52 protein-coding genes (2 of these 52 running past the window's edge) are annotated in these 56563 nt (G+C 71.5%); 35 read left to right on the top strand and 17 right to left on the bottom strand.

Features of this window, described 5'->3' with window-relative positions:
* Window positions 1-194 carry the beginning of a trypsin-like serine protease gene (locus Q1V88_RS18630; protein WP_300683284.1) on the bottom strand. Its footprint begins 1177 nt before the window's first position, so 194 of the gene's 1371 nt are visible here — the first part of the coding sequence; its start codon is at window positions 192-194; the stop codon falls past the left edge of the window.
* 141 nt (window positions 195-335) lie between these two features.
* Here Q1V88_RS18630 and Q1V88_RS18625 point away from each other — a divergent pair, with 141 nt between their 5' ends.
* Genes Q1V88_RS18625 through Q1V88_RS18615 form a run of 3 tightly spaced genes read left to right on the top strand, consistent with a single transcriptional unit; the run spans window position 336 to window position 1698 of the window.
* Window positions 336-755, top strand: coding sequence for a tetratricopeptide repeat protein (locus Q1V88_RS18625; protein ID WP_300683281.1), 420 nt, complete (start codon window positions 336-338; stop codon window positions 753-755).
* Window positions 724-1449, top strand: a complete 726-nt coding sequence (locus Q1V88_RS18620) for a DNA alkylation repair protein (protein ID WP_300683279.1) — start codon at window positions 724-726, stop codon at window positions 1447-1449. Before Q1V88_RS18625 ends, Q1V88_RS18620 begins: the two co-directional genes overlap by 32 nt.
* 27 nt (window positions 1450-1476) lie before the next feature.
* A complete protein-coding gene (locus tag Q1V88_RS18615; protein ID WP_300683277.1) occupies window positions 1477-1698 on the top strand; it encodes a hypothetical protein in 222 nt (73 codons plus the stop codon).
* 32 nt (window positions 1699-1730) lie between these two features.
* On the opposite strand, the gene Q1V88_RS18610 is transcribed toward Q1V88_RS18615, so the two are convergent.
* From Q1V88_RS18610 to Q1V88_RS18595, 4 genes are read right to left on the bottom strand one after another with little or no spacing between them, the layout of a single operon-like run.
* Entirely contained in the window at window positions 1731-2345 is a 615-nt protein-coding gene (locus Q1V88_RS18610) for a response regulator transcription factor (protein WP_300683275.1), read from the bottom strand.
* Entirely contained in the window at window positions 2342-3490 is a 1149-nt protein-coding gene (locus Q1V88_RS18605; protein WP_300683273.1) for a histidine kinase, read from the bottom strand. The genes Q1V88_RS18610 and Q1V88_RS18605 overlap by 4 nt, the downstream gene beginning before the upstream one ends.
* An 11-nt stretch (window positions 3491-3501) precedes the next feature.
* Window positions 3502-4293, bottom strand: a complete 792-nt coding sequence (locus Q1V88_RS18600; RefSeq protein ID WP_300683271.1) for an ABC transporter permease — start codon at window positions 4291-4293, stop codon at window positions 3502-3504.
* Entirely contained in the window at window positions 4290-5231 is a 942-nt protein-coding gene (locus Q1V88_RS18595; protein WP_300683268.1) for an ABC transporter ATP-binding protein, read from the bottom strand. Before Q1V88_RS18595 ends, Q1V88_RS18600 begins: the two co-directional genes overlap by 4 nt.
* A gap of 194 nt (window positions 5232-5425) precedes the next feature.
* Between Q1V88_RS18595 and Q1V88_RS18590 the strand changes: the two genes are divergently transcribed.
* The 4 genes from Q1V88_RS18590 to Q1V88_RS18575 are packed head-to-tail and all read left to right on the top strand — an operon-like array spanning window position 5426 to window position 12087.
* Entirely contained in the window at window positions 5426-7600 is a 2175-nt protein-coding gene (locus Q1V88_RS18590; RefSeq protein WP_300683265.1) for a WecB/TagA/CpsF family glycosyltransferase, read from the top strand.
* Entirely contained in the window at window positions 7597-9120 is a 1524-nt protein-coding gene (locus tag Q1V88_RS18585) for a sugar transferase (protein WP_300683263.1), read from the top strand. The genes Q1V88_RS18590 and Q1V88_RS18585 overlap by 4 nt, the downstream gene beginning before the upstream one ends.
* A gap of 13 nt (window positions 9121-9133) precedes the next feature.
* Window positions 9134-10534, top strand: a complete 1401-nt coding sequence (locus tag Q1V88_RS18580) for a polysaccharide biosynthesis tyrosine autokinase (protein ID WP_300683261.1) — start codon at window positions 9134-9136, stop codon at window positions 10532-10534.
* Window positions 10531-12087, top strand: coding sequence for a glycosyltransferase (locus tag Q1V88_RS18575; RefSeq protein ID WP_300683259.1), 1557 nt, complete (start codon window positions 10531-10533; stop codon window positions 12085-12087). The genes Q1V88_RS18580 and Q1V88_RS18575 overlap by 4 nt, the downstream gene beginning before the upstream one ends.
* Before the next feature lie 10 nt (window positions 12088-12097).
* On the opposite strand, the gene Q1V88_RS18570 is transcribed toward Q1V88_RS18575, so the two are convergent.
* Both Q1V88_RS18570 and Q1V88_RS18565 read right to left on the bottom strand, forming a co-directional pair.
* On the bottom strand, window positions 12098-13177 hold the full coding sequence (locus Q1V88_RS18570; protein ID WP_300683258.1) for a hypothetical protein: 1080 nt from the start codon (window positions 13175-13177) through the stop codon (window positions 12098-12100).
* Window positions 13177-14622, bottom strand: a complete 1446-nt coding sequence (locus Q1V88_RS18565) for a lipopolysaccharide biosynthesis protein (protein ID WP_300683256.1) — start codon at window positions 14620-14622, stop codon at window positions 13177-13179. Before Q1V88_RS18565 ends, Q1V88_RS18570 begins: the two co-directional genes overlap by 1 nt.
* A gap of 30 nt (window positions 14623-14652) precedes the next feature.
* Here Q1V88_RS18565 and Q1V88_RS18560 point away from each other — a divergent pair, with 30 nt between their 5' ends.
* Genes Q1V88_RS18560 through Q1V88_RS18550 form a run of 3 tightly spaced genes read left to right on the top strand, consistent with a single transcriptional unit; the run spans window position 14653 to window position 17987 of the window.
* Window positions 14653-15942: an O-antigen ligase family protein gene (locus Q1V88_RS18560; protein WP_300683254.1), complete on the top strand. Its 1290-nt coding sequence runs from the start codon at window positions 14653-14655 to the stop codon at window positions 15940-15942.
* A complete protein-coding gene (locus Q1V88_RS18555; RefSeq protein WP_300683252.1) occupies window positions 15939-16952 on the top strand; it encodes a glycoside hydrolase family 6 protein in 1014 nt (337 codons plus the stop codon). Before Q1V88_RS18560 ends, Q1V88_RS18555 begins: the two co-directional genes overlap by 4 nt.
* Before the next feature lie 9 nt (window positions 16953-16961).
* Window positions 16962-17987 carry a hypothetical protein gene (locus Q1V88_RS18550; RefSeq protein ID WP_300683246.1) on the top strand — a complete coding sequence of 342 codons (1026 nt, stop codon included), beginning with the start codon at window positions 16962-16964 and terminating at the stop codon, window positions 17985-17987.
* Window positions 17988-18143: 156 nt separating this feature from the next.
* On the opposite strand, the gene panB is transcribed toward Q1V88_RS18550, so the two are convergent.
* From panB to Q1V88_RS18535, 3 genes are all read right to left on the bottom strand, one after another.
* Window positions 18144-19019 carry a 3-methyl-2-oxobutanoate hydroxymethyltransferase gene (gene panB / locus Q1V88_RS18545; RefSeq protein WP_300683245.1) on the bottom strand — a complete coding sequence of 292 codons (876 nt, stop codon included), beginning with the start codon at window positions 19017-19019 and terminating at the stop codon, window positions 18144-18146.
* 103 nt (window positions 19020-19122) lie between these two features.
* The gene (locus tag Q1V88_RS18540; RefSeq protein WP_300683309.1) at window positions 19123-21687 is read right to left on the bottom strand and encodes an FtsX-like permease family protein; all 2565 of its coding nucleotides are present in this window, start codon (window positions 21685-21687) and stop codon (window positions 19123-19125) included.
* The gene (locus tag Q1V88_RS18535; protein ID WP_300683243.1) at window positions 21687-22460 is read right to left on the bottom strand and encodes an ABC transporter ATP-binding protein; all 774 of its coding nucleotides are present in this window, start codon (window positions 22458-22460) and stop codon (window positions 21687-21689) included. The genes Q1V88_RS18540 and Q1V88_RS18535 overlap by 1 nt, the downstream gene beginning before the upstream one ends.
* 38 nt (window positions 22461-22498) lie before the next feature.
* On the opposite strand from Q1V88_RS18535, the gene Q1V88_RS18530 reads away from it, so the two are divergent.
* The 10 genes from Q1V88_RS18530 (at window position 22499) to Q1V88_RS18485 (ending at window position 33650) form a co-directional block, all read left to right on the top strand.
* On the top strand, window positions 22499-24532 hold the full coding sequence (locus Q1V88_RS18530; RefSeq protein WP_300683241.1) for an NAD(+) synthase: 2034 nt from the start codon (window positions 22499-22501) through the stop codon (window positions 24530-24532).
* Window positions 24533-24739: 207 nt separating this feature from the next.
* On the top strand, window positions 24740-25045 hold the full coding sequence (locus tag Q1V88_RS18525) for a hypothetical protein (protein ID WP_300683239.1): 306 nt from the start codon (window positions 24740-24742) through the stop codon (window positions 25043-25045).
* Window positions 25046-25335: 290 nt separating this feature from the next.
* Complete coding sequence (locus tag Q1V88_RS18520; protein ID WP_300683237.1) at window positions 25336-25965, top strand: SatD family protein; 630 nt, start codon at window positions 25336-25338, stop codon at window positions 25963-25965.
* Complete coding sequence (locus tag Q1V88_RS18515) at window positions 25962-26705, top strand: hypothetical protein (RefSeq protein WP_300683235.1); 744 nt, start codon at window positions 25962-25964, stop codon at window positions 26703-26705. Before Q1V88_RS18520 ends, Q1V88_RS18515 begins: the two co-directional genes overlap by 4 nt.
* 9 nt (window positions 26706-26714) lie before the next feature.
* Window positions 26715-27278, top strand: a complete 564-nt coding sequence (locus Q1V88_RS18510; protein ID WP_300683233.1) for a sugar O-acetyltransferase — start codon at window positions 26715-26717, stop codon at window positions 27276-27278.
* Between the two features lie 76 nt (window positions 27279-27354).
* A complete protein-coding gene (gene glnA / locus Q1V88_RS18505; RefSeq protein ID WP_300683231.1) occupies window positions 27355-28692 on the top strand; it encodes a type I glutamate--ammonia ligase in 1338 nt (445 codons plus the stop codon).
* Between the two features lie 24 nt (window positions 28693-28716).
* Window positions 28717-31653: a bifunctional [glutamine synthetase] adenylyltransferase/[glutamine synthetase]-adenylyl-L-tyrosine phosphorylase gene (locus Q1V88_RS18500; protein WP_300683228.1), complete on the top strand. Its 2937-nt coding sequence runs from the start codon at window positions 28717-28719 to the stop codon at window positions 31651-31653.
* Window positions 31654-31656: 3 nt separating this feature from the next.
* The gene (locus Q1V88_RS18495) at window positions 31657-32373 is read left to right on the top strand and encodes a spermidine synthase (RefSeq protein WP_300683226.1); all 717 of its coding nucleotides are present in this window, start codon (window positions 31657-31659) and stop codon (window positions 32371-32373) included.
* Between the two features lie 24 nt (window positions 32374-32397).
* Window positions 32398-33189 carry an LLM class F420-dependent oxidoreductase gene (locus tag Q1V88_RS18490; protein WP_300683224.1) on the top strand — a complete coding sequence of 264 codons (792 nt, stop codon included), beginning with the start codon at window positions 32398-32400 and terminating at the stop codon, window positions 33187-33189.
* On the top strand, window positions 33189-33650 hold the full coding sequence (locus tag Q1V88_RS18485) for a peroxiredoxin (protein ID WP_300683222.1): 462 nt from the start codon (window positions 33189-33191) through the stop codon (window positions 33648-33650). The genes Q1V88_RS18490 and Q1V88_RS18485 overlap by 1 nt, the downstream gene beginning before the upstream one ends.
* Before the next feature lie 49 nt (window positions 33651-33699).
* Here the strand turns inward: Q1V88_RS18485 and Q1V88_RS18480 are convergent, their stop codons facing one another.
* A complete protein-coding gene (locus tag Q1V88_RS18480; RefSeq protein WP_300683219.1) occupies window positions 33700-34227 on the bottom strand; it encodes a hypothetical protein in 528 nt (175 codons plus the stop codon).
* A 95-nt stretch (window positions 34228-34322) separates the two neighbouring features.
* Here Q1V88_RS18480 and Q1V88_RS18475 point away from each other — a divergent pair, with 95 nt between their 5' ends.
* The 4 genes from Q1V88_RS18475 (at window position 34323) to Q1V88_RS18460 (ending at window position 37030) form a co-directional block, all read left to right on the top strand.
* Window positions 34323-35276, top strand: coding sequence for an alpha/beta hydrolase (locus Q1V88_RS18475; RefSeq protein ID WP_300683216.1), 954 nt, complete (start codon window positions 34323-34325; stop codon window positions 35274-35276).
* Window positions 35277-35589: 313 nt separating this feature from the next.
* A complete protein-coding gene (locus Q1V88_RS18470; protein ID WP_300683213.1) occupies window positions 35590-35802 on the top strand; it encodes a hypothetical protein in 213 nt (70 codons plus the stop codon).
* 29 nt (window positions 35803-35831) lie between these two features.
* Window positions 35832-36188, top strand: a complete 357-nt coding sequence (locus Q1V88_RS18465; RefSeq protein ID WP_300683211.1) for a PadR family transcriptional regulator — start codon at window positions 35832-35834, stop codon at window positions 36186-36188.
* A gap of 44 nt (window positions 36189-36232) precedes the next feature.
* Window positions 36233-37030 carry a hypothetical protein gene (locus Q1V88_RS18460; RefSeq protein WP_300683210.1) on the top strand — a complete coding sequence of 266 codons (798 nt, stop codon included), beginning with the start codon at window positions 36233-36235 and terminating at the stop codon, window positions 37028-37030.
* 65 nt (window positions 37031-37095) lie between these two features.
* Here the strand turns inward: Q1V88_RS18460 and Q1V88_RS18455 are convergent, their stop codons facing one another.
* On the bottom strand, window positions 37096-38328 hold the full coding sequence (locus Q1V88_RS18455) for an MFS transporter (protein ID WP_300683209.1): 1233 nt from the start codon (window positions 38326-38328) through the stop codon (window positions 37096-37098).
* Window positions 38329-38423: 95 nt separating this feature from the next.
* On the opposite strand from Q1V88_RS18455, the gene Q1V88_RS18450 reads away from it, so the two are divergent.
* Window positions 38424-38966 (top strand): MarR family transcriptional regulator, encoded by a 543-nt coding sequence (locus tag Q1V88_RS18450; RefSeq protein ID WP_300683207.1) that lies wholly within the window; start codon window positions 38424-38426, stop codon window positions 38964-38966.
* A gap of 80 nt (window positions 38967-39046) precedes the next feature.
* On the opposite strand, the gene Q1V88_RS18445 is transcribed toward Q1V88_RS18450, so the two are convergent.
* Together Q1V88_RS18445 and Q1V88_RS18440 are read right to left on the bottom strand one after the other, a co-directional pair.
* Window positions 39047-40405, bottom strand: coding sequence for a HAMP domain-containing sensor histidine kinase (locus Q1V88_RS18445; RefSeq protein WP_300683205.1), 1359 nt, complete (start codon window positions 40403-40405; stop codon window positions 39047-39049).
* Window positions 40406-41080 (bottom strand): response regulator transcription factor, encoded by a 675-nt coding sequence (locus Q1V88_RS18440; protein WP_300683202.1) that lies wholly within the window; start codon window positions 41078-41080, stop codon window positions 40406-40408.
* Between the two features lie 229 nt (window positions 41081-41309).
* Between Q1V88_RS18440 and Q1V88_RS18435 the strand changes: the two genes are divergently transcribed.
* From Q1V88_RS18435 to Q1V88_RS18415, 5 genes are read left to right on the top strand one after another with little or no spacing between them, the layout of a single operon-like run.
* The gene (locus Q1V88_RS18435) at window positions 41310-43550 is read left to right on the top strand and encodes a polyprenol monophosphomannose synthase (protein WP_300683198.1); all 2241 of its coding nucleotides are present in this window, start codon (window positions 41310-41312) and stop codon (window positions 43548-43550) included.
* Between the two features lie 45 nt (window positions 43551-43595).
* Entirely contained in the window at window positions 43596-44855 is a 1260-nt protein-coding gene (locus tag Q1V88_RS18430) for a lysylphosphatidylglycerol synthase domain-containing protein (protein WP_300683196.1), read from the top strand.
* Entirely contained in the window at window positions 44852-46057 is a 1206-nt protein-coding gene (locus Q1V88_RS18425; RefSeq protein WP_300683193.1) for a glycosyltransferase family 4 protein, read from the top strand. Before Q1V88_RS18430 ends, Q1V88_RS18425 begins: the two co-directional genes overlap by 4 nt.
* Entirely contained in the window at window positions 46057-46992 is a 936-nt protein-coding gene (locus Q1V88_RS18420; protein WP_300683190.1) for a PIG-L family deacetylase, read from the top strand. The genes Q1V88_RS18425 and Q1V88_RS18420 overlap by 1 nt, the downstream gene beginning before the upstream one ends.
* Window positions 46993-47052: 60 nt before the next feature.
* Window positions 47053-48300, top strand: a complete 1248-nt coding sequence (locus tag Q1V88_RS18415) for a hypothetical protein (protein ID WP_300683188.1) — start codon at window positions 47053-47055, stop codon at window positions 48298-48300.
* Window positions 48301-48430: 130 nt separating this feature from the next.
* Here the strand turns inward: Q1V88_RS18415 and Q1V88_RS18410 are convergent, their stop codons facing one another.
* The 3 genes from Q1V88_RS18410 to Q1V88_RS18400 form a co-directional block, all read right to left on the bottom strand.
* Complete coding sequence (locus Q1V88_RS18410; RefSeq protein WP_300683185.1) at window positions 48431-49489, bottom strand: ABC transporter substrate-binding protein; 1059 nt, start codon at window positions 49487-49489, stop codon at window positions 48431-48433.
* A 142-nt stretch (window positions 49490-49631) separates the two neighbouring features.
* On the bottom strand, window positions 49632-50546 hold the full coding sequence (locus Q1V88_RS18405; protein ID WP_300683183.1) for an ABC transporter permease: 915 nt from the start codon (window positions 50544-50546) through the stop codon (window positions 49632-49634).
* Window positions 50536-51363: an ABC transporter ATP-binding protein gene (locus tag Q1V88_RS18400; RefSeq protein ID WP_300683180.1), complete on the bottom strand. Its 828-nt coding sequence runs from the start codon at window positions 51361-51363 to the stop codon at window positions 50536-50538. Before Q1V88_RS18400 ends, Q1V88_RS18405 begins: the two co-directional genes overlap by 11 nt.
* Before the next feature lie 172 nt (window positions 51364-51535).
* Between Q1V88_RS18400 and Q1V88_RS18395 the strand changes: the two genes are divergently transcribed.
* From Q1V88_RS18395 to Q1V88_RS18375, 5 genes are all read left to right on the top strand, one after another.
* Window positions 51536-53182 (top strand): ATP-binding protein, encoded by a 1647-nt coding sequence (locus Q1V88_RS18395; RefSeq protein ID WP_300683178.1) that lies wholly within the window; start codon window positions 51536-51538, stop codon window positions 53180-53182.
* Window positions 53179-53838, top strand: coding sequence for a response regulator (locus Q1V88_RS18390; protein ID WP_300683175.1), 660 nt, complete (start codon window positions 53179-53181; stop codon window positions 53836-53838). Before Q1V88_RS18395 ends, Q1V88_RS18390 begins: the two co-directional genes overlap by 4 nt.
* Window positions 53839-53962: 124 nt before the next feature.
* On the top strand, window positions 53963-55486 hold the full coding sequence (locus Q1V88_RS18385; protein WP_300683172.1) for a DUF3375 domain-containing protein: 1524 nt from the start codon (window positions 53963-53965) through the stop codon (window positions 55484-55486).
* Window positions 55483-56376, top strand: coding sequence for a DUF4194 domain-containing protein (locus tag Q1V88_RS18380; RefSeq protein ID WP_300683170.1), 894 nt, complete (start codon window positions 55483-55485; stop codon window positions 56374-56376). The genes Q1V88_RS18385 and Q1V88_RS18380 overlap by 4 nt, the downstream gene beginning before the upstream one ends.
* A gap of 2 nt (window positions 56377-56378) precedes the next feature.
* Window positions 56379-56563, top strand: partial view of an SbcC/MukB-like Walker B domain-containing protein gene (locus tag Q1V88_RS18375; RefSeq protein WP_300683168.1) — the start only. Its footprint extends 3355 nt past the window's final position; 185 of the gene's 3540 nt are visible here — the first part of the coding sequence; it begins with the start codon at window positions 56379-56381; the stop codon falls past the right edge of the window.

The following is a 56563-nucleotide window of genomic DNA, read 5'->3' as shown; positions in this document are numbered from 1 at the left end:
GTCGGGGAGACCTCGTTTCCTCCGATGATGCGCGGGCCGTTCTCGGCGGCCGGCGCCGGCCCGGCCGCGCCGACCAGTGCGGCACCGGTGGTGAGGGCGACGAGGGTCGCGAGGGCGGTGAGGGAGGCGACGCGGGCGGCCAGGCGCGTCGACCCGCGCGTCACCCGACCCTGTTCCGAGACAGAAGGGAGCACAGGGCGACGCTAACTCCGCCACACCGCCCGCGAACAGCGTTGTCCGCCCCTCAAGAAGCCCCCGGAGGCCCCGCAGACACTCCCGACCGCCCCTCCCGAGCACTCGCGGAACATTTCCGAGTTGAGAATGGTTCCCATCTCATGACCGAGTTCGACTTCCAGGCCCCGCCGATCGTCTTCCCTGGCCAGGGGCCCGAGCGTGCCTACCGGACCGCTCACGACTTCCTGTCGCGCCGCTTCCCCAACGAGGCGCTCGACATCCTCACGCCCGCGCTGGAGGAGGACCCGACCAACTCGGGTCTGCGCCAGCTCCAGGCCTGGGCGCTGATGCTGCGCGCCCAGCTCGGCCCTGCCGAGACGGTGCTGCGTGCCCTGGTCGAGGAGAGCCCCGACGACATCTGGGCCCGGCACGCGCTCGGCCGGGTGCTGGAGCGGCAGTCGCGCCTGCCCGAGGCTCTGGGACACCTCAAGCTCGCTGCGGCGATGTCGGACGACTACGACCACACCGCAGCGGTCTACCGTGTCACCCGTGTCCTCGAACGAGACGGCGAGAACCGCTGACGTCACGCCGGTGGTCGCCCGGATCTGGCACACGCTGGCCGGACTGGGCGACCCCGAGCGGGCGGTGGCTCAACAGGCGTACATGAAGTCCGAGACCCCGTTCCGGGGTCTGACCTCGCCCGAGCTCGCCGCCACCCTCAAGCCGATCCTCGCCGACTGGGAGCCGCCGACCCGCGCCGGGTGGGAGCAGGCGATCCGAGAGCTGTGGGACGACGTCGCCTACCGTGAGGAGTGGTACGCCGCTCTCGCGCTGCTGCGCCATCGCCACGGTCGCGGGTGGCTGGACCCCGAGCTTCTCGGGCTGCTGCGCCACCTGATCACCACCGGAGCCTGGTGGGACGTCGTCGACGTGATCGCGACCCACCCGTTGCGCGACGCGCTGGCGGCGTACCCCGACGAGATCGGCCCGGTGATGCGGGCCTGGGCCCGCGACGACGACCTGTGGCTGCGCCGCAGCGCGGTGCTGTGCCAGGTAGGACGCAAGGCGCAGACCGATCGTGCGCTGCTCCTCGACGCGATCGAGGCCAACCTCGCCGATCGTTCCTTCTGGCTGCGCAAGGCGATCGGCTGGGCGCTGCGCGACCAGGCCCGGCACGACCCGGCCTGGGTGCTGGCCCAGGTCGAGCGCTGGGGCACCGACCTGTCGGGGCTGTCGCGACGCGAAGCCCTCAAGCACCATCAGCACCTCGCCTGAGCGCCCGCACGGGGCTAGGTTGAGGACATGAGTGACAACGACAACGGTCTGGGCGAGCCGGAGTTCTGGTTCTGCCTCAAGCACCACACCGTCGAGGGTCCCGAGGGCTGCAAGGCCAAGGACCGGCTCGGCCCGTACCCCACCGAGGCCGAGGCGGCCAACGCCCTGAACAAGGTCGCCGAGCGCAACGAGGAGTGGGAGTCGGACCCGAAGTGGAACGACACCGGCGACGACTCCGGTAACGGCTGACCCGCCCCGGACTTCCGTAGAGATCCTGAGTCTCAGAGCCAGCCGTTCTGCTCGGCGATCCTGACCGCCTCGGCGCGGTTGCTCGCGCCGGTCTTCCCGATCACCGCCGACAGGTGGTTGCGCACCGTTCCCTCCGACAGGAAGAGGCGGCCCGCGACCACCGCCACGCTGGCGCCGTCGCGTGCTGCCTTCAAGACGTCGGTCTCGCGCGGGGAGAGCGGTGACTCGCCGCTGATCAGGGAGTCGGTGGCCAGCAGCGGGTCGACGACCCGGAGCCCGGCCTGCACCCGGCGTACGGCGTCGGCGAGCTGTGCTGCCGGGGTGTCCTTCACCACGAACCCGCTGGCGCCGGCCTGGAGCGCACGGCGCAGGAAGCCGGGGCGCCCGAAGGTCGTCACGATCAGGACCCGGGTGTCGGGGTAGGCCGCTCGTACCGCCGCGGTCGCGCTGATCCCGTCCAGGCGCGGCATCTCCACGTCGAGCAGTGCCACGTCGGGGCGGTGCGCGGCCACCGCGGCCATCACCTCGTCGCCGTCACCCACCTCGGCGACGACCTCGAGGTCGGGCTCGAGGTTGAGCAGGGCCGCCAGTGCGCCGCGGACCAGGGCCTGGTCGTCGGCGAGCAGCAGCCGGATCGGCGTACTCACGCGACCGCCACCGTCAGGCAGAAGCCGGGGGAGAGCGACTCCACCGAGAGCGAGGCGCCGAACGCGGTGGCCCGCTCGCGCAGGCCGACCAGGCCGGAGCCGGAGCCGGACGCAGTGCCGGGGGAGGCACCGTCGAGGGTGGGCCCCGAGCCGTTGTCGCGCACCTGGGCACTGGTCGCGCTCAGCACGATCTCGCAGCGTGCCGCGCCGGAGTGCCGGATCACGTTGGTCACCCCTTCGCGCACGGTCCAGGCGAAGAGCTCGTGCAGGTCGTCGGGGACCACGTCGACCGAGGTCGGCAGGGTGGCGCCGATCTCGGCTGCCTCCAGGGCGGCCCGGGCCCGGGCCAGCTCGCCGGGCAGGGTCAGGTCACGGTAGCCCTCCACCGCGCGCCGGACGTCGGTCAGCGCGGTGCGCGAGAGCCGCTCCAGGTCGGCGACCTCGGCGCGGGCACGCTCGGGGTCGACGTCGAAGAGGCGCTGGGCGAGCTCGGCCTTGACCGTGATCACGGTGAGGGAGTGGCCCAGGATGTCGTGCAGGTCGCGGGCGAACCGGTTGCGCTCGTTGGTCACCGCCAGCAGGGTGTTCTCCTCCTGGGCGGCCCAGAGTTGGAGGTTGCGGGTCATCACCGTGCGCATGCCGAGGATCGCCAGCGAGCCGAGCCCGGTGCCGAAGGCCAGGCCGTTGGCCGCGCCCCAGCCCTGCAAGTGGCCCAGGGTGAGCACCGCCAGGGCGAGGGCCACCACGCTGGGGATCGCCGCGCGCAGCGGCAGCGTCATCATGGTGGCGACCGACAGGAAGATCGCCGCGGTCAGGCCGTCCTCGCCGACGCAGACGACCATCACCGCGGCCAGCGCCAGCATCGCCCCGAGGTAGGTCACCGCCCACCCGATCGGGGGCTGGTCGAGCATCCGCTGCCGGGAGCGGCGGGCGCCGATGAAGACGACGGTGTAGAGCGCCATGAACGCCAGCGTCGCCACCAGCCCGACGACCCCGGAGACGCTGGTGCGGTGGTCCCAGCCGTGCAGCAGCGCCGGGATCAGGAACCCCAGCCACAGGCAGGCGATCCACGGGCCCAGCGCGCTGGGACGGCGCGCCCACGGGGCGTCGGGGCCGCACGACGCGGCACTGGTGCTGGGGTTCATCGGGAGCATCCTCACACCCGGGCGGTGTCCTTGCTCATCCGCCAGGCGGCTCCGGCGATGAACAGGGCCAGCCAGACCACCGCGTTGACGACGGCGTACCAGGGCAGCTCGTGCGTCAGCGGAGCCCGGGCGATCTCGGCGACGCCGTACATCGGAGTCCAGTAGGCGATGTCGCGCACCACCGGCGCGTAGTTCTCCAGTGGGATGAAGACGCCGCCGAGGAAGGAGAGCAGGGCCAGGCCGGGGCCGAGGATCTGCATGGCGTTCTCACCGGGCACGATGTAGCCGACGAAGACGCCGAGGGCGGCGAACGTCAAGGTGCAGACCAGGGCCAGCACGGCACTGATGATCCAGATGTGGGTGGGCATCTCGGCCTTGCCCATCGCGATCCCGGCGATGTTGACCGCCACGATCGCCAAAGCACCCATCGCGAGCGAGACCAGGGCCTTCATCACGATGTAGGCGACCGGGTTGAGCGGGGTCAGGCGCAGCTGCCGGGACCAACCGGTGGCCCGTTCCAGCGCCACCATCGAGCCGGTCGCCGCCGAGGTGAGGGCGGCCCCGTAGAGCGCCATCGAGATCAGGATGTACGCCGCCACGTTGCCCGATCCGGCCCGGTCCTGCCATCCCGACTGGCCGCCGAAGACCAGCGCCAGCGCGGCCGGCAGGAGCAGGGTGAAGATGATCGTGCGGCGGTTGCGCAGCATCCGCAGCAGCTCGATCCGCAGCACGGTGAGGCTGAAGCCGCCCAGCGGCGGGACCCGGCGTGCGCCGACGTCGATGGTGGTGGGAAGCGTGGTCATACCGAGACTCCGTTCTGGTTCTTCTCCGTCAGGGCGAGGAAGGCGTCCTCGAGGTTGGTGCTGGTGATCTCCAGGTCGCAGGCGCTGGTGCGGGTGAGCAGGTAGCGCGCGGCCTCGTCGCTGGCCTTGCCGTGCACCAGCACCTGGTCGCCGCGGAACTCGACCTTGTCCACGCCGGGCAGGGTCTGCAGGCCGCGCAGCGCCTCGCCGTCGAGCTGGGGCAGGGTGGCGCGGACGGTCCGGCCCGCGGCCAGGGCACGGATCTGGGAGCCGGTACCGTCGGCGACGATCTGCCCGGCGTTGATCACCACGATCCGGTCGGCGTACTGGTCGGCCTCCTCCAGGTAGTGGGTGGCGAACAGCACCGTCCGTCCGGCGGCCGCGTCGGCGCGGATCGCGCTCCAGAACGTACGTCGACCCTCGACGTCCATCCCGGTGGTCGGCTCGTCGAGCAGCAGCAGCGCCGGATCGGGGAGCAGGGCCATCGCGAAGCGCAGCCGCTGCTGCTCGCCGCCGGAGCACTTGTTCACCTTGCGGTCGGCGATCTCGCTGATCCCGGCCGAGGCCAGGGCGCGGTCGACGTCCATCGTGTCGGCGAAGAGCGCTGCGGTGTAGGCGACGGTCTCGCGGACGGTGAGGTCCTTGAGCAGGCCCCCGGTCTGCATCACCGCGCTGACCAGGCCGCGGGCGATCGCCTCGCGGGGCTTGAAGCCCAGCACGGTGGCGGTGCCCTCGGTCGGTGCCGAAAGCCCCAGGATCATGTCGATGGTGGTGGTCTTGCCGGCGCCGTTGGGGCCGAGGAAGGCGACCACCTCGCCGGGATGGAGCTCCAGGTCGATGCCGCGCACGGCATGGACGGAGCCGAAGGACTTGGAGACGCCGTGGAGCGCAACGGCGGCCACGCCGCGAGCGGGCACTGCTGGGTTCACCGTGGTCATGACCTCAGCATGACCCCGATCACGCCGGGTCACCCGGATGAGCTTGCATGAAGTCGACATGACATCTGTCAGGGCCGCTAGTCTTTACTCCGGCCGGCGGGAGGGAAGCTTGTCGGCGAGATGACATAGGGGAGCGCATGTCCGAGACGGACGTTTCGCGTCCGGTGGGGTGGAAGACTCGGCATGCACGTCGCGTGGCGTTGGTCGATGCTGTCGTGCTGCTCGCGGCAGCGGCAGGAGCCTGGTTCCTCCGGTTCGGTCCCGGCGAGCCCGACACCCTGACCGGGGCCGGTCACCAGGGGCACCTGGTGGCGGGGGCGGTGCTGGCACTGCTGTGGTGGGGACTGCTCGGTCTCTACGGCTCCCGCGACCCCGATGCCGGTCTCTCCTGGGGCGCTGAGGCGGGTCGCCTCGCGCGCGGCACCTTCGCCACCTTCGGTGCGGTCGGGATCGCCTCGGTGCTCTTCGTCATCGACGTCTCGCGGGTCTTCCTCTTCCTCACCTTCGTGCTCGGCTTCGCCGCCCTGCTGGTCGTCCGCGGCCTGTGGCGGCTGCGGCTGCGTGCCCAACGGGCCGCCGGTCTGCACCAGTCCCGGGTGCTGATCCTCGGCTCGGGTCGCTCGGCCCGCCGGATCGCGCGGGCGTTCGCCCAGGAGCCCGGCTGCGCCTACCGCGTCACCGGCGTGCACGTGATCGACCAGCCGCAGGACTCCCCGTCCCTGCTGTGGCGCACCGCCGAGGCCGACGCCACCCCGATCCCGGTACTGGGCAGCACCCACAGCCTCGACGAGGCGCTGGCGGTCAGTGGCGCCGACACCGTCATCGTCAGCGACTCCGAGCAGGTCGGCCCCGACGGCCTGACCGAGCTGGTCTGGCAGCTCGCCGAGCGCAGGATCACCCTGATGGTCTCCCCGAACGTGACCGGGGTGGCCCAGCCCCGCCTGGACCTGCGCGAGGTCTCCGGGCTGCCGTTCGTGCACGTCGAGGAGCCGCGCTACGCCGACGCGAACACCTGGGGCCGAGCCCTGTTCGACCGGGTGCTGGCCGCGGCGATGCTGGTCGTGCTCTCCCCGGCGATGCTCGCCGCCACGCTCACCTGCCGTCGTGCGCGGCGCGGCCCCGCCCTGACCCGCAGCACCCGGGTCGGCCTGGGCGGCACCACCTTCACCATGCTCCGCTTCGACAGCCCCGAGACCTCGTGGGTGCACCGCGTCGGCCTCGATGAGTCGCCTCAGCTGCTGCACGTCCTGACCGGATCGATGAGCCTGGTCGGCCCCCGCCCGCTCACCCCGGCGAAGGTCGCCGAGCACCACGACGACGCCGTCGGACGACGACTGCTGGTCAAGCCCGGGATCACCGGCCTGTGGCAGAGCTCGGGCGCCTCCGCCGAGCGCTGGGAGGACGCCCGCCGACTCGATCGCGAGTACGTCGAGAACTGGTCGATCGGCCGCGACCTGGCGGTGCTGTGGCGGACCGTTCGGGCACTGCGCACCCGGGCCCGGATCACCGCCGAGGTGGCACGCCTGCAGGCCCGCATCGACGAGGTCGCGCCGACCTCGAAGGCGCGGCTGTGGGTCGACGACCGGGGCGCGATCTTCCTCAACACCTACCCGCTCTTCGGGGGCGACACCGCCGACCTGCTGGCCCAGATCGACGCCCTGCTGGCCCGTCGCGAGCCGGCCCTGGTGGTCACCGTCAACGTCGACCAGATCCTCGACCTGGAGCGCGAGCACAAGACGATGGAGGTCTACGACGGCGCCGACCTGCTGGTGATGGACGGCATGCCCGTGGTCCAGCTCGCCCGGATGCTCGGCGCCGACGAGGTGCACCGCCACACCGGCGCCGACCTGCTCCCGCTGATGGCCGAGGAGTCCGCCGACCGGGGCTGGCGGGTCTCGATCCTCGGCGGTGCCAGCGGAGTCGCCGAGGCCGCAGCCGAGCAGCTGCGCGAGACCTACCCGGGCGCGGTGGTGAACTCGGTGGAGTTCCCGATGATGCGCGACGTCGCCGACCCGGCCTCCCTCGACGTGGTGGCGGCCCTGGCCGACCAGCGCCCCGACCTGGTCTTCGTCTGCCTCGGTGCGCCCAAGCAGGAGCTGTGGATGCTCACCTGGCGCGAGCGGCTGCCGCCGGCGGTGTACGTCGGTGCCGGCGCGGCGGTCGACTTCGCCGCGCAGAAGGTCTCCCGCGCCCCGGTCTGGTTGCAGCGGGTCGGCGGGGAGTGGCTGTGGCGGCTGGCCCAGGAGCCGCGTCGCCTGGCCGGCCGCTACCTGCTCAAGGGGCCACGGTTCCTGCGCGTGATGGCCCGCTCGCTGCGCAGCGGCAGCGGCGGTGGCGGCGCCGGTGGCCGTGGCCGGGGGACGTCATGACGGAGCAGCGTGGACCCGGCGCCACCACCCCCGAGCAGGTGCTGCCGCTGATCGTGCGACCCGACCCGGTCGTCGGCGAGCCCGACTGGCGGGAGCGCTACGCCCGCTCCCGGGCCTGGGTCGACCTGATCGTGCTGCTCGGCTCGGGCGCGATCACGCTCGCCGTGGCCTGGGCGCTGCCCCGCGGCGTCGGACCCGGCGCCCAGCTGTGGCAGTACGTCCACATCACGTTCGGGCTGGTGGCCTGGAGCCTGCTCACCCAGCGGATGGTCAAGGTCTACGACCGCAAGTCCATGCTCGAGGGCCCCGAGGAGTACCAGCGCCTGCTGCGTGCCGTCGTACTCGCCTTCGCCGGGATCTCGGTCGTCGGCGCACTGACGGCGTTCAGCCTGTCCCGGTTCTTCCTGCTCACCTTCTTCTCGCTCAGCACCCTCGGCATGCTCGGCACCCGCAAGCTCGCCCGCACCCGCCTGGTGAAGGCACGGGTCGCCGACGTCGGAGCCCTCAACCGGGTGCTGGTGATCGGCGGGGCCCGCTCGGCACGCCAGCTCGCCGCCGCCTTCGGGCGCCACGTCGAGGACGGCTACCGCGTCACCGGGGTGTGGTGGCCCGACACCTACGCCCACTTCGGACCCGAGATCGACGTCGCGGGGGAGCGCCTGCCGTCGTACGACAGCACGCACACGCTGGCGGTGGCGATCGCCGGTGCCCGGGCCGACACCGTGATCGTGACCGACACCGAGCTGCTCGGCAACGTCGGCCTCAAGGCGCTCGGCTGGGCGCTGGAGGGCACCGGGATCGACCTGCTGGTCTCGCCCAACGTGGTCGACCTCGCCGGCCCCCGGATCCATGTCCGGCCGGTGGCGAACCTGCCCCTGATCCACCTCGACGAGCCGCAGTACATCGGCGCCTCCCGGTTCGAGAAGGAGGCGCTGGACAAGGTGATCGCGGTCGGCGCGCTGATCGTCTTCTCGCCGCTGATGCTGGCGATCGCCCTCGCCATCAAGATCACCGACCGGGGCCCGGTCTTCTACCGCTCCGAGCGGGTCGGCGTCGGCGGCGCGACCTTCAGGATGTGGAAGTTCAGGACGATGGTGACCGGCGCCGACCAGCTCCGCGAGGACCTCACCTCCGACGTCGCCGGCGAGGACCAGACCGTCTCGCCGCTGTTCAAGATGCGCGCCGATCCGCGGGTCACCCGGGTCGGCCACCTGCTGCGCCGCTACTCCCTCGACGAGCTGCCGCAGCTCTTCAACGTCCTGGCCGGGCAGATGAGCATCGTCGGGCCCCGCCCGCCGTTGCCCGCCGAGGTGGCCGCCTGGGAGGGTGGCGTCGAACGTCGACTCCTGGTCAAGCAGGGCATGACCGGCCTGTGGCAGGTCAGCGGCCGCTCCGACCTGCCGTGGGAGGAGACGGTCAGGCTCGACCTCGACTACGTCGAGAACTGGTCCATCGTGCGGGACCTCCACATCATCTGGCGGACGGTCCGGGCCGTCCTGTCCTCCGACGGCGCCTACTGAGAAAGGGAGATCGGTGGATCTTCGCGAATACCTCCTGCTGCTGCTGAGGCGGTGGCAGTTCTTCGTCGGCACGGTGGTGATCGTCGGCGGCGCCCTGATGGCGGCGTCGTTCTCCATCCCGGCGACGTACCAGGCCACGGCCTCGGTCTACGTCAGGGCCGACCCGGAGAAGGCCGCCGCCAGCCTCGGCGCCGACTCCTCGGGCGAGTCCGGCGCGACCCAGATGCAGAAGGCCGACCTGGTCGCCACCGAGCGGGTGAAGGCCTACGCGATGGTGGTCACGTCCGAGTCGGTGATCACCCCGGTGATCTCCGAGCTCGGCCTGAACGCCTCCTTCAGTGACGTCGCCGGACGGATCACCACGGAGATCCCGAGCAACTCCTCGGTCCTCCTGGTCCACGTCACCGGTCGTACGGCGGCCGACGCGGCCAACCTCGCCAACGCGGTCGCCACCCAGCTGCCGATCGCGGTTGCGGCACTGGAGGGCCAGTCCAGCTCGATGGCCTCGCCGATGCAGTTCAGCGAGCTCCAGAAGGCGCTGCCCCCGCGCGCCCGGATCTCGCCCAACCTCAAGCTCAACGCGGTGGTGGCGCTGCTGCTCGGCCTGATCCTCGGCGTCTTCGTCGCGGTGCTGGTCGAGACCTTCGACAGCCGCCTGCGTCGCGGGGCCCAGATCACCGCCGCCGGGGTGCGCTACCTCGGCGGGGTGCGGGCGCTGGTGGGCCGCGAGCGGGAGCAGATCGCCCACCCGGAGACCCTGCCCATCGAGGTCCAGGAGCTGCTCGACCGGATCGGTGTCGAGGTGCTCTTCGCTGCCGGGGGAGCCCCGACCGCGCTGGTCGTGACCTCGCCGCGCTCGGGTGCGGGCACCACCACCGTCGCCGCCGGGCTCGCGCTCGGCCTGGCCCGGGGCGGCAACCGGGTCGCCTACCTCGACCTGAGCGAGCCCGGCGACCAGCTCGCCACCCGGATCGGGCTGACCGAGTCCAGCGGCCTGACCGACCTGATGAACGGCCGGGTCGAGCTCGACGCCGCGCTGCACTTCTGGGAGGCCGGCGGCTTCACCGTGATCCCGCGCGGCGTCGCCTCGATGAACGCCGCCGAGATGCTCGGTTCGGACGCCTTCGAGCGCCTGGTCTCCACCCTGCGCGACCTCTACGACGTCGTCCTGATCGACGCCCCCGAGATCCGCTCCAGCCCCGAGGCCGCCCTGGCCATCCGGGTGGTGCCCGAGGTGCTGCTGGTGGCCCAGGCACGCCGTACCCGACGCAAGGACGTGATGGACTCCCTCGACGCGGTGGCCCGCAGCCGGGGCCGCGTCCTCGGCGTGGTGCTCAACCAGGTCAGTCGGGGCAACGCCGTCGACGGTCTGGCCGACGCCCGGGTCGCCGGGCTGCCGGGTACCCGCGCATGACGCTGCTGATCGTCACGCCGATGCACGACGAGGCCGACAACGTCGCCGGTCTGGTCGCCATGCTGCGCGCCCAGACCTTCACCGACTTCGCCTGGGTCGTGGTCGACGACGGCAGCACCGACTCCACCGTGGCCCGGCTCTCCGAGGTCGACTCAACGGGGCTGGCGCGGGTGGTGAGCAAGGCCAACGACGGTGGACTGATCGGCGGGTCGGCGTACACCTCGTGGCGGTACGGCGTCACCGCGGCGCTCGCCGAGCGCGACGACTACACCCATGTGATGAAGCTCGACGCCGACGTCCGGCTGCAGCCGGACTACCTCGACCTGGTCGTGCCCGCCGCCACCGGCAGCGTCGGCATCGCCGGTGGGGTGATCGTCTCGGCCGGGATGGCCGAGCAGAAGCTGCACGTGCCCGGCCCGGTCAAGCTCTTCACCCGGGCGGCGTACCACCTGGCCGAGGACCTCCCGGCCGCGATCGGCAACGACGTGATGGACGAGGTGATCGTCGCCGAGGGCGGCCTGAGCACCCTGGTCCTGCCCGAGGCGCGGTTCGAGCTCTCCCGCGAGATCGGGGCGAGCGAGGGCCGGGTGCACGGGCGCTACCGCAACGGGCGGGTCTGCCGCTGGACCGGCTACGACCCGTTCTACTTCCTCTTCCACGCCGCGCGCTACCTGGGCCGGCGGCCGCGGCTGATCGGCACCGTCGCGATGCTCTGGGGCTACCTGAGCGCCGGACCCGGCCCCTATCCGTCGCGCCTCAAGCGGGCCCACGCGCGGATGCAGCGCACCAAGCTGCGCTCGATGCTCCGCAACCCGTTCGCGTTCTGGCGACGGGTCTACCACCTGGAAGGAACCACGATGGCAGTCGAGGACGAGCGGCCCACCCTGCACGCCGAGGGCACCGGGAACTGGATGATCTCCCCGGAGGTGCTGGAGTTCCTGCAGCGCCACGTCACCGCCGACTCGGTCACCGTCGAGACCGGTGCGGGCTACTCCACGATCGCGCTCTCCCAGATCGGCGCCCGGCACACCGTGATCACGCCCTCGGAGTCCGAGGCCGCCGCGATCGGTGCCTGGTGTGCCGACCACGGCATCTCGATGGAGCGCACCGAGTTCCGGTTCGGCTACTCCCAGGACATCGTGCCCACCCTGGACCTGGGCGAGACCGACCTGGTGCTGGTCGACGGCGGGCACGGCTTCCCGATCCCGGTGATCGACTACTTCTACCTCAGTACGGCGCTCAAGGTCGGCGGCCACCTGCTGGTCGACGACGTCGACATCTGGACCGGCTCGATGATCGTCGACGTGCTCAAGGCCGAGCCCGAGTGGGCCTACGAGGGGCTGCTCAACCGGCGCACGGCGGTCTTCCGCAAGGTCGCGCCGGTGCAGGCCCGGGAGTGGGTCGACCAGCCCACCGTGGTCGCCAAGAGCCGGCTGGGCCGACTGCGTCGCCAGGGGCTCAACGGCCTGGACCGGCTGGTGCACGGCGACCTGGACGGGCTGCGCCAGCGGGTCGCGCGGACCCAGGCGCTGCGCCGGGCACGGCGAGGCTGAGCCGTTCGGGTCAGGGGCGGTTGCGCGCCGAGTGCGCCACCAGCGCCGGGACCTGCGCCAGCCGGGCACGGTTGTCTGTCGGGCTCCCGGCCCTGACCGTGGCGTAGATCGCCCGATGCAGGGCGACCCCGTCGGCCCACTCCCGGCGCGCCATCGAGGGCAGCTCCGGGGTGTCCTCCGTCGCGCTGCCGGTGCGATCGGTGCGGTCGAGGTCGGCCAGCGCCGTGCTCACGTCGGCAGCGCTCAGCGGTGCGTCGTAGAGCCGCACCCAGCCGGGCCCGAACTCCTCGACCAGGCTCTCGGTCGCCGGGGTGCGGCCGGTCAGCACCGCCCGCCCGACGCTGAGGGCGTAGAGCAGCGCGCCGGAGTTGTACATCGACCGGTAGGGCAGCACCACCAGCCGGTGCTGCTGGGTCAGGCTGACCAGCTCGGCGTCGTCGAGGTGACGCTCGACCAGCTCCTGGTCGGGGTGGGCGGCCAGCAGGGACCCGATCTCGGCGCCGTACGACGCCGGGGTCGGTGCCCCGGCCAGGGTCAGGTCGACACCGGCCACGGCGGCGGCCTCGATCAGGGTCTCGATCCCCTTGTAGGGCCGCAGCATCCCGAAGAGCAGCAGTGACCGCTCCGGGGCCGCGAGCGGGTAGGTCAGCCCGGCGGTCCGCTCCAGCCAGTCCCGGTAGCTGCCGTGCAGCACCACCACGCCCTGGGTGTAGTCGTTCTCGGCGGACTCGTTGAGGTAGATCCGTGCCGAGACCAGTCGTTCGAGTCGGGCGAAGAGCCAGCGTTCGGCGCGGGTCTCGCCGTCGTGATCGGCCAGGTTGTGCATCGTCTGCACCACCGGCGTACCGCGGCGGCGCAGGCGCCACAGCAGGATCGCCGAGGTGGCGAGCTTGAGGGCGGTGCGCCAGCGGCTGGAACCCCGCACCAGGTGCTTGGGCCAGTGCACGTGGAACACGTCGGGGCGGCTCAGCAGCGCCGTGACCGGGGTCAGGAACGCCACCTCGTCGTGGGCGGCGACCCCGCCGACCAGCTCGTGCAGGTACGGGTTGTCGGTGGCCTTGAGCGGGCCGTGGGAGTAGAGCACCTGCATCACGACCTCCCCAGCACGGAACGACCATAGGCGACCAGGGCGGCACCGTCGCGGCGGACCGGGGCCAGGACCAGGGTGGCGGCGCACACGGCGCCCCAGACCACGAGCAGGACCAGCAGGGTGGGCACCGCAGACCAGGACGGCAGCGTCGTCGACACCGCCCAGGTCAGGGCACAGGCGGCGCCGAAGACGGCGACCGGTCGGGAGGCCTGACGTAGCAGGGGGCCGGCGGCGATCTGGACCCGCGGCCCGACCAGGGCGACGTTGCTGGCCAGCAGCAGCGCCTGCCCGGCGGCGGCGGCCAGCGCCACCCACAGCGCGCCGTGCGGTGCGGCCACCAGCATCAGCGCGACCATCGCGATCCGGGCACCGAGCTCGGCGCCGAAGAGCACCTCGGTGCGGCCGTGGGCGAGCAGGATCCAGTAGTAGATGTACTGCAGCGACTGCAGCGCCGCGGCCAGGCAGAGTGCCCGGATCAGGGGCACCGCCTCGTCCCAGCCCGGCCCCAGCGCGACGCTGGTCAGCGACGGCGCGGTGGCGGCGATGACGCTCAGCGCGCCGAGCAGGATGGTGGCCAGCACCAGCTGACCGCGGGCGACCGCGGCGCTGAACGCCGCCGGGTCGTCACGGTGACGGACCAGGTGGGGGAGGACCACCCGGGTCAGCGGCGCCGCGACCTGCTGGACCGGCATCCGGGCGACCTGGAAGGCACGGTTGTAGAAGCCCAGGGTGGAGGCGCCCCAGCGGTGCCCGATGATCACCGCGTCGGCGTTGCTGGAGACGTAGTTGACCACCTGGGCGCCGAAGGTGAAGAGCCCGAAGCGCAGCAGCGAGCGCATCGGCTGGGTGCGGTCGGGCCAGCCCGGCCACCAGCCGGCGCGGGCGGCGAGCATGGCGGTGGTGCCCCAGGCGGCGACGAGCTGCTGCACGACCAGACCCCAGTAGGAGCCGCCGCACACGATCACCACGACCCCGGCCGCCAGGCCGGCGAGCTGGGCGATCACGTCGATCATCGCCAGGTCGGTGAAGCGCTGGGCCCGGTTGAGCTCGGTGCGGAACTGCCCGCCGAAGCCGTTGGCCACGAAGACCCCGGCCAGGGCTGTCGCGACCGGGGCGACGGCGTCGCGGTCGTAGAGCGCTGCCAGGGCGGGGGACAGGCCCCAGACCACGAGGCCGATCGCGATCCCGATCGCCGAGGTGATCCACCACAGGTTGCTGCGCTGGCCGGCGGTGAGATCGCGGGCCTGGAGGGCGGCCAGGGAGAGGCCGACGTCGCCGATCACGTAGGCCACACCGACCACGCTGGTGACCATCGACACCAGCCCGAAATCCGAGGGATCCAGGACACGGGAGAAGAGCACCAACGCTACGATCTGGACCACATATCGGATCCATTGACCTGCGAGGGTGACGACTGCATGCCTGCCGGCGGACCGCCTGGTCATCCCGTTCCCCTCGATTCCTCTGATGCCCGCGTGAGTGTAGCGACGCGTCCGGTCGGCCCCACAGTTCCCTTGGTCTTCACCACCGAGCGGGCCGCGATCGTCCTGGTGGTGCTGGTCTGGCTGCGCCTGATGGCCAACCTGGTGGTGCTCTCCTTCACCGCCGACAAGCACTTCGTCGCCGTCGGCGAGGCCGAGCCGTCGAGTCATCTGGCCGACCTCGCCGGACGGCTCTTCCTGGCCCTGGCCCTGGGCTGGGCGGCCGCGGTGATCATCTACCGGATCAACGAACTGCCCCGGGTCGGGCTGTGGCGGATCACCGTCTTCCTGGCGCCCTGGCTGGTGCTGCTGCTGCGTGATGCGTACGACGGCCACGTCGGTGCCAGCGCCGTCCCGCTGCTCTTCATCGTCGCCGCACTGGCGGCCCTGAGACCGGGGCGTCCCACCCTGGAGGCGCTCGGTGTCCTGGTGATCATCACCGCTCTGATCGCCCTGGTCTGGGGCGTGGCGTTCCCCGAGGCCGCCATCCTGCGCGAGGCCGACGGCACCGTGCGGGAGTCGGCCAAGGCGCTGCTGCCCCACCTCGGCCTGCTCCAGGGCCAGTTCACCTCGGAGAACAACCTCGCCCAGTACCTCGCCCTCGGACTGCCCTTCGTGCTGCTGGTCAGGCCGCGCTGGTTCGCCGCCCTCGGCGTGGTCGCCTGTGCGATCGCGCTGGTGTGGACCTCGAGCCGTGGTGGCCTGCTCACCGCCGGAGTCGTCGGCGTGCTCGCGCTGGTGCTGTACGCCGTGCGCAGCTGGCCCGCCGCGGTGGCGTGGTGCAGCGGCCTGGCCCTCCTGGCCGCCGCGACGGTCTGTGTCTGGCTGCCGCTGCACTCCTGGTCCGACGAGGCGTTCACCGCCCGCGCCGGGATCTGGCGGATCTCCACCCAGGAGTGGTTCACCAACGCCGACCTGTTCGGCTTCGGCAGCCAGTGGTTCGAGACGATGGCCCGCAACGCGACCAGCTCGCTCAACGCCGCCGCGTACCACGGGCACAACCAGTTCGTGCAGTTCGGCGTCACCGGCGGCGTGCTCCTGGTCGTCGTCGGCGCCTGCTGGCTGCTCGCCCTCGGCCTGGTCTCGCTCCGGCCCAGCGCACCCGAGCAGCGCACCGCCGGCCTGGTTCTGGTCGCGATCGTGGTGAGCGGCTTCTTCGAGGTGCCGCTCGGCTTCGTCGACCGGTGGTCCTTCTGGGCCGTCACCCTGGTGCCGTTGGCGATCCTCCTCTTCGGGCCGCCGCGTCGTTCGGCCACCCCGCTCGACGCCTGGCGTCGACCGTGACCTGGCGCGAGTGGCTGGCCGACAACCGCCGCTGGGTGGCCGCGATGCTGGTCCTTCTGGTCGCCGTCGTGGCCGTCGTCGGCGTCCTCGGGGCGAAGGGACTGCGCACCAACCTGCACCGCACCGGCACCGTAGTCGATCACAGCGACACCAGCACCGCCGCCTACCGACGCCCGCTGTACGTCGACCCCAGCACCCAGACCGCGACCGCCGCAGCCGACGACGCCCGGTACGCCGAGATCGCGGCCGTTCCCCAGGCCTTCTGGTTCACCGACTGGACCACCTCGGCGACGATCGAGGCCAAGCTCGGCGCCTACATCGGTGCCGCCGACGCCGCCGGCCGGCTGCCGGTCGCGGTGCTCTACCGGATCCCCGACCGCGACTGCGGCGGCTATGCCACCGGTGGGGCTGGCGACGCCGCGGAGTACCAGGCCTGGATCGCCGGTGCCGCCGCCGCGGTCCGGGGGCGACCGGTGATCCTGCTGCTCGAGCCGGACTCGGTCGGGCAGCTGGCCAGCTGCGGTGCCGACCGGGTCGCGCTGCTGCGCCAGGCCGTCGACACCCTCAGCGCCACCGGGGCCTGGCTCTACCTCGACGGCGGCCACTCGAACTGGTGGTCCCCGACGGTGATGGCCGAACGACTGGAGTCGATCGGGATCGAGAAGACCCGCGGCTTCTTCACCAATGTCGCCAACTACCGGTCGACCGCTGCGGAGACGACGTACGCGCAGAAGGTGCTCTCGGCCCTGGCACGGCGTGGCATCGAGGGGCTGCACTACGTGATCGACACCGGCCGCAACGGGGCCACCGTGCCGGGAGACGCGCACTGCAACGTGCCGCAGGCCCGGCTGGGTGCTCGGCCGCGGATGGTCTTCGACGGGAAGCTGGACGGCTACCTGTGGATCAAGGCCCCGGCCGAGTCCGACGGGCGCTGTCACGGCGGCCCGACTACCGGCTTTTGGGGAGCCCTGGCGCTCAGTCTGCTGGGGCAGAGGTCTGACCTTCGGTAGCCTGGGGTGGTGGAGAGCGTGCAGGCACAGGGAGATGTCCTCATCATCGACCCTGATCCCACGCGCCTGAGCGAGGCACTGGAGCCGCTGGCCCGCTCCCGCTTCCTCCCCGTCGCCGCGATCGACCTGGCCGACGCCGCCGGTCCGCTCGCCCAGCTCGACCTCGCCGTCGTGGTCATCGACCTGGCCCTGGCTGCCGAGGACCAGTGGGCGCCGCTGAGCTGGCTGCGCGCCCGGACCGACGCCGCGATCGCCGTGATCGCCGACTCCTTCGACGAGGACCAGCTGGTCACCGTCCTCGACCTCGGCGCCGACGCCGTCCTGACCCGTCCGCTGCGGGCCTACGAGTTCCGGGCTCGCCTCGACACCCTCGCCCGCCGGGCCGAGGTCGCGCCGGTGCTGGTCCGTGCCCCCGCCCAGGCGCGGCAGGACCACACCCCGGTGCCGTCCGCGCCGCAGGAGTTCCGTGCCCCGTTCGGTGGGGTGGTGCCCGACCCGCAGCCCGAGCCGGGCCGGCCGGCAGAGCCGGTCCCGGCGCCGGAGCCCGGGCCGACACCTGTCCCGGCACCGGCGCCCGAGCCGGTGACGCCGCCGGTCCCCGCGCCGACGCCTGTTCCGGCTCCTGCCCCCGTCCCCGAGCCGACCCCGACCCCGGTGCCCGACCCTGCCTCCCCGGCGATCCGCCGCCCTGAGCCGCGGCATCGGGCGGTGCCGAGCGGTCGGTGGGAGACCTTCCGGGGGCTGAGCATCGAGCGGGACCAGCGACTGGTGACGATCGACGGCTTCGAGATCGAGCTGTCGGCGGTCGAGTTCGACCTGCTGGCTGCGATCCTGGCCAGTGGCCGGTCGTTGCGGAGCCGTTCCGACCTGGCCGCGATCATCCGTGGGCAGGGTGCTGCGGTGATGACGGCGGCCGAGCGGGAGGAGGTGGACCGGACGATGGCCGGTCTGCTGGCCCGCCTCAACGAGTCCGCCGACGAGCCCCGGTGGATCGAGGCGATCGCCGGGGTGGGTTACCGCCGCGTCGCCCTCTGACGCCGACTTCCGGGTTCACCACCACCGACTTCCGGCTTCACCACCGTCCAGATCCGGGTTCACCACCACCCAGATCCGGGGTCACCACCGAAAAGACGACGATCGGGCCCACCGAACCCGGCGGACCCGATCGCAGCAGGTGTGGCAGCAGGTGTGTCAGAAGGTGTGCTCAGGGGCGGGGAACGTCCCGCCCTTGACCTCGGCGGCGTAGGCCTGGGCACCCTCGAGCAGCACCGAGCGGACGTCGGCGAACTGCTTGACGAACTTGGCGACCTTGCCGTCGCCGGGGCCACGGATGCCGAACGCGTCGCCCCAGACCAGCACCTGGCCGTCGCAGCCGGCACCGGCGCCGATCCCGATGGTGACGATCTCCAGCTCCTTGGAGATCTGCTCGGCGACGTCACCGGGCACCATCTCCATCACGACCGCGAACGCACCGGCGTCGGCGACGGCGCGGGCGTCGGCCTTGATCCGCTCCGCGGTGTCACCGCGCCCCTGGACCCGGTAGCCGCCCAGCGCGTGCTCGGACTGCGGGGTGAAGCCGATGTGGGCCACCACCGGGATCCCACCTTCGACCAGCTTCCTGATCGTGGGGGCCATCTCGGCGCCGCCCTCGAGCTTCACACAGTGGGCCAGGCCCTCCTTCATGAACCGGACGGCGGTGGCGTACGCCTGCTCGGGCGAGCCCTGGTAGGAGCCGAACGGCAGGTCGCCGACGACCATCGCGCGACGCGTGGAGCGGGCCACCGCGCGGGTCAGCGGCAGCAGCTCGTCGACGGTCACGGGCAGCGAGGTCTCGTTGCCGAAGACGTTGTTGGAGGCGGAGTCGCCGACCAGGAGCATGTCGATCCCGGCCTCGTCGAAGATCCGAGCCGTGTACATGTCGTACGACGTCAGCATCGTGACCTTCTCGCCGCGCTGCTTCATCTCGGCGAGGTGGTGGGTGCGCACCTTGCGGACCGGCGCCGTCGTGGACGCCGAAGCGCCCGTGCCGTAGGGGGCCGTCTCTTCGGGGCTGTTCGTCGTGCTCATCGTTGAGCCTCTCTGTGTCATCTCGCGGCTCCCTGGTGGAGTCCACGGACCGCCCACAAGGCTATGCCCGGCCGCGGGCCCGTGGGGGAGGTGGTGGCGTGGATCACTCGCTCGCGATCGCGCCGAGGACGTTGAGGCGGGAGGCCCGCGCGGCCGGCAGCACCGCCGCCAGCACGCCGACCACGATCGAGATGATCCCGAACGCCACCAGGTTGCCCCACGGCAGTCCGAGACTGGTGAGGTCGTGGCGCAGCGCCTGGCGCAGCAGTACGCCGGTGAGCACCCCGACGACCATGCCGAGGACGGCCCCGAGCACCGCGATCGCCACCGACTCCAGGGTCACCATCCGGCGGACCCGGGCGCGGCTCATCCCGATCGCGCGCAGCAGGCCGATCTCCCGGGTCCGTTCGATCACGCTCAGCCCGAGGGTGTTGATGATCCCGATCACGGCGATCACGATCGCGAGAGCGAGCAGGCCGTAGATCATGTAGAGCAGCTGGTTGACCTGGCCCCGCAGCTGGTCGGCGTACCCGACCTTGTCGTAGACGGCGATGATCTTCGCCTTCTCGGTGATCTTCTCCAGGGCGGCCTTGACCGTGGAGGCCTGCGCACCGGGGGCGAGCATCAGGCTGAGCGAGGTGTCCTGGCCGTTGATCCCGGCCTGGGCGAGCAGGCTGCGCGGGATGCTCATCGAGGCCATCGTCTGGGTGGGCTTGTAGATCCCGCCGATGGTGACCTTGATCTGTGCGCCGCCGGGGAAGCCGAGGGTGACCGCCGAGCCGACCCGCCAGTGGTGCTGGGACGCGGTGGTGGACTCGACGAGCGCGGTGGAGTCGTCGACCTTCGCGACGCCGCTGGTCATCTCCAGGTGGTAGATCGAGGTCAGGGTGGGGTCGTCGGCGGCGACGTACAGGGTCTTGTCCGAGGCGTCGCCGACGAGCTGGGTCTGGACCAGCTGACGTCGGTTGACCAGCCCGACGCCGGGCACGGCAGCCAGCTGGTCGCCCAGCTCGGCGGAGAAGGGCAGGTAGTTGGTCGACTGGACCAGGAAGTCGGCGGTGAACTCCTTGTTCACCAGGTCGTCGACGGTCTTGTTCAGGGACGACGCGAGCACCCCGATGATCGAGACCAGGGCGAGGCCGATCATCAGGGCCGACGCGGTCGCGCCCGTACGCCGGGGGTCGCGCAGCGCGTTCTCACCGGCGAGGCGACCCGAGATCCCGAACAGGCGCGCGAAGAGCTCACGGCACATCACCAGCACCGGGCGGCCCACCACCGAGCTGAGGGTGGCGAGCGTCATGATCCACAAGAACGCCGCGACGCCGACGTACGCCGCCGCCGGACCGGGTGCGCCGAGCAGCCCTGCCACGGCGATGACCGCCCCGAGCACGATCACCCCGGCGCCGATCAGGCTGCGCCGGCGCAGCGAGGTGGGCGGTGCGAGGGTGTCGCCACGCATCGCGGCCACGGGCGGCACCCGACCGGCGCGGCGCGAGGGCAGCCAGGCGGCGACCAGGGTGACCAGGGTGCCCACGGCGTAGCTGATCCCGATCGCCGACGGCGTCAGCGCCAGCGCGTGGGAAGCGATGTCGAGGCCGACGGCACGGAAGAGCGCCGCCAGGCCGCGGGCGAGCAGCCAGCCGACCCCGATCCCGATCGTGGAGGCGACCAGGGCCATCACGAACGCCTCGGCCAGCACCGAGCGGGTGACCTGGCGCTGGGAGGCGCCCAGGGCTCGCAGCAGGGCCAGCTCGCGGGTGCGCTGGGCGACCAGGATGGTGAAGGTGTTGATGATGATGAAGCCGCCCACGATCACAGCGATCAGGGCGAAGACCAGCAGGAACGTGGAGATCACGTCGAGGAAGGTCCCGATCGCGCTCTGCGACTCCTTGACGATCTCGTCGCCGGTGACGGCCTCGAACCCGTGCGGCACCACCCGGGCGGCGGCGTCGACGAGTTGGCGCTGGGAGACGCCGGGGGCGGCGGTGAGGCTGACGCTGGTGAAGGCGTCGGCCCCGCCGAGGAAGAGCTGCTGGGCACCGGTGGTGGAGAAGATCAGCAGCGTCGACCCGCCGGTGCCGCCGCCGTTGAACTCGGCGGTGCCGACCAGGCGGGCGTGCCGTTCGGTCTTGCCGTACGGCGCCAGCAGCGCCACCGTGTCGCCGACCCGGTAGCCCGCCCGTTTCGCCGCCCCGGTGTCGAGCACGATCTCCGACGCCCCGGCCGCCGAGGAGGGCCAGCGGCCCTGGGTGAGCAGCAGGATCGGGTTCCCGGCGATGTCGGGCGTCCCGGTCTCGTTGAACGCCAGCGTGGGCGCGCCGGTGCCGCCGACCAGGGCACCGCGGTGGTCGAGCAGGTTCATCCCGTAGCCGTCCACGGAGCCGTCGGCCCGGGCCACTTGCGGCAGTGCGGCCAGCTTCGCCACGTCGGCCGGGGTGAGCGTGACGGCGCTGACGCCGTTGCTGCCTGCGGTGAACGCCTCGGTGCCGGTGGCGCGGACCTGGCCGTCGGGGGTGCTGCCCTTGATGATCGAGTCGAACGTCGTGGACAGACCGTGGCTGAAGATCAGCACCCCGGAGAGGAAGGCGACGCCGAGGATGATCGCCAGGCCGCTCATCACCAGCCGCACCTTGCGGGCGAGGAGGTTGCGCAGCGTGAGCCTGAACATCACTCGGCCGTCGTGGGGGCCGACTGGAGCGCGGCCATGTGGGCGAGGATCTGGTCGCGGTCGGGCCGGGCCAGCTCGTCGACGATCCGGCCGTCGCGCAGGAAGACCACCCGGTCGCAGTACGACGCCGCGACCGCGTCGTGGGTGACCATCACGACGGTCTGGTCGAACTCGTCGACGCTGCGCCGTAGGAAGCTCAGCACGTCGGCCCCCGAGGTCGAGTCCAGGTTGCCGGTGGGCTCGTCGGCGAAGACGATCGAGGGCTGGGAGGCCAGCGCGCGGGCGCAGGCGACCCGCTGTTGCTGGCCGCCCGACATCTCGGCCGGGCGGTGGCCGAGCCGGTCGCGCAGGCCGACGGTGTCGATCACGGTGTCGAGCCAGGCCCGGTCGGGCTTGCGTCCGGCCAGGTCGAGCGGGAGCAGGATGTTCTCCCGTGCGGTCAGGGTGGGGATCAGGTTGAACGCCTGGAAGATGAAGCCGATCTTGTCCCGGCGCAGGGTGGTGAGCTCCTTGTCGCCGAGCCGACCGAGCTCGACGCCGTCGATCACCACCGATCCGGCGGTGGGGGAGTCCAGGGCAGCCAGGCAGTGCATCAGGGTGGACTTGCCCGACCCCGAGGGCCCCATGATCGCGGTGAACTGGCCCGCGGCGAACTCCACACTGACCCCGTCCAGGGCGCGGACCTCGTTCTCCCCGGAGCCGTACGACTTCCGCAGGTCCGTGGCGCTCGCGGCGACTCGGGGCGTGGGACTGGCGTCGGTCGCACCGTTCATGTCTCAACTCTCGCCCATGCCTCCCTAGACTGACCAGCGTGGACTTCTACTCGGCGTACGCGCAGGGCTTCGCCCGCGTCGCGACGGTGACCATCCCGATCGAGATCGCCGACCCCGCCGCCAACGCGGCGGCCGTGATCGCCCAGGCCCAGGCGTGTCATGCCGAGGGGGTCGCGCTCGCTGTCTTCCCCGAGCTGTGCTTGAGCGGGTACGCCGTCGACGACCTGTTCCTCCAGGACACCCTGCTCGGCGCGGTGGAGGAGGCGCTCGAGGCGATCGTGGAGGCCTCGGCCGAGCTCACCCCGGCTCTGATCGTCGGGGCCCCGATCGTCTACCGGCACCGAGTGGTCAACGCCGCGGTCGTGATCCAGGGCGGCCAGGTGCTCGGGGTGGCGCCGAAGTCCTACCTGCCGACCTACCGGGAGTTCTACGAGCGGCGCTGGTTCGCGCCGGGCGACGACATCGACGACATCATCACCCTGGCCGGCGAGGATGTCCCGATCAGCCCAAAGCTCCTGTTCCGTGCGACCGATGTGCGGGGCCTGACCTTCCACGTCGAGGTCTGCGAGGACATGTGGGTGCCGGTCCCGCCGAGCGCCCAGGCGGCGCTGGCCGGGGCGACGGTGCTGGTCAACCTGAGTGCCTCGCCGGTGACGATCGGGCGTTCGGAGAGCCGGAGGCTGCTGGTGGCCAGCGCCAGTGCGCGCTGCACCGCCGCCTACCTCTACACCGCTGCTGGGCAGGGGGAGTCCACCACCGACCTCTCGTGGGACGGCCAGACCCTGGTCTACGAGTGCGGTGACCTGCTGGGCGAGTCCGAGCGGTTCCCCGACGGGGCGCGCCGGACCGTGGTCGATGTGGACCTGGACCGGATCCGTGCCGAGCGGCTGCGCCAGGGCACCTTCGACGACAACCGCCGCACCCTGGTCGACGTCGACGACTGGCAGGACGTCGAGTTCACCCTGGAGCCGCCCACCGGCGACATCGGGCTGCGCCGCACCGTCGCCCGGTTCCCGTTCGTGCCGGCCGACCCGGCCCGGCTCGAGCAGGACGCCTACGAGACGTTCAACATCCAGGTCTCGGGCCTGATGCAGCGGCTGCGCTCGATCGGCACCCCGAAGCTCGTGATCGGGGTCAGCGGCGGCCTCGACTCCACCCATGCGCTGCTGGTAGCCGCCGACGCGATGGACCGGCTCGGCCGGCCGCGCTCGGACATCCTGGCGTTCACCCTGCCCGGCTTCGCGACCTCGCAGGAGACGAAGTCGAACGCGATCGCGTTGATGGACGCGCTCGGGACGACGTACGAGACGATCGACATCACCCCGGCGGCTCGACAGATGCTCGGTGACATGGGCCACCCGTTCGCCGGCGGCGAGCCGGTGTACGACGTCACCTTCGAGAACGTGCAGGCCGGACTGCGCACCGACTACCTGTTCAGGATCGCCAACCTGCGCGGCGGCATCGTGCTGGGCACGGGGGACCTCTCGGAGCTGGCGCTGGGCTGGTGCACGTACGGCGTAGGCGACCAGATGAGCCACTACAACGTCAACGCCGGCATCCCGAAGACCCTGATCCAGCACGTCATCCGCTGGGTGATCGCCACCGACCGGCTCAGCGAGCGCACCGACCAGGTGCTCCAGACCATCCTCGACCAGGAGATCAGCCCCGAGCTGGTGCCGGTCAAGGCGGGGGAGAAGCCGCAGTCCACCGAGGCGGTCGTGGGTCCGTACGCATTGCAGGACTTCACCCTCTACCACCTGGTCCGCGACGGCCTCCGGCCCAGCAAGATCGCGTTCCTGGCCTGGCACGCCTGGCACGACGAGCACACCGGGGACTGGCCGCCGGCCTTCCCCGAGGCGAGCCGTCGGGCCTACGACCTGGGCGAGATCAGGGACTGGCTGGAGGTCTTCCTCAAGCGGTTCTTCTCCTCCCAGTTCAAGCGCTCGGCGTTGCCCAACGGCCCGAAGGTCTCCGGCGGCGGCACGATGAGCCCGCGGGGTGACTGGCGGATGCCCTCGGACGCGAAGGCCACGGCGTGGCTGGCGGATCTGGAGCAGGTGCCGTTCTTCTGACGGCGACGGTGATCGTCGGCGTCGCCGTCATCGAGGGAATTTTGTGATGGCAGTGACAACTCTTCCTGAGCACCCTCTGCGTGATTGTCGAAGCACCGGAGCGATGCGTGGTCTGCGGGGTTAGCGTCCGATTGTTTCAATCGAGATCGATGGGCGAGCCCTTGGCCGGCGGTGGGGCTGTCGCCGGGGGACGGGAAGGCAGGCACCGTGGCCGAAGATTTCGATCAAGGTCTGCTTCGGTGTGAATTGATTTCTGTGATCCGTCGGATGCTTGAGGGTCGGGTATCTCGACGTGATGCTGAGTCATGGGCGTCGGCGCGGTTCCGGGAGGTCAGCGACGGGGCGATGGATCTTGACGACGACGATCCACTGGCGGAGGCACTAGAGATCCTGGCCATGGCGAACTCTCCCGACGTCGTTGGCGACTGGAAGCCTGGCGATCCGTTCTCTGGATTCGTCTATCCAGATTCCCAGTTCCAGGAGATTGTGGCGGGCCTTGAGGCTGGCGCTTGAGGGAACTTCCTTGGCGGTTGGACTCCGCGACGCGTCGGCGGCGGTGGGCAACGGTGGGGGGCGTTTGAACGGGAGGTGGGGAGATGGTGGCCCCGATCGTCGGCGTCGCGCTGGTCGCCCTCAGCGTGCTCGTGGCGGTTGATGCCCGCCGCCGCGGGTGGAGCTACGGGCTGTCGCGCCCCGGATCGCCCGGGCTCGCTCCCTGTGGAGCCAGTGAAGCCAAACGCTTCAGAGTTGAAGCGTGAAGACAATCGCTTCATATTGAAGAAATGAAGCGATATGCTGATGCGATGGTGATCGCATGCATCGGTGACGTCGTCGCCTCCCGCGAGGTCCAGGACCGCGGTGACCTCAACCGACGGGTCGGCCAGGCCCTGGCCGAGGTCAATGCTGCCGAGGGGCGGTGGCGTCCGATCACGCCGCTGCGGATCACCGCCGGCGACGAGTTCCAGGGGGTCTTCGCCACGCTCGGGGCCGCCGTGCGGGCCACCCTGCGGGTCCGCCTCGCCCTGACGCCGTACGACGTCCGCTTCGGGATCGGCCGCGGGGACGTCACTGTGCTGAGCGAGCAGCCCCGGGTCGAGGACGGCTCGGCGTGGTGGGCGGCTCGGCAGGCGATCGAGGCGGCCGAGGCGGCCCAGCGGCGGGCCGCGACCCGGAGCGTCAGGGTGACGTACGCGATCGACCCCGACGGGGCCACCGATCCCGCGGTCGCCGCTGCGCTGGTCACCCGTGACGAGCTGCTGGGGCGCCTCGACGACCGGGATCTGTCGGTGCTGTCGGGCATGCTGGCGGGCATGAGTCAGGACGCCATCGCCGCCCAGGAGGGGATCAGTCCGTCGGCCGTCTCCCAGCGGGTGCGGCGCGGGGGACTGGCGGCGTTGGCCGCCTCCGACGCCTACCTGGGAGAGCTCGAATGATCTGGCTCGGCCTGCTCTGGATCGGGTTCGGCGTCGTCGACGCGGTCCACGGCGCGACCCGGCGGCACGGGTGGCCGAGCGTCGTCGGAGCCGCTGTGGTGGTCGGGGTGGCGGCGCTGGCCGGCCGGATGGGCCACCTGCCCGACGTCGTGATCTCGGTCGGGGTCGCTGTGCTGGTCCTCGGCTGGGGAGGAGTGGTCCGGCGCGGGTTCGGGGCACGGCTCCCGGCACTGCCGCTGGTCTACGCCGGCCTCGCCACCATCGTGGTGATCGCCCTCAACGCGGCCGGTGAGGGCGGCGGCGGACCGCTGCGGGACTGGCTGGCCGCCAGCAACATCGGCTACTTCCAGGATCTGTCCGCCGACCGGTTCGTCCTGCTGCTCGGCGCCGCCCTGGTGCAGGGCTCGACCGGCAACGTGCTGGTCCGCCTGGTGCTGCTCGCCACCCACACCGTCCGACCCCAGCAGGCCGACGGACCCGAGCCGGGCCCGAGCCTCAAGGGCGGGCGCCTGCTCGGTCCGTTGGAGCGGCTGATCATCCTCGGCCTCGGCCTGACTGGTGCCTACACCGCGATCGGGATCGTGGTTGCGGCCAAGGGGCTGCTCCGCTTCCCCGAACTCCAGGCGGCACGCGACGCCACCGAGGGCCCGTCGATCACCGAGGTGACGGAGTACTTCCTGGTCGGCAACTTCCTCTCCTGGACCCTGGCGCTCGGCACCCTCGCCCTCGTGGCCGCCTGACGTGTCAGCATGAGCAGCGTGCGCCACGAGCAACGTCTCCCGACCAGGACACCGGAGTCCCGCGCGTTCGCCGAGCGGGTCACCGTCACGATGGGGCTCACCGCCCGGCTCAACGCGCTCCCGTTCGACGACCTCGCCGGCCGACGGGCTCTGTTCGAGGAGATCTTCGGCGGTCCGATCCCGGAGTCGCTGTCGATCCTGCCGCCGTTCTTCTGCGACTACGGCCTCGGAGCCTCCTTCGGGGAGAAGGTCTTCATCAACCAGGGCTGCTACTTCCTCGACTTCGGCGGCATCACGATCGGCGACCGGGTGCTGATCGGCCCCGGCGTGACACTGAGCACGGCGGGGCACCCCGTCGAACCGGCGGAGCGCTTCGACTTCATCACGCACGCCCCGATCGTGATCGAGGACGACGTCTGGATCGGGGCCGCGGCGACGATCACCCCCGGGGTCACGATCGGTGCCGGCTCCGTGGTCGGCGCCGGGGCGGTGGTGGCCCGGGACGTGCCTCCGATGAGCGTCGTGACGGGGACGAGCATCGTCGAGCGACGGCGCCTGGGCGGGGGAGCCTGACCCACGCTCGGACGGCGTCCGACACCCCCGGTGCCTGGCAAACCTGGCGAAACAATTCACCGCTAGGCTGCGCCTCATGGGTAAGCAGGAAGACTTCGTTCTCCGTGCGCTCGAGGAGCGCGACGTCCGGTTCGTCCGACTCTGGTTCACCGACGTCCTCGGCTTCCTGAAGTCCGTGGCGGTCGCGCCGGCCGAGCTCGAGGGTGCCTTCGCCGAGGGGATCGGCTTCGACGGCTCCGCGATCGAGGGGTTCGCCCGGATCTACGAGTCCGACATGCTGGCCAAGCCCGACCCGCAGACCTTCCAGATCCTGCCCTGGCGCGACCAGGGTCCGGCCACGGCCCGGATGTTCTGCGACATCGTGATGCCCGACGGCTCGCCGTCCTTCGCCGACCCGCGCTTCGTGCTCAAGCGGACGCTGTCCAAGGCCGCCGAGAAGGGGTTCACCTTCTACACCCACCCCGAGATCGAGTTCTACCTGTTCAAGGGTCAGCACGTGCCCGGCAAGAAGCCGAAGCCGGTCGACTACTCGGGCTACTTCGACCACACCGCCCAGGGTGAGGGCACCGACTTCCGTCGTGACGCGATCACCAACCTGGAGGCGATGGGGATCTCCGTCGAGTTCTCCCACCACGAGGGCGGCGCCGGCCAGCAGGAGATCGACCTGCGCTACGCCGATGCGCTCACCACCGCCGACAACATCATGACGTTCCGCACCGTCATCCGTGAGGTCGCGCTCACCCAGAACGTGTGGGCCTCCTTCATGCCCAAGCCGTTCACCGACCAGCCCGGCTCCGGCATGCACACCCACGTCTCGCTCTTCGAGGGCGACGTCAACGCCTTCCACGAGGCCGGCGCCGAGTACGGGCTCTCCAAGACCGGCCGTCAGTTCATCGCCGGCCTGCTCAAGCACGCCCCCGAGATCAGCCTGGTCACCAACCAGTGGGTGAACTCCTACAAGCGGATCGTCGCCGCCGGTGAGGCGCCGTCGTACGTCTCCTGGGGGCACAACAACCGCTCCGCGATGGTCCGGGTGCCGATGTACAAGCCGCTCAAAGGCAACTCCACCCGGATCGAGCTGCGCACCCTCGACGCCGCCTGCAACCCCTACCTCGCCTTCGCCGCCGTCCTCGCGGCCGGGATGAAGGGGATCGAGGAGGGCTACGAGCTTCCGCCCGAGGCCGAGGACGACGTCTGGTCGCTGTCGGACCGCGAGCGTCGCAACCTCGGCATCCAGGCGCTGCCGACCGGCCTCGACGAGGCGATCGCGCTGGCCGAGGACTCCGAGCTGCTCGCCGAGACCCTGGGCGAGCACGTCTTCGACCACGTGCTGCGCAACAAGCGTGCCGAGTGGAGTGACTACCGCGCCGAGGTCTCGGCCTTCGAGCGCAACAAGATGCTCCCGGTGCTCTGAGGCAGCCGGCTCCCTGAGGCGCCCGTGGAACGTCGTACCACCAGCAAGGCCACACTGCTCCGGCTCGGATTCGCCGAGCCGGAGCAGGCCGAGGTCGCGCTCGCCGCGCTCGGCCCGGCCCGCGAGCCGCTGCTCGCGATCTTCGGCCTGATCGCCGACCCTGACCTCGCCCTGGCGGCCCTGATCCGCCTGGTCGAGGCTGCCCCCGACGCCGAGGAGCTGCTCACCACCCTCGCCGACGACGAGGGCACCGCGATGCGGCTGATGTCGCTCCTCGGGGCCAGCGCGGCCCTGGGCGAGCACCTGGCCCGGCACCCCGACCACTGGCACGAGCTCACCGACCCGACCCTGGGATCGGTGCGCCCACCGGCGTACCTGCTGCGTGAACGCCTGATCGGGGCCGTCACCGGCAAGGAGCGCACCGAGGCTGTCGCGGCGCTGCGGATCGAGTACCGCCGCCTGCTGCTGCGCCTGGCCGCCCGCGACCTCGGCCACGACCTGCTCTTCGAGGACGCCGCCGCCGAGCTCTCCGACCTGGCCTGCTCGGTCCTGGAGGCCGGACTGACCATCGCCCGGGCCGTCGTGCCTGAGGCCGACCAGGTCCGCCTGGCCGTGATCGCGATGGGCAAGACCGGCGGCCACGAGCTCAACTACATCTCCGACGTCGACGTGATGTTCGTGCACGAGCCGGTCGAGGACGCCGACCCGACCGTCGCGACCCGCGCGGCCTACGCGCTGGCCGCGGAGCTGATCAAGGTCTGCGGCGAGCACACCGGCGAGGGCAACATCTGGGAGGTCGACGCCGCCCTGCGCCCCGAGGGCAAGGCCGGAGCGCTGAGCCGGACGCTGGCCGCGATGACCGCCTACTACGACCGCTGGGCCAGCACCTGGGAGTTCCAGGCGCTGCTCAAGGCCCGTCCCGCCGCCGGCGACCTCGCCCTGGGCCGGGCCTTCATCGAGGCCGTCCAACCGTTCGTGTGGAGCGCCGCCGAGCGCGACCGGTTCGTCGAGGACACCCAGGCGATGCGGCGCCGCGTCGTCGAGCACATCCCCAGCAAGGACGCCGAGCGCGAGCTCAAGCTCGGCTCCGGCGGGCTGCGTGACGTCGAGTTCGCCGTCCAGCTGCTCCAGCTCGTCCACGGTCGCGCCGACGACACCCTGCGCGAGCCGACCACGCTCTCGGCGCTGGCCGCCCTGACCCGCGGCGGCTACGTCGGGCGTGAGGACGGCGAGACCCTGCATGCGGCGTACACCTTCCTGCGGACCGTCGAGCACCGGATCCAGCTCTTCGCCCTGCGTCGCACCCATCTGCTGCCCACCGACGAGCCGTCGCTGCGTCGCCTGGGCCGCTCGCTCGGCTACCTGCGCGACCCGATCAGCCGACTCGAGACCGAGCTCGGCCGGCAGCGCCGCGAGATCCGCCGACTGCACGAGAAGCTCTTCTACCGGCCGCTGCTCGCCGCCGTCGCCGCCCTGCCCGGCTCCGAGGCGCACCTCAGTCTGGAGGCGGCTGGGACCCAGCTGCGTGCCTTGGGGTACGCCGATCCTGCCGCCGCCCTACGCCACCTGACCGCCCTGACCCAGGGCGTCTCGCGCACCGCCGACATCCAGCGGCAGCTGCTGCCGGTGCTGCTGCAGTGGTTCGCCGACGGCCCCGACCCCGATGCCGGGCTCTTCGGGTTCCGCCGGATCAGCGAGGCGCTCGGCTCGACGCCCTGGTACCTGCGCACCCTGCGCGACGAGGGCCTGGTCGCCGAACGGCTCGCCCGGGTGCTCTCCACCAGCCGCTACGTCACCAACCTGCTCGAACGCGAGCCCGAAGGGGTGCGCCTGCTCGGGGAGACCCTGGAGCCGCGCACCGCCGCCGCCCTGACCGACGAGATGCTCGCCGCCGGGCGCCGACGTACCGGAGTGGAGGACGCCGCCCGCTCGATCCGTGCCGTACGCCGACGTGAGCTGTTCCGGCTCGCCGCCGGGGACGTCGACGGGGCGCTGGACGTCACCGCGGTCGGCACCGGCCTGACCCGGCTCACCGACGCCACCCTGAGCTCGACCCTGCAGGTGATCAGCGACGCGGTCCTGGCCGGCGAGCCCGCACCCGCCGAGCTGGCCGTGATCGCGATGGGCCGCTACGGCGGCGCGGAGCTCTCCTACGCCTCCGACGCCGACGTGCTCTTCGTCCACCGGGGCGTCGACGGCGCCGATCCGGGTGCGGTGTCGACGTACGCGATGAAGGTCTTCACCGAGCTGCGTCGACTCCTGGCCGCGGCCGGGCCCGACCCCGCCCTCGAGCTCGACGCCGACCTGCGCCCGGAGGGACGCAGCGGACCGCTGGTGCGCAGCCTGACGTCGTACGCCGCCTACTACGCCAAGTGGACCGACCCGTGGGAGATCCAGGCGCTGCTGCGCGCCGACGCCGCCGTCGGCTCCGAGGCGCTGCGAGCAGACTTCACCGCACTGATCGACCCGATGCGCTACCCGGTCGGCGGACTCGACGACGACGCCGTGCGCGAGATCCGCCGGATCAAGGGCCGGGTCGACACCGAGCGGATGCCGCGCGGCGCCGACCCGACCACCCACCTCAAGCTCGGCCGCGGTGCGCTGGCCGACATCGAGTGGACCGTCCAGCTCCTCCAGCTGCGCCACGCCCACGAGGTCGAGGGGCTGCGCACCCCGCAGACCCTGCCCGCGATCCGGGCCGCCCACGACGCTGGCCTGATCGAGTCCGAGGACGCCGAGATCCTGATCGAGGCCTGGCTGATGGTGAGTCGGATCCGCAACGCGATCACGCTGGCCCGCGGACGGGCCGCCGACCAGCTGCCCACCGACCCGCGCGAGATGCGGGCCGTAGCGACCCTGATGGGTTACCCCGACGGCACTACCAACGAGCTGACCAACGACCACCTGCGGCTGACCCGGCTGGCCAGCGGGGTCGTCGACCGGGTCTTCTGGGAGCAGTGACGGGTGTCGTCGCAGCTCTACACCCTCGACCTCGACGGGATGGCGCAGTCGGCGGTCGACCTGGCCGATCCACGCCGCCTGGTCTTCGACTACGTCCGCCGGATCGGGGACGTCCTGGACCGACTCCCGCCCGGACCGGTGCGCGTGCTGCACATCGGGGGAGCGGCCATGACCCTGCCTCGGTACGTCGCCACCACCCGGCCCCGCTCGGCCCAGATCGTGCTCGAACCTGACGCCGACATGATCGAGCAGGTCCGCACCGAGGCACCGCTGCCGCCCCGCAGCGGGATCAAGGTCCGCCCCGTCGACGGGCTCACCGGGATCGCCGCCGTCCGCGAGGCGAGCCAGGACGTCGTCGTGCTCGACGCGTTCCGCGACGCCGAGGTGCCCGCCGAGCTCACCACGGTGCCGTTCTTCACCGAGGTCGCCCGGGTGCTCGCGCCCGGGGGAGTGCTGGTCGCCAACATCGCCGACCGGGCACCCTTCGGCCTGGTCCGCGACGTCGTCGCCGCGCTCCGAAGCACCGTCGGTGGTGAGATCTGGGCCGGCGCCGAACCGGCCACCCTGAAGGCCAAGCGGCCCGGCAACGTGGTGCTGGTGGCAGGGCCGGTGGCCGACGCCGTGGGGGCCGCGCCGTTCGGGGAGCCGTCGCCGACGGCGTACCGGGCCTTCGACCCACGTGCCGTCTCGGACTCTTTCGGCGGCGGCCGTCCGCGCTGATCGCCGGCGCAGTAGGTTGAGTCCATGACGACTCGCCCGGTCCGTATCGGTGTCCAGCTCCAGCCCCAGCACAGCGAGTGGGGGCCGTATCGGGAGTCCGTCGCGCGGGCCGACGAGCTCGGCGTCGACGTGATCTTCAACTGGGACCACTTCTATCCGCTCTACGGCGAGCCCGAGGGTAAGCACTTCGAGGCCTGGACGACGCTGGCGGCCTGGGCCGAGGTGACCTCGCACGCCGAGCTCGGGGTGCTGGTGACCTGCAACTCCTACCGCAACCCCGAGCTGCTGGCCGACATGGCCCGCACCGTCGACCACATCAGCGGCGGCCGGCTCGTCTTCGGGATCGGGTCGGGCTGGTTCGAGAAGGACTACGACGAGTACGGCTACGAGTTCGGCACCGCCGGTGGCCGCCTCGACGCCCTGGCCGAGGCGCTGCCGCGGATCGAGTCGCGCTGGAGCAAGCTCAACCCGGCGCCGACCCGCGACATCCCGGTGCTGATCGGCGGTGGCGGGGAGAAGAAGACGCTCCGGCTCGTCGCCCAGCACGCCGACATCTGGCACAGCTTCGCCGACCCCGACACCCTGCGGCACAAGCTCGGGGTGCTCGCCGGGCACTGCGAGGCGATCGGGCGCGACCTCGACGAGATCGAGATCTCCGTCGGCGTCGAGAACGGCAGCCTGGAGGCTGCCCAGGCCTGCTACGACCTCGGAGCCCGTCTCTTCACGTACGGCGTCGGCGGCCCGGACTTCGACCTCGCGCCGCTCGAGGCCCTGCTGGCCTGGCGTGACGAGGTCAACGCGGGGGCGAACGGCTGATGGTCCTCGCCGTCGGAGACCCGGCACCTGACGTGACCCTGCCCGACCAGGCCGGGACGCCGGTGACGCTGTCGTCACTGCTGGCAACCGGCCCGGTGGTGCTCTTCTTCTACCCGATGGCCGAGACGCCCGGGTGCACCAAGGAGGCCTGCCACTTCCGCAACCTGGCCGGCGAGTTCGCCGCGCTCGGTGCGCAGCGCCTGGGGATCAGCAAGGACAGTGTCGACAAGCAGGCCGGGTTCGCGGCGAACCACGACCTGGACTACCCGGTGCTGTCGGATCCGTCGGGCAGCGCCGCGGCGGCGTACGGCGTGAAGCCGGCGCTCTTCGGCAAGGTCGGTCCGCTCCAGCGCACCACCTTCGTGATCGGCACCGACGGCCGGATCCTGCACGTGGTGGAGTCGATGTTCAAGGCCGAGCTGCACGCCGACGAGGCGCTGGCGGCGCTGCGCGGAGCCTGAGGCCCGGCTGGGTCAGGCTCCGCGCCAGCCGGTCAGCTGGTCAGGCTGGTCAGGCCAGGGCACTGAGCAGCTGCGGCTTCGTCATCGAGGAGTAGCCGCTCAGGCCGCGCTCCTTGGCGAGGGCACGCAGTGCGCCGACGGTCCAGGTGGTGTCCGGGGTTGCGCTGGTGGCGGGAGTGGCGGCTGTGGCGGCTGCGGCGGAGGGGGTGGCCTTCTTCACGGCCTTCTTCGCCGGGGCCTTGGCTGCCTTCTTGGCCGGGGCCTTGACGGCGGGCTTCGCTGCCGGAGCCTCCGACTTCACAGACTTCTCCGACTTCGTCGGCTTCGTCACGGCGCCCGACTTCCCCTTGCGCTGACCCGGCACCGCGGGCAGGGCCGGGAGCGACGGGACCGCGGCGACGACCTGCGTCCGCAGCGACTTCTCCAGCTTGCGGATCTGCTTGCTGGCCTTGAGGATCTCGGCCTCCAGGCTCTTGGCCTGGGCCTTCCACCGCTGGGCGCGCGCCTTCTCCCGCTCGAGCTCGGCGTTGAGCGCCTTGATCATCTTCTCCGGCTTGATCGCCTTCACCTTGGCCATGCCCCGATCGAACCATGTCCCTGGTGAGGACGCGACGGTGGGCTGGTCCACCGGTGTCGCCCCGCCGCACCCGTGGATACGGCACTCTTGGTGCCGTGACCACCGATCTGACTGCGCTCGCGCCCCGGACCCGCCTCTTCGCCGCCGTACTGCGCAGGCTCACCAAGGAGGTCACCTCGGCCGAGGAGATGATCGCGGCGCGGGCGTCGCGGGCGCGCTTGATGGACACGCTGCCGGGGCGGTTCGTCTTCGGGCGACGGGCGCGCGGCGTGAGCGTGGAGAACATCACGGTCGACGGCCAGCGGTTCCACATCCACCGTCCGGCCACGACGGGGGACGAGACCCTGCCGATCGTGCTCAACCTGCACGGCGGCGGCTGGTGCCAGGGCGCTCCCGAGCAGTCGGAGTGGCTGGCGAGCAACGTCGCCGTCCAGGCCCGGGCGGTGGTGGTCTCGCCGACGTACCGGCTGGCGCCCGAGCACCCCTACCCGGCGGCGGTCGACGACGCCTGGCAGGCGCTCATCTGGGTGCGCGAGCACGTCGACAGCCTCGGCGGCGACCTGTCCCGGCTGGTCGTGATGGGCGACAGCGCGGGTGGCAACCTCGCCGCGGTGCTCACCCTCAAGGCCCGCGAGAGCGGCATCGCGATCCTGGCGCAGGTGCTGATCTACCCCGCAGTCGAGATGTACGAGAGCTACCCGTCGGAGGAGCGGTACGCCGATGCCCCCGTGCTGACTGCGGCCGGGATGCGCCGCTTCGGCCACCTGTACCTGGGGGAGTCCTACGGCGTCGAGGACTGGGAGGCCTCCCCGGTGCGCGCCTTCTCGCTCGCCGACCTGCCCCCGGCCCTGATCGTCAGCGCCGAGTGCGACCCCCTGCGCGACCACAGCCGGGTCTACGCCGACGCGCTCCGTGCCGCCGAGGTCGACGTCACCACGCACGAGTACGCCGCCGCCATCCACGGCTTCATCAGTCTGCCGGGCGCGGTCCCGGTCGCACGTGCCGCGCTGGACGAGATCGTGGCCTTCCTCCGCCGCGTCACCGCCTAACCGACTTCCGGGTTCACCACGCGCGAGGTCCGGGTTCGCCACCGCCGACTTCCGGGTTCGCCACCGCCGAGGTCCGGGTTCACCACCGCCGACTTCCGGGTTCACCACGGCCGAGATCCGGGTTCGTCACCCTCGGACAGACCCTTCTCCAGTACGGCCCGCGTCGCTCCGCCGACGCGGGCCGTGGTGCGTCCCGACGATCGATCACTCGATAGGTCTTGACACAATCACGATATATCGCCTTATAGTCGTGAGTGTTTGATACCAACCACAGGAGTGATGATGAACAACCGATTCGGATACGACGACTTTGATGACGGAAACGGGCGCCGCGGTGGACGCGGCCGCTCTGGCGGGCACGACGGTGCCCACGGCTTCGGTGGCCGAGGTGGCCGCCCTGGCGGCGGTGGACCTGGCGGCCCCGGCGGGCTCGGTGGTCCCGGTGGACCGGGCGGTCGCGGACGCGGTCCGCGAGGAGGCGGACGCCGACGCGGCGACATCCGCCGCCTGCTACTGGCAGGCCTGATCGAGGGCTCGGCCCACGGCTACGAGCTGATGCGTCGCCTGGAGGAGAGGTCCGGCGGGCGCTGGCGGCCGAGTCCAGGCTCGGTCTACCCGATGCTGCAGCAGCTCGAGGACGAGGGGCTGGTGCGCAGCGTCGAGGGCGAGGGGCGCAAGGCCTACGAGCTCACCGACGAGGGTCGTGCTCAGGCCGACCCCGCTGCCCTCGACGAGCTGGGGGACGACTCCGGTGCCGATGGTGGCGCGGGCCTGCGGGAGGAGCTGGAGCAGCTGCACATGGCGGTGCGCCAGATCCGCACCACGAAGGGCAACGACGAGGTCGTCGCCGGTGCCACCGAGGCGCTGCGTGAGGCCCGCAAGACCATCTACCGGCTGCTCGCCGAGGCCTGAGCAGCACCTTCCGGCGCCCGAGCGTCGGTGATAGACACGGTGGGGTGAGCCCTGCGACGGTGCCTGAGGTGACGACGTACCGCTATGTCCGCGGTTCCCTCCTGGCGCTGCTCCTCGCGCTGGCCGTCTCGGTCGCGCTGGAGACGCTGGCACACGGGTGGCAGACCTCGATCAGCTCGTACTACTACACCGCGGCCGGGCCCGTCTTCATCGCGGCGCTGAGCGCAATCGGCGTGTGCCTGATCGCGTTGCGGGGCGGCACCGACGCCGAGGACGTCTGTCTCAACTTGGCCGGCATCTCGGCGCCGATGGTGGCGTTCGTCCCGACGCCGGAGATCGGTCACGTGCCCGACGTACCGGCGATCACCAACAATGCCGCGACGTTCCTCGGTGTGCTCGCGGTCGGGTACGTCGTGGTGGCCTTCCGCCTACTCCGCCGGCCGGGCGGCGTCGGACGGTGGAACCTGGTCGGGCTGGGCTCGGTGGCCCTGGCGTGGGCCGTCGGCTGTGCCTGGCTCGCGATCGACCGGCACTCGTTCGCCGCCCATGCTCATGCGCTGGCGGCGATCTTCACGTTTGTCCCGTTCGCCGGCGTGGTGGTGCTCAACACCGACTGGGGAGTGCGGGTGATCGCGCGCGAGGGGCGGGTGAGCCGGACCCGCTTCGACGCCGCGTACTGGGTCGTCCTGGTCGGCATGGGCGCGGTCTGCCTGGTCGGACTGGCGCTGTGGCAGTGGCGCTACGCGCTGGTGGCGACCGAGATCGGGGTGCTCGTGCTGTTCGCCGTCTTCTGGGTGCTGCAGACGATCGATCTGCTCGATCTGCGTCGCGACCTCGCCTGAGATCCGGGTTCGCCACTGCCGAGATCCGGGTTCGTCACGGATCTCGGCAGCAGAGGCGAGGGGGACTACTCGGCGCCGACGGTGATGGCGTCGGCCTCGAACTCGGCGCTCTCGTGCACCGGCGCGGCACCGTGGCCGAGGTGGTGTCGGTAGACGACCACGATCACAGCAGCCACGATCGAGGTAGCCGCAGCGAAGAGGAACGGCATCCCGCTCCAGGAGTCCTCCAGGGCGGTCCCGATCGGCGCACCGATCGCACCACCGAAGAAGCGCACGCCTGAGTACGCCGATGACGTGATCGCCCGGGGCAGGCTGGTCGCCTCCATCACGATCTCGGTCAGCACCGTGTTGACGGCGCCGATCTCGAAGCCGAGCAGGATCACGCAGATCACCAGCGGGGCCTGGTGGGTGTTGACCACTCCGGCGACGATGTGGGTCAGGGCGAAGAGCGTCAGTGCTGAGAGCAGGACGGCGACGGGGGAGTAGCGGCGGGTGAACCACGGGGCGATCACGATGCTGGTCAGCGCCAGGCCGATGCCGAAGCCGGTCATCACGATGCCGATCTGGATGGCCGACATGTGCAGCGGGTACGGCACGTAGGCGAGGGTGACGAAGAACGAGGAGTTGTAGAAGAACGCCACGATCGAGAGCACCAGGATCGCCGGGATGGTGAGTGCCTTGAACGGTGCGAGCACCGGCGCCTTCTCGGTCGGTCGGCCCGAGGAGCGGACGATCGTGACGATCGCGACGAACCCGACGGCCATCAGGGAGGCGGTGCCCCAGAACGGAGCCTTCCAGGAGACGTCGCCCAGCAGGCCGCCGACCAGCGGACCGACGGCGAGGCCGAGCCCGAGGGCGGCTTCGTACAGGGTGACGGCGTGGCCGGTGCGGCCCCCGCTCGCCGCGATGATCGAGGCCAGGGCGGTGGAGAGGAAGAAGGCGTTGCCCAGGCCCCACAGGGCGCGGAACGCGATGATGCCGTTGATGTCGCCGGCGTTCGCACAGCCGATCGCGGCCACCACGATGACCAGCAGTCCGATCAGCATCGTCGAGCGGGACCCGATCCGCGAGGAGATCGCGCTGGTGAAGAACATCATCACCGCGGTGACGGCGAGGTAGCTGGTGAAGAGGAACGACGTCTGGGTCGGCGAGGCGTTCATCTGCTCGGAGATGGTCGGCAGGATCGGGCCGACCAGGCCGATGCCCATGAAGGCGACCATCGACGCGAAGGCGACGGCCCAGACGGCGGGGGCCTGGTGGAGGAGCGAGGGTTGAGCAGATGTGTGCTTCGTCGCCATGACGACCTTTCAAAAGTGCTTTAGAAGTTGTTTACCAGTAAACTACTTTTCCGATGGACACGCCAATCACGACCACACGCGGCTACAGTGGAGCCGTGCCGACACCCCTGCCCGACCCCGCGATCGAGGCAGACCGACCCGCCGCCGCGCACCCCGACGTCGTCACACGCCTGCGCTCGGCCTGGGCGCAGACGCAGCCACAGCTCGACACCGCGCCGTTGGAGGTGCTGGGCCGGATCACCCGGATCGGGATGCAGGCGACCCAGGCCGTCGAGCGGGTGCTCGAGCCCAGCGGCGTGACGCGCTCCGAGTTCGACGTACTCTGTGCGCTCGCTCGCGCTGACAGGCCGCTGCGTGCCAGTGAGGTGACGGCGCAGACCATGCTCAGCGGTGCCGCCACGACCAAGCTGACCACCCGTCTGGAGGCCGCCGGCCTGATCGAGCGGCGCGGCCACGAGCGCGACGGTCGTGTCGTCCTGCTGGCGCTGACCGACTCCGGCTCGGGCCTCGTCGAGGAGCAGATGCCGCGCTGTCTGGCGCAGGACGCCGAGCTGCTGGCAGGGCTCGACGACGATGACCGGGCCACCTTGGCCCGGTTGCTCGCTGTGATCTCAGCCAACGCCGACGCGCTCGCCTGAGTCGTACGTCGTCACCGGGGCGAACCCGGAAGTCGGCGGTGGTGAACCCGGAAGTCGGCGGTGGTGAACCCGGAAGTCGGCTAGCGGGTGGCCGAGCCCGGGAACGTGATCGCGAACGTCGCACCGCCGTACTCGTTGTGCCGCTCGGCGACGGTGACGTCGCCACCGCCGCTGCGGGCGACGCGGCGGGCCAGTGCCAGCCCGAGGCCCGAGCCGCCTGAGGCGCTGAAGCCGGGGTCGAAGAGACGCTCGGTGTCCTCGACGTCGAGACCGGAGCCGGAGTCGAGCACCAGCAGCTCGACGGTCCGGTCACGCAGTCGGGCGCGTACTTCCGCAGCGCCGGTCAGGGTGAGGGCGTTGCTCACCACCGGAGCCAGGGCGCGGACCGCCAGGGCCGCCGGGACGCTGAGCGCAAGGGCGCCCAGCCGCGGGTCACGCAGGTCGTCGACCAGGGTGATGGTGGCGTCGGCGGGCAGCGGCTGGTCGCGGAGCTGAGCCGCGATCGCGGTCAGCGGCGTGCGCTCGGCCTGGCGGGCAGGGCCGTCGCGGCGGGCCAGCTGCAGCAGGTCGGTGATGGTCTGCGACATCGCGCTGGTGGCGCGCTCGATCTGGGCCAGGTCCTCCTGGGCCTCGGCGTCGAGGTCGGTACGCATGCTGAGCAGTTCGGTGATCCCGTGGATCGCCGTCAGCGGGGTGCGCAGCTCGTGGGCCAGCTCGGAGGTGAGCCGCTGCTCGGCGGTGATCACCCCGGCGACCTTGTCGAGCAGGCCGTCCAGGGTCTGACCGAGCGCCCGGATCTCGTTGGTCGGAGCGCCCAGGTCGAAGCGGCGGTCGAGGTCGTGCTCGCTCCACTCGTCGGCCGTCTGGGCCATCTGGCGCACCGGGCTGAGCACCCGACGGCTGATCCACGCCGCCGACCCGGCCGCCATCGCGACCAGCAGCACGCCGGCGACGATGGACACCGCCAGGGCGGCGCGCTCGTTGTGCTCGTACGGGTCGTAGGGCTCGGCGACGATGACCACGCCGTGCAGGCCCGCGGTGGTGCTGAACGGCTCGGCCCTGATGCCCCACCGGTCGTGGACGTCGTTGAGCACCTCGACCGAGGTCGTGGTCGACAGGCCCGCGAAGACGTCCTCCATCGCGGGCGGGATCGACCCGGCGATCCGCTCACCGGTGTCGTTGTAGACCGCGACCCCGGGATCGAGCTCGGAGGTCGGCACCGTCAGGACCCCGTCGCCGGAGGCCGAACGGATCTCGGTGACCAGCGCCGCGGCCCGGTCCTCGAGCACCTGGTTGGTCGCCTTGGTGGCGGCCCCGGCCAGGGAGAACTGCACGATCAGCACTAGGCCCGCGGCGACGGCGACCGCCAGCAGGGCGGTCAGGCTGACCAGCTGGGCGCGCAGGCTGAGCCGGTCACGCCAGCGGGTCAGGGAGATCACTCAGCCATCCTTGCGGGCCGTGGTGAAGCCGACGCCACGTACCGTCTCGATCAGGGTGGGGGAGTCCAGCTCCTCGAGCTTGGAGCGCAGCCGGCGGATGAAGGAGTCCAGGGTGTTGTCGCTCACGATGGCGCCGTCGGGCCACGCAGCTGCAACGACGCTGTGACGCCGTACGACCTCGTCGGGACGCGAGGTGATCGCGGCCAGGATGCGGAACTCGGTCGGGCTGAGCCGGACCTGACGCTCCTCGACCCGGGCCGAGTGCGAGAGCGGGTCCAGGACCAGGCCCTCGGCGTGCAGATGACGCTCGGGGATCCGGCGGGCCAGCACGTCGAGGCGGGCCAGGAGCACCTTGAGGTGGAACGGCTTGGTGACGTAGTCGTCGGCACCGGCGGCGAAGCCGGCCAGGTGCTCGTGCGGTGCGTCCAGTGCGGTCAAGAAGAGGACCGGGGCGAACTGTCCGGCCGACTTCAGTGCCTGGACGACGTCGCGGCCGTCGGCGTCGGGCAGGCCGATGTCCATCACGATGACGTCGACGTTGCGGTCCGGGCTGAACTGGACCAGCGCCTCCTTGCCGTTGTGGGCGAGGACGACATCGTGCCCTGCCTGACGCAGGCCGCGAGCGAGGACGGTGCGGATGGCCTCTTCGTCCTCGCAGACGCCGATGGTGAGCATGCTGACTCCCGTGCTGATGGCCGGTGGCGGTCGGTGACGACCGGGTGATGACCCCGATCCCGAGGATCGTGACAGTCACAACCTGCCACGAACCTGAACACTAGTTGCCTCAACGTTCACAGTGCCTGCCCAGGTTTCTGGCAGGGTGTGGTCTGTACGTTCTTCGCCGACGCCGGGCAACCAGCGTCCCGTCGGCCCGAGAGCCGATGGAGAAGCGAGGCGTGGAGGAGTGATCGAGGTGCCGCTGGCGCAGACCAGTGAACGGATCGTCGCGGTCATCCCGACCTTCAACGAGGCCGGCAACGTCGCCCAGGTGATCGCCCGCGTGCGGGCTGCCGTCCCCGAGGCACACGTCCTGATCGTCGACGATCTGAGCCCCGACGGCACCGCCGACCTGGTCCGAGCCCAGCCCGGGTACGGCGAGGTGGTGCACCTGCTCTCCCGCGACGGTGAACGCGGGCTGGGCAACGCCTACCGGGCCGGGTTCGCCTGGGCCCAGGCCCGTGACTACACCGTGGTGCTCCAGCTCGACGCCGACCTCTCCCACCCGCCCGAGAGCCTGCCGGCCCTGATCGAGGCCGTCAGTGGCACCGACGCCGCCGACATCGCGATCGGGTCGCGCTACGTCCCCGGTGGGCGGACCGAGGGCTGGCCGCTGCGCCGCCGACTCATCTCCCGTGCCGCCGGCGCCTACGTCAGGGCGGTCCTGCGGCTGCCGGTCGGGGACCCGACGGCCGGGTTCAAGGCCTACCGCGCCACCACCCTCAAGGCCATCGACGTGGCCACCACGACGACGTCGGGCTACGGCTTCCAGGTCGAGTGCCTGTGGCGCGCCCACCAGTCCGGGCTGCGCATCGTCGAGCTCCCGATCACCTTCACCGACCGCGTCGCCGGCTCGTCGAAGATGACCCTCGGGGTCGCCACCGAGGCGGCCAGCAAGGTGATGTCGTGGCGGCTGGAGTCGCTGCGCCACCCGGTCGCCACGCCGGTGGTGATCACCGCGCTGCTCGCCTTCGTGGCGCACCTGTTCTACCTGCGCGGCTCGCTGCTCTCCGACGAGGGCGGCTTCGCGATGGTGGCGCGCTGGTGGGACAGCGCCGGCGGACACCTGTACGGCGCCCAGTGGGTCGACCGGCCGCCGGGACTGATCTCCGTGTTCTGGTTGGCCAACCAGCTCGGCTACTACGGTCCCCGGATCGTGGCCGGGCTGGTCGCCGTGATCTTCGTCCTCGCCGCCGGCTGGGCCGGCTGGGCTGCCCGTGGGGCCCGGGCCGCACGCTGGGCGGCGCTGGCGGCCTTCTTCCTCGTGGTCACCCCGGTGACCCAGACCTTCGCCCTCAACGGCGAGCTGGTCGCCAGCACCTGGTCGATGATCGCCGTGGCCGCCGCGATCACCCTGGTGCGGGATCGGGGCCCGACGCTGCGCCGCGCCGTCGGGTTCGCGCTGCTAGCCGGGTTCGGTGCCGGGGCCTCCCTGATGACCAAGCAGAACTTCGCCGACGCCGTGGCCTTCGTCGCGGTGCTCGGCCTGGGCCACCTGATCATCGACAAGGCCGGACGCGGCCGCCTCGCCGTGCTGGGCGGTGTCGCCGTCGTCGGCTTCGCGATCCCGGTCGCCGCCACGGCCCTGTGGGCGGCACGCAACACCGGCGTCAGCGACCTGATCTACGCGATGTACGGCTTCCGGATCGACGCGGCCCGGGTGATGTCGGAGGGCTCGATGGCCGCCGCCAACGCCCGCAGCGTCGACCTGGCCTGGAAGTCCCTGGCCTGCGGCCTCCTGCCCGTGCTGATTCCGCTCCTGATCCTCGGCGTGCGCCGGCTCCGTCGGCCCTCGCCGCTGCTCTTCGCCGTGCTCGCCGCCCTGGCCGTCGAGCTGGTCGGGGTCGTCTTCGGTGGGAACTACTGGCCGCACTACCTGATCGGGCTCTCCCCGATGGTCGTGCTGGCGGTCGGCGTCCTCGCGACGGACGCGGGGAAGGTGCAGTGGAGTGCCCGCGCCCTGGTCGTGGTCGGCGTCGTCGCCGCCGTCGTGCTGACCCCGATCGCGGGGCAGGTCGCGGCCCAGACCAGCTCGGTGACGAAGGTCGGCGGCTGGGTGGCCGAGGCCGCGCACCCCGACGACACCGTGGTCTCGCTCTACAGTCACGCCAACGTCGTCGGCGAGACCCGCCTCCGGCCGGCGTACCCCTATGCCTGGAGCCTGCCGGTCCGCACGATGGACCCGAACCTGACCGAGCTCTACCGCACCCTCACGACGCCGTCGCTGGCGCCGACCTGGGTGATCGGCTGGGACAGGTTCAACACCTGGAAGCTCGACGGCGACCACCGCATCGAGCAGACCGTCGCCCGGGAGTACGTCCTGGTCCAGACCGTCTGCAAGCACCCGGTCTGGCTGCGTCGGGGCGTGGAACGGACCATCCCGGCCGACCCGTGCGCCGACGGACAGACCTACGAGGTCGGTCCCTGACCCTCAGTCAGGTTCATTGCAGGCAGCCCGCACGACAGTGAGGGCGTGAGCACACCAGAGGCATCTCCTCGACGAGTCCTCCTGCGACGCGCGGTCCATCTGACCCTGACCGCCGGCTGCCTGAGCGCGATCGGACTCTTCTTCCCGCACCTGCTCGGCACCAGCTGGGCAGGGATCGCAGCAGCCGCGGGCGCGGTCTCTCCGCTCCTGGTCGCTCTGCTGCTCCTGGTCTGGGCGCTCGGTCTGGGTGCTCACACCATCACCGCCTGTGCCGCCCTGCCTGGCCTGAGCCACCGTCGGGCCCTGTTGCTGAGCCTGACCGGGAGCGCGGTGGCGAACGTCCTGCCCGTCGGTGGGGCCGCCGGGATCGCCCTCAACGGCCGGATGACGAAGCGGTGGGGCTTCTCCACCGCGAGCTTCGCCTCCTTCACCGTGGTCACGAACGTGTGGAACATCCTGGCCAAGGCGTTCCTGCCCCTGATCCTGGTGCCGATAGCGCTCGCCCTGGGCGCGGCGGTGCAGCAGGGCTCGGCGCTGCTGATCGCCTCGGCCGTCACCGTCCCGCTGATCGGCGGGCTGACGGCCTGGCTGCTCTTCGGACGCTCGGCACTGCCGCGGCTGCGCCGGCGGCTGGGGCTGCCTGCGGCCGGTTCGGTCGCCAGCGCTGAGTCCGACGCTGCCGCCGGCGGTCGCTCGGAGGCTGCGCTGGAGATGGTCGGGGCCGGCGGGGCGCTCCCGACGGCGGAGGCGGTCCGGACGGTCGGAACCCTCCAGACCCTCGACGCCGTCGAGACTGTCCAGACCGTCGAGACCTTCCAGAACGCAGAGGAGGCGGCGGGGGAGAAGCCCCGGACCAAGGAGCGCCTGCGCGGCCTGGCGCACCGCTTCCTGGAGGCCTGCGAGACCGTCCGCGAACGCAGCGCCGCGCTGGCCCGCACCCGCTGGCACCAGCTCAGCTTCGGCCTGCTGCTCTACATGGGCCTGCTGCTGGTCCTGCTGGTGCTGTGCCTGCACGCCGGGGGCGCCACCGTGCCGATCGGCTTCGTCCTGCTGGCCTTCTGCGGCGAGCGGCTGCTCACCCTCGCCGGCCTGACCCCCGGTGGGCTCGGCGTCGTCGAGCTCGGCCTGGCCGCCGTCTTGATGATGGCGCCCGGTGCCACCGCCGCCGGTGTCGGCACCGGCGTCCTGATCTACCGCCTCCTCACCTTCGGCCTGGAGATCCCCGTCGGCGGCGCGCTGCTCGCGCTGTGGATGTGGTTCGACCGCTCCGCCTCGTCGCGCTCCCTGGAAGGACACCTCGCATGAAGATCGTCCACATCACCGACTGCTACCTGCCCCAGGTCGGCGGGATCGAGCTGCACATCCGCGACCTGGCCGCCGGACAGCGTGCCCAGGGCCACGACGTGATCGTGGCGACCTCGACCCCGGCCGGGGAGGCCCGGCCCGGCTCGATCGCGACCGACCTCGGTGAGGAGATCGTCAGGGTCGGCAGCCGTGACCGGCACTGGCTCGACAGCATCGACGCCGATGTCGTGCACGTCCACCTCTCGGTGCTCTCGCCGTTCGCGCTGCGGATGGCCCGCTACGCGGCCACCCTCGGCCTGCCGACCGTGATCACGGTGCACTCGCTGTGGTCGGACCTGGCGCGAGCCGCGATCGTGCTCCGGCCGCTCAGCGGTGCGTCGGCCTGGCCGGTGGTGTGGACCGCCGTCAGCGAGCAGGCAGCAGTGCACGTACGCCGTCTCGTGGGCGCACCCGTCAGTGTGGTGCCCAACGCCGTCGACCTGGACTACTGGCGTCCGGTCGCGGTAGCTGCGGCGGCCTCGGCGGCAGCGCGTGAGGGCCGCGCCGCCGAGGCCCCCGCCCTGGCATCCGGCAGCGTCTCCGGCGCCGGATCCGCGACCTCGGGACGTCCGACGGTGCTCGGGGTGATGCGCCTGACCACGGTCAAGCGCACCCTGCCGCTGGCTCGGATGCTGCACCGCGTGGCCCGGGAGGCCGACTTCGACGCCGTCATCGTGGGCGACGGGCCCAAGCGGGCGGCGCTGGAGCGCTACCTGCAACGCCACCACCTCGACGACCGGGTCACCGTCACCGGCGCCCTGACCCGCGAGCAGGTCCGCGAGCAGATGGCCACCGCCTCGATCTTCATCGCCCCGGCCTGGCGAGAGTCCTTCGGGATCGCCGCACTGGAGGCCCGCACCGCCGGGCTGCCCGTGCTGGCCAGCTCCATCTCCGGTGTCGCCACCTTCATCACCCACGAGGTCGACGGCCTGCTCGCCGACTCCGACGCCGCGATGGCCCGCCAGCTCACGCGCCTGGTCACCGACCACGCACTGCGCGAGCAGATCGCCACCCACAACCGCGACGTGGTGCCCGACTACGGCTGGGAGGCGGCGCTGCGCACCAACGCCGCCGCCTACCGTACGGCGGCCGCCTGGTCGTCGCGGGTCGGCGGACTGGCACTGGCTCCGGTCCGTCCGGTCTCCACCGGGATGGTGGCCTGATGAGCGCCGGCGGACACACTCCACGCGGCAGGGTCGCCCGGCGGGCGTCGTACACCGTCGTCTCGCTGCACGCCCACCCCGACGACGAGGCCCTGCTGACCGCGGGCACCCTCGCCCGGGCGGTCGCCGAGGGGCACCGGGTGGTGCTCGTGGTGGCGACCGACGGCGAGGCGGGTCTGGCCGGCGACGACCTGGCCGGAGCGCGCCTGGCCGCTGCCCGACGTGCCGAGCTCGAGGCGTCGGCGGCAGCGATCGGGGCCTGCGCCGTGCACTTCCTGGGCTACGGGGACTCCGGGTTCGACCCGGCGCCCGAGGCAGGGGCCGACCCGGTCGTCACCGAGCTGCCGACCCTGCGCGGCCCGGCGGGCACCGAGTCCTTCGCCGCCACCGACGTCGAGGTCGCCGCCCAGCGGGTCGCGGCGATCCTGCGCCAGGAGCAGGCGGACGTGCTCACCATCTACGACGCGCAGGGCGGCTACGGTCACCCCGACCACGTCCAGGTGCACCACGTCGGACTGCTGGCGGCCGAGCTGGCCGGCACCCCGGTGGTGCTGGAGGCGACCATCGACCGCGACCTGCTGGCCCGTGCGGCCCGGGCGCTGCGCCGGATCTCGGCGCTGGTGCCGGTCCCGGCGATGCCCGAGCTCGATCATGCGTTCCTGCCCCGCTCCGAGATCACGCACCGGGTCGACGTACGCGGACATCTGAGTGCGAAGGTGGCCTCGCTGCGGGCCCACCACTCCCAGTCCGAGGGCGGCACCACGGTCCGCACCCTGGCGCTGCTGCTGCGGCTGCCCGGGCCGCTGCGCCGTCGGGTGCTCGGCACCGAGTGGTTCCGTGAGGTCGGCCGCGACCCGTCCGGGCCGATGCTGGACGACATCTTCGCCTCGCTCGGCACCGGGTCCCGGCGACCCTTCGTGACGGTCTCGAAGTAGCCCCGGACGCCGCGAACCTGTCCAGGTTGGTGGCAGAGAGGTTCGGCCAGGCTCATCTACATGAGAGCTGACACCACCGGCCGCACCACGGTGACGCGCCAGATGCTGAACAAGGTCCCCGAGATCACGATCTGGTTCTGGGTGATCAAGATCCTCTGCACGACCGTAGGGGAGAGCTTCGCCGACTGGATCAACATGACGCTGGGCGTCGGCCTGACGAACACCGCGGTGATCTTCACCGTCGTGCTCGCGGCCGTGATCGCCCTCCAGATGCGTCTGCGGCGCTACGTGCCGTTCGTCTACTGGCTCACGGTGGTGGTCGTCTCCATCACCGGAACGCTCTACACCGACATCCTCACCGACTCCCGCGGTGTGCCGCTGGCGACCAGCACCACGGTCTTCGCGGTGCTGCTGGCGATCGTCTTCGGCGTGTGGTGGCTGCGCGAGCGGACGCTGTCCATCCACTCCATCACCACCGTTCCCCGCGAGGCGTTCTACTGGCTCGCCGTCCTGGTCACGTTCGCGCTCGGCACCGCCGCCGGCGACTGGACGCTGGAGCTGACCGGCTGGGGCCCCGGCGCCTCGGTGCTGCTGCCGGCCGGTCTGATCGCGATCGTCGCGATCGGCTGGCGTGCCGGTGGCAACTCGGTGCTGGCCTTCTGGCTGGCCTACATCCTGACCCGGCCGCTGGGTGCCAACATCGGTGACTACTTCGCCTCGCCCAAGTCCGAGCAGGGGCTGGGCCTGGGCACCGCGCTGACCAGCGTGATCTTCCTGGCTGCGATCGCCGCGACGGTCCTCTACCTGACGGTGAGCAAGGCCGACGTCTACTCCGACGTACGGATGCCGTCGGTCCGCGATGGCTTCGGTGCCACCCGGGAGCGTCTCGTGCTGGGCGTGTACGGCGTCGCCGCGATCGCTGCGGCCCTGCTGCTGCACCACACCTCGTCGCAGCCGCACCAGTCCTCGCTGGCCGACGAGACCCCGGCGCACTCCGACGTGAAGCTCACCCCGGCCCAGGCGACCGCGCACTTCCCGGCCGCCGACGTCAGCGGGCTGAGCGCGATCGTCAAGGACGCCCAGGCCAAGGTCGCTGCCGGTGACCAGGGCGGGGCCACCAGCGCCGCCAAGCAGCTGGAGACCGCGTGGGACGACGCGCAGCCGCGGCTGCAGAAGGCCGACGGTACGGCGTGGACGTTCTTCGACTCCGAGATCGACGGTGTGCTCACCTCGATCCGGGCGTCCTCGCCCGACCAGACGGCCGAGTCGAAGGCCTTGACCACGCTGCAGACCTCGCTCGGCGGGTGACAACGATCGGGTGACACCGATCGAGTGACACCGACAAGGAGGTCAGGAACCCACCGCGGTGGGTTCCTGACCTCCTTTCCTGTGTGCCGCTGCCTGCTCGGCCCGCCTCGCCTGCTCGGCGTGGCGGCGCCTACTTCGCCTTGTCCACGAACTCCGTGGTGAAGGTCTTGGCCAGGTCGATGCTGTCCTTCTTCGCTTTCACGTCGGGGCTGAACGTGCCCAGCACGTCGAGCACGGTCTTCGGGCCGGACTCGGGCATCACGCCGTCGGTGGTGAACGTGCCCTTCGTCCCTTCGATCGCCGACTGGTAGAGCGCGGCGTCGGAGCCGGCGTAGTCGGCCGGCATCTTCGCCGCGATGTCGGCGGCCGAGTGCGAGCCGATCCAGCCGAGCGTCTTCACGAACGCGTCGGTGATCTTCTGCACGGTCTGCGGGTTCTTCTTCACCCAGTCGCAGTTCATGTACAGCGACGCCGCCGGGTAGAGCCCGCCGAGGGCCTTCTCGGTGCCCTCGACGGTGCGCATGTCGAGCAGGATCTTGCCGGTGCCCTGCTTGAGCACGGTCGCGACGGTGGGGTCGGTGGTCATGCCGGCGTCGATCGAGCCCTGCTCCAGTGCCGAGGTGAAGGTGGAGCCGGCACCGACGGCGACGGTGGTGTAGTCCTTCGAGGAGACACCGGCCTTCGTCGCGAGGTACTGCGTCAGGTAGTCGGTCGAGGAGCCGGCCGAGGTGACGCCGAGCTTCTTGCCGGCGAAGTCGGCCGGGCCGGTCAGGGATCCGGCGGCCTTGGTGGAGACCACCTCGACCTCGCCGGGGACCTTCGCCAGCTGGACGACGGACTCGATGCACTTGCCCTGGGCCTGCATCGTGACGGTGTGGTCGTAGAAGCCGACCACTCCCTGGACCTGGTTGGCGACCAGCTGGGTCTCGGCGCTGGCACCGGACGGCTCGGTCATCAGCTTGACGTTGACCCCGGCGTCCTTGAAGTAGCCGAGCTGCTCGGTGAGCTTGGCCGGCAGGTAGATCACCTTGTCGATCCCGCCGACCATGATGGTGACGGTGCCGTCGGCCTTGCTGTCGCCGGCGCCGCCACCGCGGCCGCAGGCGGCCAGCGACGTGGTGGCGAGGAGGGCGGCACCGACGAGGGCGGTGACGCGGACGGTGCGGTGGGTACGGCTGCGTGTGTTCATGACGCTCCTTGGGCGTAGCGGTGAGAAAGGCGTGCTGCGGAAGTGCGGTGGTGCCGAGCACCGGGGGTACGTCGCCAGGTGGCGAGTCCGGAAGTCGGCGGTGGTGAACCCGGAAGTCGGCGGTGGTGAACCCGGAAGTCGGCTAGAGGGCGGAGGCACCCGACGACGACGGCGGGCGCCACGAGGTCAGGCGTCGCTCGAGCTGCGTGATCAGCCACTCCGCGACCAGGGCGACGACGGTGATCACGACCATGCCGGCGTACACCCCGGCGGCGTCGAAGTTGCCCTGGGCCCGCGCGATCAGCAGGCCCATGCCGCGGTCGGCACCGGTGAACTCACCCACCACCGCGCCGATCAGGGCGAAGCCGAACGCGACGTGCATCGAGGCCAGGATCCAGCTGGTCGCACTGGGCAGGACGATCGTGCGCAGCAGCGACCAGCGGCTGGCGCCGAGGATGCGGGCGTTGTCGATCAGGGTCTTGTCGACCTCGCGGGCGCCCTGGAAGGCGTTGAAGAAGACCGCGAAGAAGACCAGCACGAACGCGGTGGCGACCTTCGAGGTCATGCCCAGGCCGAACCAGATCACGAACAGCGAGGCGAGCACGATCCGGGGGATCGCGTTGGCGCCCTTGATGAAGGGGGAGAGCACGTCGGCCAGGAACTGGGCCCGACCCAGCAGGACGCCGAGCACGACACCGGCCAGGGTGCCGATGATGAAGCCCAGCGCCGCCTCCTCCAGGGTGGTGAGGATGTTGACCCAGATCGAGCCCTGGGAGGTGCCGTCGGTGAACCAGGTGACGAGCTTGTCCCAGATCTTCGAGGGCATCGAGTAGTAGAACGGGTCCATCACGGTGCGGCAGGCGAGCTCCCACGAGCCCAGCCAGACCGCGACCAGGGCGAGGCGGACACCGTGGATCAGCCACGGCGAGCCGGACCTGCCGCGCAGCAGCGCCCACAGACCGGGGCGGGGCGTGGCGGCGGTGGGGCGGGCCGAGCCCGGCGTACCGGAGGAGTCGGCGTCGGCGGTGGACACGGAGGTGGAGTGGTCAAGCGACACGGTGGGCTCCTCGGGCTCGGGTGATCTCGACCTCTTCGCGCAGCGAGTCCCAGACCCGGCGGTAGAGCTCGGTGAACTCGTCGGTGAGACGGATCTCCTCGACCTTGCGGGGGCGGTCCAGGGTCACCGGGACGATGTCCTTGACCGTGGCAGGACCGGCAGTCATGACGACGACCCGGTCGGCCAGGGCGATCGCCTCGGTCAGGTCGTGGGTGACGAAGACGACCGCGGCGCCCGAGCCGGACCAGAGCCGGAGCAGCTCGTCCTGCATCAGCTCGCGGGTCTGGACGTCGAGGGCGCCGAAGGGCTCGTCCATCAGCAGCACCGACGGCTCGGTGATCAGGGTCTGGGCCAGCGCGACCCGCTTGCGCATGCCGCCGGAGAGCTGGTGCGGGTAGCGGTCCTCGAAGCCGGACAGCCCGACCCGGCCGACCCAGTCCTGGGCACGCTCGTGGGCCTCGGCCTTGGCGACGCCGCGGTAGCGCAGCCCGATCGCGACGTTGTCCAGCACCGTCTTCCAGGGCAGGACCGCATCGGCCTGGAACATGTAGCCGACCCCGTCGGGGATGCCGGTGACCGCGGTGCCGTGCACCGCGACGTCGCCCTGGGTGGCCGGCTCCAGGCCGGAGATCAGGGAGAGCGTGGTCGACTTGCCGCAGCCGGTCGGTCCGACCACGGTGACGAACTCACCGGCGGCCACGGTCAGGTCGACGTCGCGGATGGCCGTGAAGGGCGTCGCGCCACGGGTGGCGAACGTCTTGGTGGCATCGGAGAGCGAGATCGCCGGGGGCGTTCCGCTGGGGGAGTGTTGGCTCATGGCCGGGACGCTAGGGCCGGGTGTGACTGGCGCCACACCCTTGCGTGCGATCGCGTCGTTGAGCACACAGGTTGCGTTCTGCGCATTCTGCTCATCGCCGGTTCCGGGGGTGCGCGCACCTATGCTGACGACCGTGTTACCTGGGTCACAGAGCGGGCGGTGGGGCTGGCCGGTGCGGCTGCGCCCCACGCTGCGCTGGACCCTGAGCGCGCAGGGGGTCGGACTCCTGGTCGCGCTCCTGCTGGTGGTGGTCGGACTGCTGCTGGCCGGAGCGGCCGAGATCGTGCACCGCGACCTGGCCCACGAGTACGAGCAGCGCGCCCTGGCGATCGCGCGGTCGGTGGCCCAGCAGCCCGGCCTGGCCGCCGAGGTCGAGGCGGCCGAGCCGACAGCGGGCTCCAATGCGGCCTTGGCCCGTGGGCCGGTGCAGCAGGCTGCGGAGGCGGTACGCCGAGCGACCGGGTCGCTCTACGTCGTGGTCACCGACGTCGACGGGATCCGGCTGAGCCATCCGACCGTGGCCAACATCGGCAAGCCGGTCAGCACCAGCCCCGAGGAGGCGTTGCAGGGCCGCGAGGTGGTCACCGTCGAACGCGGCACGCTCGGGATGTCGGCGCGGGGCAAGGTGCCGCTGCGGGCGCCCGACGGGGCCGTCGTGGGCGAGGTCAGCGTCGGCATCTCGATGGCGGCCGTGGCCTCGCGGACCTGGGACATGGTGGTCGCCCTCGGGCTGGTCGCCGCGGGCGTGCTCGCCCTCGGTGTGCTCGGGGCGTTCACCCTGGGCCGGCGGCTGCGGCTGACCACGCTGGGCCTCCAGCCTGACGAGATGGCCGACCTGGTGCGTGAGCACGCCGCCGTCCTGGGTGGCGTCCGCGACGGTCTGCTCGCCGTCGACCGCGGTGGCCGGATCACCGTCGCCAACGCCGAGGCCGAGCGTCTGGTCGGCTGCGCGCTGACCCGAGGCACCCCGGCCGTCGATGCCGACCTGCCCCCGGCTGTGCTCGACCTGCTGGAACGGCCGGTCGCCCCCAGCGGCGCCGCCGTCGTGCTCGACGACCGGGTGGTGCTGGCCTACCGGGTCGAGGTCGTGCGCGAGGGACGCGACCTGGGCCGGGTGCTGATCCTGCGCGACCGGTCCGACCTCGACCAGGCCGCCCGCGAGCTGGAGGCGACCCGCGCCCTCACCGACGCGCTGCGTGCCCAGGCCCACGAGCACCACAACCGGATCCACGCACTCGGCGGCCTGCTCCACCTCGGACACGTCGCTGAGGCCACCTCCTACGTCGACGAGCTGGCCTTCGGGTCGACCTGGATCGCGGGCATCGACGACCCCTATCTGGCAGGCCTCGTGGCCGCCAAGGCCGCGGCCGCCTCCGAGGCCGGCGTGGCCCTGGAGGTCTCGCCGACGTCGTACGTCGACGGCACGCTGCTCGCCCCGCTGGACGTCGTCACCGTGCTGGCCAACCTGCTCGACAATGCCACCGTCGCCGCGGCGCGCGGTGCCCGCCGGCCGGCGAAGGTCGAGACCACCCTGGTCTCCGACGGGGCCGACCTGGTGATGCAGGTGGCCGACTCCGGTGACGGGATCAGTCCGGAGGTGGCCGAGCGGATCTTCGCCCACGGCTTCACCACCACGGCCGTTGCGGCGGCCGACCACGGCATCGGGCTGGCCCTGGCCCGTCACACCGCCCGCTCCCACCAGGGCGACATCACCCTGGTCGATCCCGGCGGGGTCGACGGCGGCGCCGTCTTCGAGGCCCGGATGGCGGGCGTGCTCAGTGTGGAAGGGGACCGTGCGATGCCGCAGGTGCAGCGATGATCAGGGTGCTGGTGGTCGACGACGACTTCCGCGTCGCCCAGCTCCATGCCGGGATCGTCAGTCAGCTGCCCGGCTTCGAGGTGATCGGGCTGGCCCACCAGGCCGCCGAGGCGCTGACTCTCGCGGCCCAGCACGAGCCGGACCTGATCCTGCTCGACGAGTACCTGCCCGACCGGCGCGGCCACGAGCTGATCGGCGAGCTCGGCGGCGCGGTGATGATGATCACCGCCGCCAGCGACGCTCCCACGATCCGCAGTGCTGTCGCGGCCGGGGCACTGACCGTGGTGACCAAGCCGTTCTCGGCCGCCGAGCTGGCGGGTCGGATCGTCGCCTTCGGTCGGGCCTGGAGCCAGCTCAACGTCGAGGGCGACCTCGACCAGGCCGCGATCGACCGGGCGCTGGCGGTGCTGCGCGAGGGGGATCGGCCCGGTGCCGCGCTGCCCAAGGGGCGCTCGGCCGCGACCGCGGACCTGATCGCGGAGGCACTGCGCGCCGCGGGCGGGCCGCTGACCGCGATCGCGGTGGCCGACGCGGTGGGCGTCTCCCGTGCCACGGCCCAGCGCTACCTCGCCGACCTGGCGCGTGCGGGACGGGTCCGGCTCCGACTACGGTACGGCGCCACGGGCCGCCCCGAGCACGAGTACTCCTGGAGCTGAGCGTGGGGGTCGATCCGCCTGGGCGGGCCCTGAACCCCCACGCTCAGCCCGGATTCTGAGATGCTAGGAAGGTTGCGGCCCAGATCGGGTCGCAGGCAGCACGAATCGGGGAGGTGCGAGCGCGTTGAGCGAGATCGCCGGTGAGCTGGCGCGGGTCAAGGGTGCGTTCGCGCAGCCGACCCTGACGCTGCTCTACCAGCGCCAGGCGCCCGTCGTGATCACGATCTTCAGGGCGGCGTTCGGGCGCAACAACAAGCCGATCCCGACGGCGCGGCTGCACACCCAGGTCGAGGAGCACCTCGCCGAGATCCGGCTGGCCGGCGAGACCGACCTGCCGCACGGCAGTGGCCGCGACATCTGCCAGCGCTGGATGCGCGGCCAGTGGCTGGTGCGCTCCCTGGACGAGCTCGGCCGTGAGGTCTACTCGCTGACCTCGCACGCCCAGCAGGCCCTGGAGTTGGTGAAGAACCTGGCCCGCGACCGGGCCACCCTGAGCGAGCACCGGATCTCCACGATCCTGGGCACGGTGCGCCGGTTCAACTCCGAGGCCCACCCCGACCGCTCCACCCGCGTCACCCTGCTCAACGAGGAGATCGCGCGGCTCCAGGGCGAGCGGGACCGTCTCGTCGACGGCACCGACGACTCCGACCTGCTCAGCGTCACCGAGGACTACATGAGTGAGGGCTTCACCGAGCTGCTCTCGCTGATCAGTGCGCTGCCCAGCGACTTCGCCCGGGTCGAGGAGCGGTTCGCCGCGATCCGCACCGAGATCCTGGCCGCCTTCCGTGCCGAGGACCGGCCGGCCGGTGAGGTGATCGACGCCTACCTGGAGCGGGCCGACACGATGATGACCGCCACCCACGAGGGCCGTGCCTTCGCCGGGGCGTTCACCCTGCTGCGCGACGACGCCCTGGTCTCCCAGCTGCGCGAGGACCTCGGCGACCTGCTCGACCACCCGCTCTCGGACGGGATGCTCTCCGACGCCGACCGTGCCGAGCTGCGCGGCACCGTGCGGCTGGTGCGCGAGGGCCTGGACCGGGTGCTGTCCCAGCGCTCCCGGGTCACGGCGACGCTCAAGGAGTACATCGTCTCCCACGACGCGGCCCGCGACCGCGAGTTGGAGCAGACCCTGCGCCAGGTCGAGTCCGAGCTGATGACCTGGATGGCCGCCACGGGGCCGCGCGCCACGCACGACGTACCGCTGCTGCCCTCGCGGGCCGGGGTGGAGCACCTGCGCGAGCGGTTCTACGACCCCGCCGACGACATCCTGCCCGCGCCCCTGGTCGAGACCGATCTGAGCGCGGCGCCGACCACGACCCTGGCCGAGTTGATGGCCCAGGGCGGCCCGCACCTCGGCGTACTGCGCTCGCGGCTGGAGGACTCGATGAGGTCCCTGCTGCCGGCATCGACGCTGGGCGGGGTGTTCGACACGTTCGAGCCGTCGCTGCGCCGGCCGGTGGAGATCCTCGGCCTGCTGCACCTGGCCGCCGACTACGGCTGGAGTGCCGAGGCCGACGAGGTCGAGACCTATGCCGCGATCCGGCCCGACGGCAGCACCCGGACCTTCGCGGTGCCACGCACCCCGTTGCCCGACCCCGACCGCACCGACCCGATCATGTCCCAGACAGAGAGTGAGACCCCCGCATGAGTGTCGAGCACGACGACGACACGATGACGGAGGCGTACGACGACCACCGGACCGTGGAGCCCGACGGCACCGCCGAGCCCGGCGCGGACGAGGCGACCGACCCGTTCGACGTGCTCGACGCCGACGTCGACGGCTACGACCTCGGCTCGGTCTCGCTGTGGGAGGGCGACGAGGGCGGCCTGGACTTCGCCCAGCGGCACGCCCTGGTCACCCTGCTCAAGCAGCGGTTCATCAGCGCCCGCACCCACCCGAAGGACTGGACGGCGCTGATCGAGCACGAGCGGCTGATCCGCTCCCGGCTCAACGACCTCTTCCTCGACCTCGCCGTCGACCGGGCCCGCGAGGTCGCCTGGAAGCGGCAGGCCTCCTCCGAGACCGGGGGTCGGTTCCCGACCCTGCTCTACGACGGAGCCTGGTCGCGGGAGGAGACCCTGGTGCTGGTGCACCTGCGTGACCGGCTCCGTGCCGGGATGGCCGGGGGAGACACCCGGGTCTTCGTCGACCGCGAGGACATCATCGACTACATCGCGAGCTTCAGGCCGACCCACGCCACCGACGCCGCCGGCGACGAGAAGCGGGCCCGCAACGCGGTGCTCAGCATCATCAAGGCCGGGCTGCTGCTCGGCTCGGCGACCGACGAGCGCTACGAGATCAGCGAGGCCGTCGAGCCGCTGCTGCCCCTGGAGCTGCTCACCGAGCTGCTCGACGCGCTGCGCAAGGCCAACGGCACCGAGCCGAGCGTCGCCTACGACGAGACCAGCGGGCTCTTCGCCGAGGACCCGGCGCTGGCGACCGGGTACGCCGTCGCGACGACGTACGACGACGGCGACGGCGACCGCGATGAGCGCACCGACGAGCGCACCGACGAGCGCACCGACGGGGAGGCGTGAGGATGACCACCGACGACGTGCGTGAGCCCGCGGTGCTGGAGAGCGCCGAGGTGCCCGAGGACATCGACGTCCTCGACGAGCTCGGGGCCGAGCCCGAGGTCGAGGCCGGTGATGGGCTCTTCGAGGCCGCCGTGGTCGAGACCCCGGCCGACGACACCATGCAGTGGCGTGCCGCGCTGCTGCAGCT

This window comes from Nocardioides sp. (genome assembly GCF_030150155.1).
Lineage (GTDB): Bacteria > Actinomycetota > Actinomycetes > Propionibacteriales > Nocardioidaceae > Nocardioides.
Note: the sequence above shows the minus strand (reverse complement) of the source record. Positions and strands in the feature narration are given on the sequence as shown.

What these genes read in the sequence shown, in the direction of transcription:
- Q1V88_RS18410 (WP_300683185.1), bottom strand. Translation starts at nt 49,489, where the DNA reads ATGAACACACGCAGCCGTACCCACCGCACCGTCCGCGTCACCGCCCTC.
- Q1V88_RS18585 (WP_300683263.1), top strand. Translation starts at nt 7,597, where the DNA reads ATGACGGAGCAGCGTGGACCCGGCGCCACCACCCCCGAGCAGGTGCTG.
- Q1V88_RS18400 (WP_300683180.1), bottom strand. Translation starts at nt 51,363, where the DNA reads ATGAGCCAACACTCCCCCAGCGGAACGCCCCCGGCGATCTCGCTCTCC.
- Q1V88_RS18440 (WP_300683202.1), bottom strand. Translation starts at nt 41,080, where the DNA reads ATGCTCACCATCGGCGTCTGCGAGGACGAAGAGGCCATCCGCACCGTC.
- Q1V88_RS18535 (WP_300683243.1), bottom strand. Translation starts at nt 22,460, where the DNA reads ATGAACGGTGCGACCGACGCCAGTCCCACGCCCCGAGTCGCCGCGAGC.
- Q1V88_RS18455 (WP_300683209.1), bottom strand. Translation starts at nt 38,328, where the DNA reads ATGGCGACGAAGCACACATCTGCTCAACCCTCGCTCCTCCACCAGGCC.
- Q1V88_RS18465 (WP_300683211.1), top strand. Translation starts at nt 35,832, where the DNA reads ATGCGTCGCCTGGAGGAGAGGTCCGGCGGGCGCTGGCGGCCGAGTCCA.
- Q1V88_RS18390 (WP_300683175.1), top strand. Translation starts at nt 53,179, where the DNA reads ATGATCAGGGTGCTGGTGGTCGACGACGACTTCCGCGTCGCCCAGCTC.
- Q1V88_RS18425 (WP_300683193.1), top strand. Translation starts at nt 44,852, where the DNA reads ATGAAGATCGTCCACATCACCGACTGCTACCTGCCCCAGGTCGGCGGG.
- Q1V88_RS18595 (WP_300683268.1), bottom strand. Translation starts at nt 5,231, where the DNA reads ATGACCACGGTGAACCCAGCAGTGCCCGCTCGCGGCGTGGCCGCCGTT.
- Q1V88_RS18600 (WP_300683271.1), bottom strand. Translation starts at nt 4,293, where the DNA reads ATGACCACGCTTCCCACCACCATCGACGTCGGCGCACGCCGGGTCCCG.
- Q1V88_RS18510 (WP_300683233.1), top strand. Translation starts at nt 26,715, where the DNA reads ATGAGCAGCGTGCGCCACGAGCAACGTCTCCCGACCAGGACACCGGAG.
- Q1V88_RS18485 (WP_300683222.1), top strand. Translation starts at nt 33,189, where the DNA reads ATGGTCCTCGCCGTCGGAGACCCGGCACCTGACGTGACCCTGCCCGAC.
- Q1V88_RS18380 (WP_300683170.1), top strand. Translation starts at nt 55,483, where the DNA reads ATGAGTGTCGAGCACGACGACGACACGATGACGGAGGCGTACGACGAC.
- Q1V88_RS18480 (WP_300683219.1), bottom strand. Translation starts at nt 34,227, where the DNA reads ATGGCCAAGGTGAAGGCGATCAAGCCGGAGAAGATGATCAAGGCGCTC.
- Q1V88_RS18625 (WP_300683281.1), top strand. Translation starts at nt 336, where the DNA reads ATGACCGAGTTCGACTTCCAGGCCCCGCCGATCGTCTTCCCTGGCCAG.
- Q1V88_RS18520 (WP_300683237.1), top strand. Translation starts at nt 25,336, where the DNA reads ATGGTGATCGCATGCATCGGTGACGTCGTCGCCTCCCGCGAGGTCCAG.
- Q1V88_RS18515 (WP_300683235.1), top strand. Translation starts at nt 25,962, where the DNA reads ATGATCTGGCTCGGCCTGCTCTGGATCGGGTTCGGCGTCGTCGACGCG.
- panB (WP_300683245.1), bottom strand. Translation starts at nt 19,019, where the DNA reads ATGAGCACGACGAACAGCCCCGAAGAGACGGCCCCCTACGGCACGGGC.
- Q1V88_RS18605 (WP_300683273.1), bottom strand. Translation starts at nt 3,490, where the DNA reads ATGAACCCCAGCACCAGTGCCGCGTCGTGCGGCCCCGACGCCCCGTGG.
- Q1V88_RS18540 (WP_300683309.1), bottom strand. Translation starts at nt 21,687, where the DNA reads ATGTTCAGGCTCACGCTGCGCAACCTCCTCGCCCGCAAGGTGCGGCTG.
- Q1V88_RS18570 (WP_300683258.1), bottom strand. Translation starts at nt 13,177, where the DNA reads ATGCAGGTGCTCTACTCCCACGGCCCGCTCAAGGCCACCGACAACCCG.
- Q1V88_RS18415 (WP_300683188.1), top strand. Translation starts at nt 47,053, where the DNA reads ATGAGAGCTGACACCACCGGCCGCACCACGGTGACGCGCCAGATGCTG.
- Q1V88_RS18615 (WP_300683277.1), top strand. Translation starts at nt 1,477, where the DNA reads ATGAGTGACAACGACAACGGTCTGGGCGAGCCGGAGTTCTGGTTCTGC.
- Q1V88_RS18565 (WP_300683256.1), bottom strand. Translation starts at nt 14,622, where the DNA reads ATGACCAGGCGGTCCGCCGGCAGGCATGCAGTCGTCACCCTCGCAGGT.
- Q1V88_RS18575 (WP_300683259.1), top strand. Translation starts at nt 10,531, where the DNA reads ATGACGCTGCTGATCGTCACGCCGATGCACGACGAGGCCGACAACGTC.
- Q1V88_RS18470 (WP_300683213.1), top strand. Translation starts at nt 35,590, where the DNA reads ATGACGGAAACGGGCGCCGCGGTGGACGCGGCCGCTCTGGCGGGCACG.
- Q1V88_RS18420 (WP_300683190.1), top strand. Translation starts at nt 46,057, where the DNA reads ATGAGCGCCGGCGGACACACTCCACGCGGCAGGGTCGCCCGGCGGGCG.
- Q1V88_RS18490 (WP_300683224.1), top strand. Translation starts at nt 32,398, where the DNA reads ATGACGACTCGCCCGGTCCGTATCGGTGTCCAGCTCCAGCCCCAGCAC.
- glnA (WP_300683231.1), top strand. Translation starts at nt 27,355, where the DNA reads ATGGGTAAGCAGGAAGACTTCGTTCTCCGTGCGCTCGAGGAGCGCGAC.